This window comes from Rickettsia sp. 109562A South Dakota (assembly GCF_055791265.1).
This window is the reverse complement of sequence record NZ_CM147703.1, coordinates 1,175,083-1,232,753: the sequence shown is the minus strand read 5'-3', so window position 1 is coordinate 1,232,753 and position 57,671 is coordinate 1,175,083. Positions and strand designations below refer to the sequence as shown.

The following is a 57,671-nucleotide window of genomic DNA, read 5'->3' as shown; positions in this document are numbered from 1 at the left end:
TGACGATAAGACCATTATTTTTTCAGATACTCTGATGTCAAAAAGTGTTGTTATTAACGGCACTAATATTACAGGCCCCCAAAAACCGGTGAAGAACACTACTAAGTCAATTACATTACTAAATTTTAAGGCTACAATTATCGCAAGACTTCCTATTATTACGTTAATAATTCGGGCAATTAATAATAATTTCTGCTGATTTCTTACTTTAAGTATAGGGTTAATTATGTCTTTAACAAGAGCTATAGAAGTAACGTTTAAATCAGAATCGGCAGTAGACATAACGGCAGCTAAGAGGCCGCTCATTACTATCCCTTGAATTAAAGGCGGGATGATTTGGTTGATTAAATAAGGTAATACTAAATTTGACGGTTGGGTTGGATAAAGCTTATAAGCAATTAAACCGTTTAAAGTGATGCAAATTAAAAAGAATAAATATATAGCGGATTTTGCATATATTGCTTTAGTCGTTTGTGTTGGATTTTTATTAATTAAAGCTCTTTGGATAAATGTAGGGTATAGATTCATGACGCTAAAGCTTAAAGCTGCCGCAATCGTATAAGAAAGTAAGTTGCTCTGATCAAAATTTGCATTTTCTGTATGGAAGTTATTAATAAAATCTACAAAACCAATTTTATTTAAACTGATAAAAGTTATGGTCGGTATAGCGATTATCATCGCCAAAAATTGTAATAAATTAGTAAAAACAATAGATTGTAAACCGCCGATTGTAGTATATATAAGTACTATACTATAGCTTAAAATTACCCCGTTCACATAATTTATTTCTAAGATATATTGAAAAATATAGCCACTTACGCTTATTTGAGCAGCCAAAAACCCCACTGAAACGATAACTGAACTAACCCCTCCGATAAAACGACCTACATTACCGTAATATGTACTCAGGATATCGCCGATGCTTTCGGCTCCGTAATGTTTGGCAATTAAAGGCACTATATAGATCGCAATTAATATATCTATCGGTATTGTAAGTATAAGAGCGTAAGCATAATATTCATGCCCTAAAAAAACCTTTTCCATAATGCCGAAGGTGGTAGCACCTCCGACAGAACTTGCAAATATTGTAGCTATTAGTAATAGTTTACTATTTCGTGCTTTGCTTTCAACATGTGCATAGTTCTTAAAACTACTATGTTTAGCTCGGTAATATATACCAATGAGTAGAATAGATATTAGGTATATGAATACGATAATATTATCTATAGGTATTTTAAGCATAAATTAGGTTAAGTTTTTAAATGACATTCACTATAGGTTATTATTTTTTAATATACTATAATTAATTTAAATTTCAGATGTAGAACCTAAAATAGTAGTACTATATTTTTCATAAATATCTTTATCAGGATTATATAATATATATATATATTATCTTGATGGTCTATAAACTTATTTTCTTTTTTACTTAATATATCCATAAGCATATAAGTAGTATCATTCGCTTGGTCTAAAGTTTTTTTATTATTTTTACAATATTCTTGTATTTTTAAAATAGCTAATATAGCAAAAAGTACATAACAAATTGTTACTACTCCATCTTTAGTAAATGATAAAAATGTTGAGGCAATTGAAGAATCACTGGACGGCATATTTGATTCTTCTTTATCGAACATCATAAATCCGGCAGTATGTACAGTTGGCCCTAAAGCATATGAAGTAAAGTTTCTTAAATTAGCTTCAAAGTTAGCATTAATAATACAATCTTCGGTAGTATTAAAGCCTAAAAAGTCGGTATATTTGAATCTTTTATTATATTTCCGATAACATCGTATAGCGTGCCGAAAATAGAAACGGTACTGTTTGAAAATATTTCAAAACTATCATTAAATATAAAACTTATTTTGTGTCCGTCTTTTATTATAGAGTTAATAGTATGTTTAGCTTCTTCCGGACATTTTCTCATTAAAATTCTTGCCCAATTATGAATGCTATAATTTGTGTTGTCGTCACATTCTTCAAAATCTATAAGGGTATTAGTAGTATTATCTTTCATAAATGCATGATAGGGTACAGAAGTAAAAAATTTGTTTCCAATATTAAACAAATAAGGCAAAGGAAAATTAGGTTGATAACTTCCTAATGATCTAAGTAAAGTAGCTATACATTCAAATTGCGGCATAATTAACCTTTATTTATGTTAAAAATAAGATAATCATTAACAAAAATTAATAAATCAATATTTTTTTAAAAATGATCTAATTAATCTTGATTATATTAAAATTGTAAAAATACTTAATTTTTTATATATCAAGCTTTAATCGTATGTACTGAATATTTAGATATGTGAGTATCACAAGTTAGTAAGGTTAAACCTTCTACTATTGCTTGGGCTATTAATAATCTATCAAATGGGTCTTTATGATATAACGGCAAGTTTGCAATATAAGTGCTATGAGCTATAGAAAGCGGTAATTTTTGAAATTCATTAACCTTAATGGCTTTTTCTAGGTCATTTGGAGCTTCTAGCTTTCCTAAAGATTTTTTAATAGTAATCTCCCATGTGTTTACACTGCTTACAAAAATTATATTATCAGGATTAGCTATAATTTCTGCTATTTTATGTGGTAGGGTTTTATCATTATTTAGCCACTGCAATAAAATATGTGTATCTAATAGGTATTTCATCTGAAATAATTACTTAAAAAAATCCATAAAATCATCAGGTAAGTCATCAAAATCCTCTTTTATAACAACTTTACCTTCCCAATATCCAGGTTTACGTGGTTGCTTCTTAGAATTATATTGTACAAGTTTGACGGTAGGTTTGCCTGATTTACATATAATTATTTCTTCGCCATTTGCAGCTAATTTTATTAATTCGGATAAATGAGTTTTTGCATTGTGAATGTTAACTACTTGCATTTTAAACCTTTAAATTTTTAACTGATTTAAACTAGCTTAGTTTAGTTCAGTTTAAAACATATGTCAATATTTTAAATATTAAGTTATTAAAACCCTTGACTCCGTTATATTCCTATAATATCCTATAATTTTCCATTAAATCCCAAATTAACCCAATGAATGTATTTTTATCGAAGTATGTAAATGGTGTTGATAAAAAGAGTAGGGTGTCGGTGCCGGCGAATTACCGTGCGGTACTAGGGAAAGAATTATTTAACGGCGTAATTGCTTATCCGTCGATTAGGAATCACTGTATAGAGGCGTGTGGTATTTCGCATATCGAAAAATTAAGGCAGATGATTGAAACACTTGATCCTTATTCCGAGGAACGTGATGCATTTGAGACCATAATATTCGGGGAAGCCGTGCAACTTGCGTTTGACGGTGAGGGCAGAGTTATATTGCCGCAGTCTTTAATGCAGCATGCGGGGATCGAAGAGCAAGCATGTTTTGTAGGTAAGGGGGTGATTTTTGAGATTTGGCAGCCACAGAATTTTGAGAAATATTTAAATTCTGCTCAAAAAATTGCCCATGAAAAGCGTTTAACTCTAAGGAATGCGAATTAATGCAGCAATCTCACATACCGGTAATGCTAAATGAAATGCTAGCAAATTTAGCTCCAAAAGACGGTGAGTCTTATTTAGATTGTACGTTTGGAGCAGGAGGGTATAGCAAAGCAATATTAGAAAGCTGTGACTGTTATGTCACAGCTTTGGATCGCGATCCGAACGTGATTAAAAGAGCCGAAAGAATTAAACAAAATTACGGTACGAGGTTTGGTTTTATAGAAACGAATTTTGCGGATAGTTTTGCAAAGCTTAAGGAAAAAAGATTTGATGGGATAGTTCTAGACTTAGGTGTTTCATCAATGCAGTTAGATATAGCAGATAGAGGATTTTCATTTTTACATGACAGCCCCTTAGATATGCGTATGAGCGGACAAGGTTTAAGTGCAGAGGAATTTATAAATACGGCAGAAGAAAAGGAGCTTGCCGACATAATTTACAAGTATGGCGATGAAAGTTTTTCACGAAGAATTGCTAAGAGAATCGTAGAATATAGAAAAACGGCGAGAATTGATAGTACAGGTAAGTTAGCCGAGATTGTTAGGAGTAGTATAGGATTTAGAAAAGGCAAAATTGATCCTGCAACTAAAACCTTTCAAGCTATTAGGATTTATATTAACGATGAACTTAGAGAATTAGAAAGATTTTTAGCAAATGTGCAGAATATATTAAATAAAGACGGACGTTTAGTTGTTGTGTCTTTTCACTCTTTAGAAGACAGAATAGTTAAGAATTTCTTTAAAGAAAATTCGGAAAAGCCGGTAGCAAGATCAAAATATGCTAAAGACGATACGGTAATTGATCCGAATAAATGGCTTAAGGTTATTACTAACAAAGCGGAAGCACCGTCAGATAAAGAAGTAGCATTGAATGTTAGAGCAAGATCGGCAAAGCTTCGGGCAGCAAAAGCGATATATGAGTAAATTAGTTATGAGTATAAGAAAATTCCATTATTTAACATTATTGATAACAATTATAGCAGTATGTAGTTTGTTTAGCATAAAGGAGCGGGTCTCAACTCTTGATTATCAATTAAGTAGCGTTGTAAAACAGATAAATAGTGAGAATAATAATATTCATATTTTAAAAGCAGAGCAAGCTTATCTACTTTCGCCGGCTAGACTAAAAAAGCTTGTGGCGGCTTATTTAACATTAGAAACAGTTACATCTTATCAAATGATAAAAGACCCGTTGCTACCTACCACTACCCAAAATATTAAATTTGCTCATAATATTAGTATTCCTAAGGACAGTAAATGGCGTTACAGAAGAATTACGAATAATAAGTATATACAGACTGTTTCGAGTAGGGTTAAGTGATTGTCATACCGCGACTTGATCGCGGTATCTATATATAAATATTAATTTTTTGGATACCGCGATCAAGTCGCGGTATGACAACTTATTTTATGAAACATATTTTAGAAAAATGGAAACCTGCAATTAAAAGTCTGATAATTTGGAATGTTTGTAGTAAAAATACAAAAATCCGATTATTGATTGTTATTTGTGGCTTTTCTTTTCTTTTTTGTACTTTATCTTATAGGTTAATAATCGTTGCTACGAATGTTTACGATAAAAACCTTAATTCTTTCAAAAAAAATAATCAATTTAGAAAAGAAATAGTTGATCGAAACGGTAATTTATTAGCAGTTAACCTACCTTCTGCGTCATTATTTGCTAATCCACAAATAGTACTTGATCCTGAAACTTCTGTAAAAAAGCTAGCGGAAATTTTACCTGATATTAATAAAGCGAAATTACTTGCGGACCTTCAGTCAAATAAAAGCTTTATATGGGTTAAAAGAGATTTATTACCTAGTCAGCAAGAAAAAATAACTAGTCTTGGGTTACTTGGTTTTGATTTTGAAGAAGAGCAGAAACGAATTTATACCTTTTCTAATTTATTGTCGCATGTTGTCGGTTATGTAGGTAGAGACTCGGTGGGGCTTAGTGGCTTAGAACTCGCTTATGATAAGTATTTAACTAATTCCGATCATGAATTAAATGAACCCGGGAACCGGAAAGAGCCGCTTAAATTATCGATTGATATAAGACTGCAAAGTATTTTAAGTGAGGAGATTGATAAAACTTTAAAGCAATTTAATGCTATAGGAGCAGTAGGAATTATTGCCGATCCAAATAACGGCGAGATTTTAGCATTAGTAAATAAGCCTGATTTCGATCCTCATCATCCTAATTTAGCAAGACCGGAAGAGTTGTTTAATATAGCAAGTCTTGGCATTTACGAAATGGGTTCGGTGTTTAAGGCATTAACTATGGCAGTCGGTTTTGATACCGGTGCAATAAATATGAACGATGCTTATGACATTAGTTATATGAAAGTAGGAGGATTCCAGCTTAAGGATTATACGCCAAGGCAAGGGTGGCATAGCGTACCTGAGATTTTTCTATATTCTTCAAATATCGGCACAAGTCAAATTATGCTTGAAATCGGCAAAAGCAATTTTAAAAAATATCTAAAAAAATTAGGTTTATTAGATCAGTTACAAATAGAATTGCCGGAACGAGGTACGCCGTTATTTCCTTCCGAAAAAAGATGGAATGAGTTAACTAGTGTTACTATGTCGTACGGCTACGGCATTTCGATTAGCCCTTTGCATTTTGTTAGAGCAATGTTACCGGTTGTTAACGGCGGTACTTTATATGATCTTACTTTATTAAAAAGAAAGGATGAAAAAGTAATAGGTACAAGAGTTTTTAGTGAAAATACCTCTACCCAAATGAAGCAATTATTTAGATCGGTAGTAAAAGAAGGTAACGGCAAAAGAGCAGAAGTCAAAGGCTATCTTGTTGGAGGCAAGACAGGTACGGCAGAAAAACTTTCACAAGGTGCAGGAGGTAAAAAGAAATATCTAAAAAATAGTAGAGCTTCATCGTTTTTAGGTGTACTACCCGCATCTAATCCGCAATATGTTATTTTCATCAGGTTTGATGAACCGAAGCCTACTAAAGAAAGCTTTGGCTTTGCAACGGCAAGCTGGACGGCTGCCCCTACCGCCGGTAGAGTTTTTGAACGTATGATATCTTTATACGGTTTAGAACCGATAGAACAAAATGAAGAGGAAAGTTGAAAATTAATCTTTTTTATAAGCTAAAAAGGAGGTTTTTATGTCAAAAAATGAAAATATAACGAATAAACCTAATAACACTATCCCTATCAGGCGTCTTAAGTCTTTTGATCCCACGTTAAAAAGAAATAACATTATAACAAAACAACCGTTTTTCTCCACAAGTTGCGATGAACAAGAAGAATTAGAGCTTAGCGGTAAAATGATAAAAGACCTAACCCTAGTTGTTGTGAGTTATTATAGAGTCTATATTCATTGTTTTAAACTGTACAAAATAGAAAATTAATTTATATTTTGTACACGGTGGATATGGTTGTTGGGTGGATCAGCTTTCTCGTTGTCATCCCGCGACTTGATCGCGGGATGACAACCTAATTGCCAGTCAAGCGGCAGCATGACAATTGCCGACAAAACTATATATAAAAAACTATTTATGTTAAAAATAAAACAAGAAATATATAAAAATAGCTTACAAATAATATTAAAATTGCTGGTTGCTTTATTATGTTTTTTTATAATATTATTTCCGTTGGTAAGTTATAAAATAAATATTCAAAGCAGAATTTTTCCGGCGATAGAAATTATATTTATTTATTATTTTATGTCGTTATATTCCTTAAATATTTTTGGAATATTTTTTCTCGGTCTATTGATAGATCAAATAAGTGGGATGCCTATCGGTACAAATTCGTTAGTTTTTTTATCGGCATATATGATTTATAAAGTATCTTCAAAATATTTTGTAACTAAAAACTATTTAATAAATTTCATTATTTTTTGTGTTTATTGTTTATTTATATTGAATTTTAAATATTTACTAGTAACAATCAAAAAGTTAGAAGCAGACGGATATTTAACAATTTTCTTTCAATTTTTAACAACTATATTTTCTTATAATTTAGTTCGTCTTATACTTGACTCTCCTATGAATTACTTTAAAAAGTATGCTAAATAAAAAAATACTACATGGTGAGTTAATTTCACGAAGGGCCTTTATAATCGGAGTAGGTAAACTCGGATTTTTATCTTTGCTTGGAATAAGAATGTTTTATTTACAGCTTATTAAAAGTGAAGAATATAAGACTTTATCGGATAAAAACCGTATTAATTTCGTTGTACTTCCGCCTAGTAGAGGAAGAATTTATGATTTAGACGGCGATATTTTAGCTACTAATAAACCATGTTATCAGCTAGTAATAGATAGAAGCATTAATAATAATTATAGGGATGAATTAGAAATAATTAGTAATATTTTAAATTTATCTCCGGAAAAATATAATTATATTAAACAAAAGATTAAAAAATCTAGTCGTCATGTACCTTTAGTAATATTTGATCAGCTTGATTGGCAGCAAGTATCGGTGATTGAAGAACAAAAGCATAAACTAGCTTCAATATTTATTGATATAGGATATTTAAGGTTTTATCCTTTTTCAAGCGTTACTTCTCACTTAATAGGTTATCTCGGTCAAATAAATGAGCAAGAGAAGCAAGAGTTAAATATATATAGTTTAAGCGATTTTAATATAGGTAAGTCCGGCATTGAAAAATATTACGATAACAAATTACGAGGAGAATTCGGTTATAAAAAAGTAGAAGTGAATGCTTACGGTAAACAGGTAAGAGAAATAGCAGGCACCCCTACTAAATCAGGTGAAGATATGCATTTAAATATCGATTCTTCTCTTCAACAAAATATACAGCAATATTTAAATCCTAAAGGTTCTTCGGCAATAGTTATGGATACTAGAACCGGAAACGTACTAATTTGTGCTTCCACACCAGGTTTTGAATCAAATAATTTCAGTAAATTATCAGAAAATTATTGGCAAAGTTTAACGGGGGATCCTTATAAACCTTTAATTAATAAGGTAATACAAAACTCGTATCCCCCAGGTTCGGTTTTTAAAATAATTACCGTACTTGCAGCCCTTGAAGTAGGGATTAATCCTAATAAAACCGTTTTTTGTGACGGTAGCTCTGTCCTTAATACTAATAGCTTTAGATGTTGGAATCATAGCGGACACGGTACTCTTGATATGATGTCTGCTTTAAAGCATTCTTGTAATATTTATATGTATGAATTAGCAAGAATAATAGGTCCGGATAAAATTCTTGAAGTTGCAAGAGAATTGGGATTCGGCTCAAAGACCGGTATTGATTTAGCTCCTGAAAATACGGGTTTCGTCCCTTCCAAAGAATGGAAAAAGAAAAAATTAAAGCTTCCTTGGTCAATAGGGGATAGTTTTAATTTAGCAATCGGGCAGGGATTTTTAGGAGTGACACCAATGCAGCTTGCAAGATTTATTACGGCTATTGCAAGCAATGGCAAGCTATATACACCCAGAATATTAAAAAATGATCCGGAATTTTATAATGTCAATATTAAGCTCGAAAATATCAAAATAATACAAGAAAGTTTGTATAATACCGTTAATGTTGCGGGAGGTACAGCGTACTATAATAGAATTTTAGGCGAAAATAGGCAGCTTGCCGGTAAAACAGGTACTTCTCAAGTACAAGGTAAACTAAATGCTAAAGACGATTTAAGCCGTGATTCTATCGCTTGGGAGAGGCGTAATCATGCCTTGTTCTTAGGCTTCGCTCCTTATCACGATCCTCGATATTCCGTTACTGTTTTTATTGATCATGGGGGAGGGGGCAGTAAAGCAGCCGCCCCAATAGCTCGTAAAATCATGTCGGATGTGCTGGATAAGTATTTATAAACTATATGATGTGCTTATAATTCAATTAAGATAACATTATGTTAGAAGAATTAACTTCAGAAAGATTAACGGAGTTATTTTTGAAATTGTATAAAGAAAAACACAATTTATCTGAAGAAGAATTACTAAAATTTAAGCATGGTTATAACGATGAAAAAGTAGAAGCAATAGTAGAAAGGGCTGTTGATTATGATTTATTGCCTGTAATAAAGTATTTTAGTGAAAATGGAGGTAATCCATATTTTGTAACAACATATTTTAGTAAAAGATTAAATATACTTAATATTGCTGCAGAAAGAGGATATTGAGATATTATAAATTATCTGCTTGACAAAAATATTTTTACTGTAGATCAAAGAGCTTCTAAAAATAGTAAAACACCTTTTCATTCAGCCGTTGAAGGTAATAATATTGAAGCTGCAAAGCTTCTACTACAAAAGGGGGCAGATATTAATGCTCGATTTATGCTTCTAGAACTAACAACTGCTTGGTTTTATATTTTGAAATTTGACGATATGGAGATGGTTAAATTTCTTCTTAAGTATGACCTATGTATGCCTAATGAAGATTTATTGGGTGTTGGTTGTAGTTCACAGGAAATGAAAAGTTTTCTCTGCTCTCTATAAAAAAACTTGAGAATTTACAAGGTAACGATTTTATTTATGCTTATAAAACCTTAAGCCCTGAAGTTCAAGAAATTTGGGATGTTAGAGTATCGAGGTATCGTTTAAGTAAATTGGCTGAATTTATTGAAGAGAAGTTTAGCAAAGAGAGTACTATAGGATATAAGGAATATTTTGTTCTTAGAGAATATAGCAGTTTGACAAAGCATAAACAGGAAATATTAGAAACCTATTTAGCACGAAAGAATTTTAATTCTGATGAGCTTATAAAAGTAGATAATTATATAAAAGCTCATTTTTTTGAAATAGCTTGTATAGGTAAAAATCTTGCCGGCAGTGCTTTTGAAAATGTAAGCACAATAATACCTATAATAACTCAGTATCTTCAGTTTGAAGATAGTAGCATTAAAATAGCAGGTGTAAGTTCAGAAAATAATACTGATGGCGATCATTCTTAATATTTATATCTCTATATTCCTGTTCATATTAAAAAGTACTTTATTTTAGTTAGTAGTTTGTGTTATTAATAATTGAGAATTATTACAGAAGTATATATGTCTAAGAAAAAGCAAGACGATCAAATAATAAAAGAATTAGAAGAAAGACTAGCAAAGCTTAAAGGCACTCCTCCAACACTGGAAGAGTTAGAAGAAAGGTTTGCTAAACTTCAAGATAGACCTTATGTCCCCACAAAAAAATCCGGTAATGAAGTAGATGATCTAATTGAGCAGATACAATCTGAGGTTAAACTAGAACAAAAAAGTAGAAACCTTAGTAATCAAAAAGATCAAGAAATACGTGATAGGCTAGATAAATTAAGAGAAGATAGCCCTATAACGCAAAAAAAGACATCTACAGATCTTTCTTTTAATGATACTAAATCAATCATTACCGATACTATAGATGCTCAGGCAGATATAGCTAGTTTATATGCTAATCGATTTACCGAGTTAGAGGAGAAAAAAGCATTACTTCATTTAGCTAATAATCTGACTGAAGCTAGGGATATTATTAGAGATACGCCTCCTATATCTAAAGAATATGAGCCTAAAATATTAGATGTTATTGCTAGCGGGTTAAATAAAATTTATGAGGGAATAAAGAAAATAGCTTCGCCTGCAGTTAATATTCTAAAAGAAATAGGTAGTAGTTTTGTTAATTCGATTAAATCACTTCCCCAAAAATCTTCCAAAAAACAAATAAAAGAATCTAAAATAAAATTACAGAAGTTATATAAAACATATATTGATTTGAAAGGAGTAAAACCAAAGATAAAAGAAGAATTTCTTAAAAAACATTATGAGCGAATTGATCAGCTACAAACTCCTCAGGAAATATTTGTAGAAACTGCTAAAATTACTAAATCTATAAGGATAGCCGGAAAACAAAAGATAAATAATCTTAAACAACAACAAATTATTAATAGAATGAAGAAACAAAGTCCTACTGCTTTTATAAATAATAATTCATTTGTACCGTCTAATACTCCTACTAATAAAGTAAGGTCTTCAAAAAGCAACCAAAGGTAAGATGTATACTCGATGAACTTGAAAAATTGGCTACGTCGTCTTTGTAAGTCCTCCGGTGCTCACGTAATTAGTATACTTCAAGTAAATAAAAAGTAGTAGACGAAGATCAACTTGAAAAAGAGCAAGGAGTCTGTAAGCCGAGGAGCGGAGCGTATACTAGTGTCACCCCGTGGCTTGATCGGCTTTGTTGCATGGCGCATATTTTTTTGGATTGCCGTACTCCTTGCAGTTGCTTAGCTCATGACGTTTAAATAAATTATTCCACCCCTTTTATCCCGCCTGTCTTAGCCTTGTCAAACGAAGTATCTTTAATTGCTGCATCACTAAAATCAACGTTTGTTAGGTCAGAATTACTAAAGTTAGCTTGATCAATTTTAGCTGATTTAAATATGCTATCTGTTAATATTGAGTTTGAAAAATCTGTTTTAGAAATTGTTGTTGCAGAAAAATCTACATTTTGTAAGGAAGAGTTCTTAATGGCCGTATTTGTTAGGTTAGCATTCTTAAAAATACTATTTGAAAAATCTACTCTATCAAATATTAAATTGCTTAAGTCAAAATTTGTTAAATTCATATTTGCTAAGTTAGTTATTTTTTGCAGATCTTTTACTGAGTTTATTATTATATTATTCGGTGGGGTTTTACTCGAATTATCGCTATTTAAAATAATATTATTAGAAACATTAGTATTAATAAAACCGGAATATGCTTGGTAGTTAATATTATTTATTTGTGCATTAGAAAGGGCGGAATTAATAACTGCAGTATTTGTTAGATTGGAATTTATTAGAGCTACTTGGTTTAAATTGCCTAAATTAATTTTAACATCTGAAAAATTTACGTTTTGTATTAAAGATTTAGAAAAATTTACATTATTAAATTGCCCGTTAGTTATATTTGAGTTTATTATTTCACTGCCGGTTAAATCGGTATTAATCACTATAAATTGTTTAAAATCATTATTGCTAAAAATATTATTAGCATAGCTAATATTATCTAAAGTAATATTTGAACCTTTAGTTTTATTAATCCTTACAAAATTAGCATTACTATTTTTTATTGATAAATTATTAAATTTATTATCGTTTAGACGCATATTATTTAATATACTATTATCGATTTTAAACTGATTTAAAACTGAACTACTAATTGTGCTGTTTTGTAAATCACATTTAGTAAGGCTAATATTTTGTAATGTTGAACCTTGAAAGGAAGCGTATGAAAAGAAAGAGTTATTGCTTTGTACGTTATTAAAGCTTACTTCATTAAAAATACTTTGTGTGAAGTGAGAATCCTTAATTATTACTGCTGTTAATTTAGTTTGACTTAGGTCGCTAGATTCAAAATAATTATTAGTAAAATTGGTATTATTTATTACACTTTTTTCTAAATCCGTACCGTAAAATATTGAATTTGTTATATTAGTATTTTTAAAGCTATTATTCTTTAGGTTAGCTTTTTGAAAATTAACACCATCGATAGTATTATTGCTCCATAATACATGACTAAATTTAGAGTTTTCAAAGTTAACATTTTTTATAGTAGTTTTATTAAAAGCAGTATCGCTAAAATTTGATTGAACAAAATTTGTATCTTGTAATGTTATATTGTTAAAAATTGAACCTTGAAAGTCAGAATTATATCCGGAAATATTTTTTATTACCGAATCTGCAAAATTACTTTCTTGAATTATAGCATTTGTTAATATAGCTTTTTCTAAATTGCTACCTACAAAATCAGCACGTAATATTTCACAGGAAGTTAAATCTATTCCTGATAAATCTTCATTTATTAGCTTTACTCCTATTAATTTTACTCCTTTTAAATTTGAACCGAACTTCTCTTTAAGGTTCACTTTAAGGTTTTTAGAATTTTGTGATATTATATAATTCCGAATTACCGTGCTTTGGCTATCTGTAAGTAATCCATTCGCATCACGAGTAGATTCGGAACAGCTGCTTAATAACAAGTAAATAGTAATTATTGATATGATTTTAAGCATTTGCTTCCTCATATTCTTCTTCATTTATTCTATTGGCAGGAGGTATATGTAAGCTTAATAATTTTAATTTACGATGCAAAGCCGATCTTTCCATACCGACAAATGACGATGTTTTTGAAATATTGTTGTTAAAACGACTCATTTGTGCTGATAGATATTGACGCTCAAAAACTTCTCTAGCTTCTCTAAGCGGCATAGATAACATATCAAAGCTATCTTCAAGCTTTGTAATATTAGCACTATTTGCTAATATTTCCGAAGGTATCATATAAGGTTTGATAATTTCATTATTACCTGTAGTTAACGGATTCATAATTAAAGTCCATTCAACAACGTTACGTAATTGTCTAATATTGCCCGGCCATTCATAGGATTGAAGAGCTGCAATAGTTTCATCTGCAAAGGCACGTTCTTTTAAACCTGAAAATTTTACAAGTTGCTTAACAAAATATTTTACGAGTAATGGTATATCTTCTTTTCTTTCATATAATGAAGGTACTTTTAGAGAGGATACATTAAGGCGATAATATAGATCTTCTAGAAATTTGCCGTTATTAACTTCGTCTTGGATATTTTTAGAAGTGCCGGTAATAATTTTTATATCAACCTTAATATTTTTCCCGCAAGGTTTTGTAATAGTTTGATCTTTAAGAAATTTTAATAATTTTACCTGGATAGGAATAGGAATATTACTGACCTCATCTATATATAAAGTACCGTTATTGGCAAATTCTAAGATAGTAGGGCGTTTATTATTATTTTCCTGCTTTTCCGATTCGCCGAATAATTCTTGATTGATTTTTTTCGTAGTCATACAGGTAGGGCTGAAAATAATGAACGGATTATTAACCCTTTTAGATTGTTTATGAATTAACCTTGCTGCAAGCTCTTTACCGCTACCGACTTTACCGTGAATCATTATACGACTGCTAGAGCTAGCTGCCTTTTCTATTTCCATTTTATATTTTAAAGTTACCGAACATCCGCCTACTAATTCAGTTTTATCTATAACCTTTGATTTTAAATCTATATTTTCACGTTTTAACTTTGTTACTTCACAAGCTCTTTTAAGTAAAATAACCAATTTATCATTATTAAATGGTTTTTCTATATAATCATAAGCCCCCATTTTTATAGCATTTACCGCTGTTTCTATAGTACCGTGACCACTAATAATTATTACCGGCATTAAAGGATAGCGTTTTTTAATTATCTCTAAAATCCCAAGCCCGTCAATTTCGCTTCCTTGAAGCCAAATATCAAGTATAACAGCAGAGATCGGTTTTTCGGAAAGTATTTTAAGAGCTTGAGTACTATTAGCGGCAACCTTAGGGTTAAAACCTTCATCTTTCAAAATTGCGGCAATAATATTTCGTATATCCTCTTCATCGTCTACTATTAAAACATCTATTGGTGACATTACAATTTACCTTAAAAATATTAATGTTAAATATACGTTAATGCCGAATGTAAAAGAAAGCAACATTTTTTTATAACATTTTTGTCACAATAGTTATTTATAATGTAAAGATTGGCTAAGATTACATAATATTAAAATTATTTAAGGAATTTTAATGAATTTTATTTGCAGTTTGTAGTATTATAGGTGATTATATTATATATACTTATTTTAAATTATGCTTAACATCTTTTTAATTATTATTTCGTTATTTATTTGCTTAACAACCCACCTATTTATCAAAAAAACAGACATTTTTACCAAGCTATTAGTTTTAAACAGTTTTACGACTATTGTAAGTTTATTTATTTGTTGTTTAGGCTTATACTCAAGAAATAGTTCATATTTGGATATCGCAATTATTTATTTTCTCCTAAGCTTTATAGCAACAAACGGATATTTAAAATATTTTATAAATGAGTCGAATGAAAACAAAACAGATTCATAGGCATCTTTCCAAATTCGCTTATAGAGAGGAATTTGTAGGAGACACGAAACGCAGCACCGCAGCGTACATAAACGTATGTGAGGATGCGAGTATCGGATCGACGCACAAATTACCTCTAGAAGTAGAGCTTGGGAAGATGACTAATATAGTAATTTTAGGATGTGGTCTGAGCGGTATGCTAACGGCTCTTTCTTTTGCAACACAAGGAATTGAAACTACTATATTCGAGAGTAAGTCGGTAAAAAGTCCGGAGTTTTTTAAAGATATAAGAACGACTGCTTTAACGCCGCATTCTAAAAATTTCTTATCCTTTATTGATATATGGAAAGCGCTTGAAGAGTTTACCGCAGGAATGCAAGATGTATATGTAGTAGATAATAAGGCATCAGAGATATTAGACTTACGAAATGACGATAATAACTTGCTGGGGTATGTAGTAAAAAATAGCGATTTTAAAAAAATATTATTGTCAAAAATAACTAATAATCCTCTAGTAACATTAATTGATAATTATAAATATCAAGAAGTTATAAGCCATAATGACTATTCGGTTATAAAATTTGATAATGAACAAATTAAATGTAATTTATTAATTATATGTGATGGAGCAAATTCAAAAGCGAGGTCTCATTATTTTGCTAATGAAATTGAAAAACCTTATCAAACCGCTCTTACATTTAATATTAAGCATGAAAAGCCGCATGAAAATAGTGCTATGGAGCATTTCCTGCCGCTTGGTCCTTTTGCTTTGCTGCCTTTAAAAGATCAATATGCTTCTTCCGTAATATGGTCAACTTCTTCTGATCAAGCTGTTTTAATTATGAATTTGCCCGTAGAAGAAGTTAGATTTTTAACTCAAAGGAATGCAGGTAATTCCCTAGGTAAAATTACTATTGATAGCGAGATGAGTAGCTTCCCATTAAAAGCTCGTATGGCAAATAGATATTTTCATAATAAGATAGTGCTTATTGCCGATACTGCCCACATTGTGCATCCGCTCGCCGGGCAGGGGCTTAATCAAGGTATAAAGGATATAGAGACTTTAAGCATGGTAATTAGTAATAATGGTACGTTACAAGAATATCAAAAGCTAAGGCAAGACGATAATTTTATTATGTATAAGCTGACTGATGAGTTAAATAATATTTTTTCACATTATTCAAAAAATTTAAGATGTATAAGACAAATAGGGTTTAAGGTGATAAATAACTTTAAACCTATTAAGAATTTAATTATGAATTATGCAATGGGAGAGCGATAAGATGTCATACCGCGACTTGATCGCGGTATCCAGAAAAAAATACTGAAATTATTAGTATTGTAAATTATATTTCTAGACCCCGTGGTCAAGCCACGGGGTGACAAGATAAATATTGAGCCACGATATGACCCCGAACTAAGTATTAGAGAGCATTCATGAGTAAAGAAAATTTAAGCAGTAAATTATCTATTAATACTCCTGAAGAAGGGATAAAAAATGCTAAAGAAAGTAATGCTACTCAGTCTAATATAAATGAAAATCCCGATATATCTTAACCCCAAACTCAACAATCAGGACAGAAAAAGAAGAGAGGACTTATAGAGACCAAAGAAATGCTTGGCTTAAGAGCAGGTACGGCAGCTGCCGGTGCGGTGCTAGTCGGTGTTAAAGTTGTTAGTGCTGCAGCAAAAGTCCGTGCTAATTTGGATATTGCCGGTGCAGTAGATGATTTAAAATCTGCATCTGATATAGCTAAGGGGCTTGGCAAAGCAGCAGGGCCGGCTGATAAGTTAGTAAACCAAAAAGGTAAAATTAAAGAAGAAGGAGCAAGAAGTCCCGGATTGATTGATAAGGCAATTGACAAGGTAAAAACTTTACCGGGGCAAGCTACGGCAAATGTATTAGATAAAACTTATAAAACTTTAACCAGTAAACCGGTACTACGTGCAGCAAAGGCAGGAGGGGCTATAATTTCGATGGCTGTTAATCCGACTCCTGTAGGAATTGTAGCAGGAGCATTGTCTTTAAGTGCTATTGGATTTAATGTTGTGAAAGAAACCTTAGATGTAAGAGAAGAGCGGCATTTAAATGTTGAGAAAAAAACTTAGAAAGTATTAAAGAAAATAAACAAAAGTAGGTTCAGCAAATAGTTAATAGCCAAAAATCTATAGCTAAAGAATCGCTGGAATTACAAAAATTTCTAGATAGCAAGATTCCTGATATTTATCCAAAACAACTTGCACCTGATAAGCCTTTTGAAAGTAGTAAATTTAAAGAACTTGCTAGAGCAATTCGTGATTCTATGCTAGAGAATAGTTCTTTAATGCTTGAAGGTATTGCAAGCGGCGGTATACTAGGTATAGTAGCTGCAACCGCTACGGGATTGGTTAATACCGGTAGTGAAGCCGATAGCAATTTAGTGCGTAGAGAGCAGAGAAATGATAAAATTAATAAAATAAATAATTTGAAATTAATTGCCGGAAATTATCAAAATGAAAAAGAGTTGCAAGAATTAGAAAGACAAGAGAGAATAAATACCAAAGCATTAGAGGAATTTTTAGAAAAAATTCTGAATATTGATAAATTGAATAAAATTCAGCTGGAAGCGGCTTTTGCAACAAAACAAAAAGAAGTAGAAGCGAGACCTGAATTTGCATTTTTATTCTTCCTTGCTTCGTCAATTACTGTGTAATTTTCCTCGCAATGACGTAAACTTTTCAAGTCATCAACTGCTTCTAGGCAATATCAGTGAAATATTGTAACAGAGCATCGACATAATCACCTGCTTTCTCATATTTTAAGCCTTCTTCATATAGTTCGGTTGCGTTAAGCATATATTCTACTCTACAACAATACGGCCTATAGTGCCGCGGTAATAAGTCCCGAGGTCATACATAGCTTCGCTATAAGTAGCAGGAGTAGAGAATATGCCCTTATTAACAGCTTTGATTTTATATTGATAAGTCATTTTGTGATCGAAAATAGTGCCGAAAATCATCACTCTATCGTCACGACGGTTTGTATAGATAGGTTTCCAAATAGATATATCTACATTATTATCTCGCGGCTGTAATATATTTATATTATTATCCGGTAAAAGCTCAAATCCTGCCGGTAATAAGTCAAGTATCACCATATGACTTAGGGTTTTATTGCTACCTGATCGCATAGTGATTTCTACCGTAATATTATCACCTAATTTTACTTTGCTGACTTCTTTATTATTTGCATCAAGATATTTTTTGGTTATTTCTACGCCTTTAACTATTTCTTTATTTTCTTTTAAAACTTTGTCATAACCTGAAGTTAGAAGTTGATAGAAAAAGCCGTTACTTGAGGAAGTTAAGTCGATTTCTTTAGTTTCCTTTACCGGAAGTTCTGTAAGCATTTTCTTATTGTTTTCTAAAGTAACCTCCCCGTTAGAATAATTCACCTTAATAGTACCTCCATCTACATTATTTATATTATCGGCATAGGCAAGGCTTGCCATAATTGCGTAACTTGCCGATAAGCTATTATAGTTATCTTGAGCAAAGAGAGCTATATCTTGTACAATTTTTGAGTCAAAGTTTTTTAGTCTTTCAGGGAAATGCAGAGAAATTAAGTATAAATACTGACTATATTTTATTAGAGGATTATAATATTGATAGTCTGTTTGCGATATCGGTTTATTTAGAGTAAACTTATCTAATAATTTATCCGCTTCTTCATTCATTTGGAGCATTTTATAGCTAGCTGCTAAATAAACGCTAGTCAAATCATCCTGCCACATATTTTTATGGTACTCGTCTAAATATTTTAAAATATTTGCAATATAGCTTGTAGTAATAACACTATTTTTCGTCAGGATATAAACCGCATATGCTTTTTCTCTTGCTTCGTTTAAAGAGCTAATTGATCTATTCGCCATGTTCTCTAAGTAGTAAATACCTTGATTAAAAATATCACTTGGAACGGCTAAATATCTAGTTGCTCCCTCGCTTAAGAAATGCATAGCATAAACGGAAATAAAAGGATCGGAATCATCGTTAAAATTGTTCCAATATCTCAATCCACCGTCATAGTTTTGACGTTCCGATAAGGTTTGAAAAGCTCTTAATAATGATTCATCCATTTTTTTACGATCAGTTTTAAGAATCTGAACTAGTTCTTGTTCATTATATAATAAAATATTAGCAAAATTTTGGCTTACTAATTGTTCAGTACAGCCATAAGGATAATTATCTAGAAAATCTTTAAAACCGGAAATAATAGCAAGCGGCGATTTAGAAGCGGAAATTTGCAGCTGAGCAAATTCAGGATATAAATCTCGCAAGATTTTTAAATTAGTTTTGTTGCCTGTAATAAAGCCTGTATCAACTGTTGTAACATTAGGGCTAGCAGGGCGAACGCTCGTAGTACTAGTTAATTCTGAGCTACGCACTACTGCCAAAGATATTATACCCGGCTTTAGGTGATTTATAGAAGCCGTAACTTTGAAATCTGCCGAGCCGAGTTTATCTGTCGCTTTTAATTTAATATTAATAGTAGCTTCTTTATTTTCGTCTATTGGTATCTCTTTAGGATAATCTAATATTTTAAGCCCTTCGCTTGTTTCGATATTTATAAAAACTCGTGCATTGCCTGAATCTTTTAGGTTATTAAATATTGTTACCGGTACTGTAAACTCATCATTCGGAGCTACAAATAAAGGTAAATTTGGATTGATAATAAGATCGGATTGTACTAATAAATCAGCTTTGGAAGTTCCTATAGCGTCAAGGCTTGAAGCTATCCCTATAACTCTTAAAGTGCCGTTAAAATAGCTTGGAATATCAAATATAACTTCTCTCTCATCTAGATCTGCTTCTAAAATTCCTGACCAAAATGCTACCGGAGGCTGGCTTTTTCTTTTAAACGGATTAAGGTTTCGAGCGACATCTATAAAACCGTCTCCGGCAGGAGCCGCCATATAAGCTTTCATTAATAAAGGACGCTCAGGTAATATTAAATCCATGATTTGTGATGTTCGGACTTCCAAGGCTTTATCGTTAATGAAGTAATTAAGCGGATCGGGAGTCTGATAACCGGCAAATGATAATATCCCTTCATCAACGGCAAATATTATGATTTTACTAGGGGTTGCGGTGCGGTAATTAATTGTTAATTTTTCGCCTGATTTGATTTTTGAAGGAATTGTTAATTCAATATCTTGTTTATGTTTATAAATGCCCGCAGTAAACGGTATGACTGCATAGCTAAACGGTGACATAAAGATTTCCGTAGCTCCTATGTCTCTTATAAATTGTACATTTACATATCCCTTACCCTCAAAGCCGTCAGGGATTTTTATTTCTTGAATGCTATTATTTTTATCAGTTTTAAACCATTCAAAATTATGTACTTTATCTGTCTCGATAGTAATTAACCCATAACCTGTATAAGGAGTTATAATGTTTAAAAGAATAGTATCGCCGGCTTTATAATCATCTTTATCAAGCTTAACTTTTAAGTTAGCTTTGTCTGTTAAATTAGCCGTAACATTTCCTTCGCCTATTACCGCAAATTCAGCTTGAGCAAAGACCGTATCTTCTTTATCGGTTAAATAAATAACGTAATCGCCTGCTTCCTTAGTAGGTACGTTATAAATATAACTTTCGTTTGCCGTAATATTAATCTTATTTGAAGATATATTAGTCTCAATAGGTACCGACTTATAGGAATAATTACCGCTACTATCTGCCACTAAGTTATTTACGTAATTAATCTTTTTTAAGTTAAGAGTTAAATCAGGTACGGCTACTTTTTCTGCTTTATTTGATATGGCTATGAATTCTATTGCCGAATTTGTGTGCTTCTTAATATATTTTAGATCGCTATCGCTTCTAAACCCTATTATATAGGGCAGAGGCGAAACTATAAGCGACTTACTAGCATGTACGCTTCTTCCTGAGTCAGGCTCAAATCCTTCTGCCGAAAATGTTAGATTAAAAGTAGCGTTATAATATTTCTCAATGTTAAGGTCAAAGTTTGCCGTACCTTTAGAGTCGGTAGTAATATCTCCTAAACGCTCATTAAAAAACTCTTTATTTCCTTTGCTACTATAAAATTTATACTCTTTAAAGCTAGGTATAAAAAACTCGGTAGGTCTAATATCAATAAAGCCGCTGACTTTTCTATTTTCTGCAGGAGTACCGTAAAGATTTATAAGATTAACATTTGCTTTTAGGTCTTTTGGATGCGTCCATAGCTCACCTTGTGAGTTATTGAAGCTTATGTTTATTTTCATGCGGTCAGGCTGAAAATCACCAACCCTTACCGATACGCTATTAAGATAGTTATTGCTGCCTTTATCGCCTATCAAATATAAGCTTACATTGTATAAACCGGTTAAGGAATCATCGAAAGTGGAGAATAAATATTCACCAAACCCTTCTGCATCTAAAGTTATTTTACTTTTATCTATTACTTTCCCGCGAGGGTTAGTTACTTGTATTTCTAAAGGTAAGCCGTCAAATTTTCCTTGCCAATCAGTCTGTTTGAGCATAATACCTATATGACCTTGCTCGCTTGGTCTATAGATGCCACGATCGGAAAATAAATAAGCTTTTAATCCTTGATCGGAACTAACGGCTCCCGATACATTGAACCTCGAATAATTAACTTGCCTATCAACTCTGCTGTACGGCATGAACGAAAAATCATCCTTAGTAGTTAATACATAAGCCACCGGAGTTTTTTCTTTGGTAAAATCATTTATATTTGATAAAACAGCATGTCCCTCACTGTCGGTTTTGCTGCTGACGAGTACCTCACCGTTAAGCCCTATAATATCTGCTTTAACTCCGCTTGCCGGTTTACCGTTACTTATATAAGAAACAAATATATGATGCGTTCCGGTTTTATCGGTTTTTACTATAAAACCAAGATCGGTTACTAAAATTAATCTTTTATCTTGAGAAATAATATTATTATAATTATCTTTAGCAAAAATTTTTGCTAAGAATAAGCCTTTAGAATAAGTACCTGAATCTTCTAGATTAAAATATTTGCTAAAATCTAAATCGGTATAATTAGGTAAATTTAAATTTTGGGAATTAACTATTATTTCCTCTTGAAATACTTCAGAAATATTATACTCATTAAAAGAATATTCATTCATGAAAGTCGGGTTTTGGAAAATATTATATCTATTTGTTTGGCTGATTAAGTGATTAACTTCTTGCTGATTAATCTTATCGATTTCTACATATAATTTATCTATGCCAAGTGAATATACAGGAAGCTTTCTCTCGCCGGCTAATGAAAGAATAGAGCCGTCAGATATTAGCTTAACTTCTTTAGGATTATCCGGTGTTTGTACGATTTGGGAATAATCACTGCCAAGCGTTAAATTATCCGATGTTTTAACACCTTTATTTACTTTAACAAGCAAAGTTCTTGAGGCAAGCGTATCTACTTTAAAACTATGCATGGTAGTAATGTTCGGTACAGCAGGTAAAAGCTCAAAATTTATTTTTTCACTCGATTTAAGGATATCTGCAGTTATTTCTTTAGGACTTTGCCATTTGTAGTTTTTTTTGCTTGCAACCCCTAAAAAAGCCGGCTTGTCTTGCGGTAATAAAAATAACTCTAAATGTTTTTTTACCTCTTCGCCTGAAACCGGTGTATTTGTAGTAATTATAATTATTTGCTCCGGTTTCAGTTTGTCGTCTTTAACAATTGTAGCAGTAGTATTAGTGATTTTTAAATATGATGATAGACTTGGAATTAATACGTTTTCTTTATAAGAATATCTTATGTTATTTGACGTTTTATTATTTTGAGCTTCTACATTTTTTTGAGCAAAATTTTCTCCGCCGTATAGAGGTTTAACGCCGTCTTTTATACTTATGGAAACGGTATCTTCCTTATCCTTAAGCGGTGGTATATTAGTAATAATCGTAGCTTCCGTGTTATCTGTATTAAATTTGATAGAAAACGGTAATTTTTCTTTAGTTGATGATTTAATAAACTCTATTCTTTCCTCTAACGTCTTAGGATCGATAGGGTAGTTAAAGGCTATTTTAGTTTGAACAAATTTTTTGGAAATATCGATATTATCCTGCAGATAATTCATTTCTTTAATAATAGGAAGTAGAGGCAAAGTTGTGAAACTTATATTGTGACTTTTTAAACCGATAAAATGAGGAAATATATAATCTTCGATAGTAATCTTATAAGTTTGATGAGCTGCAAAATTGCTTTCCGGAGTAAAACTTATGTTATACCACCAGCCAAACCGCCATTCTCCTTTAATATCAGGTGAAATAGATATGTAATCATTCAGTCTTTTTCCGTTAAAAGCCCTAGCTCTCTTTGCGGCTTTGTACACCACTCTTTAATTCTAGAATCGCAAAGATCAATATTTAACGAATTCTTACCGGCTAACAGATTTTCATTAGTTAATTTAAAATATAAAGGTATTTTTTCGTTAAAACTGGCAGCAATTACTTGTAAATTTATTAAACATAAGAAAATTATGAATATAAATTTGCGGAAAATATTTTTCATATCTATAGCTTATAATTTTTGATAACTTCAATTATATATAAATAAAATTAAGTAAAGCAATGAATAAGGATATTTTTTCAATATTTAACAAAATTTTTTTTATCATTTGGTCAGGAATATAGCTATGAGATTATCATAATACTCGGATTTACTATATTTAGGAGGCAACTATTTGCACGAGCTATTTGTGTATTACTTTTCACTACAATTTTAAATATATTGCTAAAATATACATTTGAAATACCTTTAAATCCTGCGTTAAAGGTTTTGCTTTCCCTAGCGGTCATATGAGCAGTGGCGTAGTATTTTACGGTTGGTTTTTTGCGAATATTAGACATTCCCTATTACGAATAATAATAGTAGTGATTTTAACCGGTATTGGATTTCGCTGATTTATAAGGGTTATCATTATCCGGTTGATATTATTGCGTCTATAACAATTGGAATAATGGTTGTTGCTTTTGTATATAGTTTAACCAAAGAGGAGATTGTTCAAAAATATCCTTTTATGCTTGGAGCGTTTTTGTGGGCGTTAACCGTGCCGATGGTAGCTTATCTTAAAATTATTGAAGTGAATTGTTTTGCATGGGTATGGACGGTATTTTGGGGATTGCTCGGTTTTACTATTTCTTGGGGGTTATTTTATAAATATTTGGAGCTCTCAATCAAAATTAAATTATTTCTTCAACTTAGTTATAATTGTCGTTTTAATAGCGTTGATTGAATATATTAATTATTTATTCAAGCAATATTTAGGATATCAATTTTATTTAACTTGGTTCTTAATAGGCTTTAGTTTTCTACTATTGGTAAGATTATGTCATATTCACGTACGATCAACGCATTAGTATATGAAGTGCGTTAAGTTGCACTTCATTTTCTTATTTATCGTGTAAGGCGAAATTTCCTATTGACTTTTATATAAAACAGTATAAGTTTCTTTACAATTTAATTTCTTATAAAGAATTTATGCTAGGTTATGAAAAAGCACAAACAAGTTTAAATAGAGAACGAAAAGAAGCAATAGGTTTACTGTCCATAGGTACTTTCCTTGAGTATTTTGATTTAATGATTTATGTACATATGGCAGTACTTCTTAACGAGTTATTTTTTCCAAAAGCCGATACTCAGACTGCCGCTATATATTCAGCTGCTGCTTTTTGTTCGACATTTGTTTTTAGACCCTTTGGGGCTCTACTTTTTGGTTGGATAGGCGATAAGTATGGAATGGACGTAAATCTACTGTGATTATAACTACTATTTTAAGGGCTTGTTCTTGTGCTGTTATGGCAGGATTACCTACTTATGCACAAATAGGCGTTACGACGGCTACTTGGATATAGTGACTATATGCCGTATTATTCAAGGTATGTCAGCTCTAGGTGAGATAATTGGAGCAGAACTTTATCTTACAGAAACAATAAACCTTCCTAAACAATATCCCGTTGTATCATTAATTTCTTCTTTTTATGTTCTTGTAGGTGTTGCGGCTCTAGGTTTAGCATCTATAATTTCTCATTATGGTTTTAGTTGGCGAATAGCTTTTTTTATAGGAACATTTATTGCTATAACAGGAAGTTATGCTAGGACTCGTTTACGTGAAACTCGTGATTTTATAGACGCTAAACAACAAGTTAAGAATATTTTTAATAAAGCTAGTGTAAATATAAAAATACTAGAAAATGATCCAATTTGGAAAGAAAAAGTTCACTGGAAAACTTTTTTATATTATTTTTTAATTCAATATACTTGGCCTGTTACATTTTATATTACCTACATATATTGTACTAATATTTTAAAAAGTTCTTTTAATTATACTCCTGAAGAAATTATAACTCACAATTTTATTGTATCGATAATACAGTTTTTTGGCGGCTTAATTTTTAGAGCTTATTTGAGTGGTATAATAAATCCTTTAAAAATTCTTAAAGGATTTTTAGCTATATTTTTACTATTTATCTTAATTTTTCCTTATTTATTAAATAATCTTCATACTCCAACAGAATTACTTATTATCCAATCAATTATAGTAATTACCGGCTTAGGAGATGCACCAGCAGTACCAATTTTCTTTAAACATTTTTCTGTTTTTAAAAGATTTACTTATTCAAGTTTTTTATATGCTTTATCTCGTGCTTTAATATATTTAGTTACTTCGTTTGGTATAGTATATTTAGTAAGCTATTTTGGACACTGGGGAATATTAGTTATCAAGTATAAGCTATGGATTCGGGATACAGTATTTTGAGCAGTTAGAAAAGAATCGTGAGAACTATTTTCAGAAAGAGCAATTTGCTTAGGAATATCAGAGTAAGCTATGTTTAAACATAGTTCTATTAATTTATTCTTTACTTGCGATCTGCCTAGATACATACTTAAAATTAGAAATCCCTTTAAAGTTTCTTCAATAATCTTTCTAATTTTCTCAGGTGATTTGACTCCTAAAGTTTGTACATTATGAATTCTATCAAAGAATTTTATAAGAGCGGTATCATATCTTTTTTGTTTAACTAATAAATTAAGACTTTCTTCAGCACTAATTTTCCCGTAGGATTTAATCCTAGTTAAACCCTCTACATGTCTTGCTACTTCTATTTCAAAAATTTCGGTGATCATCTCTTCAGTAAGTTCTGTATCCTCAATAGTATCGTGAGAAGTAGAGCGGCATTTATCATGTTAGAAGTAAAAAGCTTAGGGCTTCATCTGCTACAAACTCCGCAAGCATAATCGCAACCTCAATTGGATGAGAGTAATAAGGCTCGCCTGATTGACGCATTTGAGAGCCGTGATATTTACGGGCATAATAAATGCTTTTTTAACTTCCTCTATATCAACAGGGTTTTTTACTTTAGCGTTTAAATATTCGAGTTTATCGAGTAGCTTTTTAGCGTAAACGCAAACTTCAAACTTTTCTTTCCAAGAGCTTATATCTTCCATAAAAGTTATTTCTTATTTTTGTTAATGATAGTTGATTACAATTATAGTAAAAATTTAAAAATTGTAATAATAAATAGCTTTTTAATCCTAACGAAGTATTAATAATTTTAATCCTTTAGTATTTTAACAACTATCATTCTGTTTTATTAGTTGCTTTAGCTTTTTGTTCTTGCTGTAATTTATACTCTGCTGCTTTTTCTTCCATATAGTTAAAAAAGAAATAACAAAATGTTAAAAAACTAGTAAGAATAATAGCAAATGTTACTAATATTAACTTAAGTTCTTTCCTTGACTCTTCAGCTTTTAAAGGCTTTTCTTCCTCTTCATCAATTAAGATTCAGAGGTTTAAAAATTAACTTATATATGAATGATAGAGCTTAATTATCACCTGAGAGAAGTAATCTATAGAAGTAATTAAAATAAGTCAATAATTTTAATCATTAGTTGTAATCATATTTTGATATAAAAACCTAATTTATTTGGAAGTTGTATAATTGATATAGAGACTTAGGTAAAGGAAATTTTTATGAATATCGATAGACTAGCCGAAGCTTTAAGCTCGTTTCAGTAAAGTTATTATTAATGCGAAGTTTAGGATAAGTTCTATGTCTTAAAAGTTTTAAAATAACTGGCGCACCCGAGAGGAGTCGAACCCCTAACCTTATGATCCGTAGTCATATACTCTATCCAATTGAGCTACGGGTGCTAAGCTTTAAGTAAATTTATATATTAAATTTAGTGCTTAATTTCTAAGTCTTATTTCTTGTTGCTAACATACGAAGAAGCATATATAAAAGCATAGCATTTGTCAAGAAACATAGAGGGTTCTTATATTTCTCTAAATAATAAAATATAAAAAATTATAATTAATAGTTGAATTATCGTATTATATATTGTATATAGAGGTTCATAAATTAACATGAGAAAAAAATGAATAAAATAAAATTAATTATAATTTACTTATTTTGTATTAATATGACTGCACAAGCAGACAATATATCGGAAACCGCTAAAAAAAATTTAGAGATAATTAACTCTTTAAATGTTGAGGAAAAATGGCAGAAAGGTAATGTAATAAATTGTAAGTCAGGAGAAACTTTATTAGAAGAAACAGAAAAATATAACTCTCCTAAGTTAAAGCGTTTGACTCATTGTAGTTGTTTTGCGTATTGCTAGTGCAGCCTTAGGTCTTCCAAATAAGTCTCTACTTCCTCATCCTGAAAGCGATAAAGAATTTATACCTACTTTATCAAATAAGCAAGCTGAGTGGCTTGAAACAGACGGAATAAAAAACGGATGGAATTATATTAAAGCAGGAAATCGTGATGATAGTTTTATTCAAGCACAAAAGTTTGCTAATCAAGGATATTTTGTTGTATCCGTATATAAAAATGCTAATCCAAAAAGAGCAGGGCATATTGCCGTTGTAGTACCAAGTAGTAAGGATATAGAAAAAATAACAAATGAAGGACCGGACACAGCTCAAGCCGGTAATATTAATTTTTCCTGTAACTCTTTGAAAAAGGGTTTTAGGAATAAAAAAGATGCATTTAAAAACAACGAAATAAAATTTTATTATTATAAAATATAACAAAAATCAGTAAGGTATTGGCATTAAATTTCAAAGCGAACTTGTATAGCGTCATTCATAAAGCTTGATATGTGATATTTCAATACAAGCAAATATTGCTGCATTCGCCTGTACTCACGTACGCTCTGCCTTAAATTCATCAAATCTTCCGCTTTATGAATTTAGCTGTACAGCATAGGTGAAGCTTATAAAATTTGGGTTAATACCTTATCGGTTGAAGAAAATTATCTTTCATGTTGTTGTGAATTATTCTTCTTAAAAGAAGGAGTGGATTTTGGGGATTGGATAGAGCTTTGAGTGATTGGATAATTTTTAAAAGTTTGTTGCATTTTTTTGATTTGTTCTATAGTTTTAGGTAAATTTCGAGATGGTTGACTTAACACTTCCTTAATGTTAGTTTTCTCAGCTCTATTAATTATAGGCTTAGTATTAATAAACGCTTTAACTGCCAGTTTTCCTACTTTTTCAGCTAAATATTCTTCCTTATCTTGTCCTTTAGTTGTTGTAATAATTCGATTAAAAATTGAAAGTTTTGTTGTTTCATGAAGATGTTTCAATGAATCAACCACTTGTTCCTTATGTTCTTCCAAATATTTTGTATCTAATTTAGATAAAGCATTCTGATATTGTTTAGTTTGGGTGCCCGTAAGGGGAGGAGTAATATCTTTTAATGCCTTAGATATTTTTTCATTGAGTATTAATCTGTTGTTAAATTCATTAATCTTATTATTAATTGCTTCATTAAAATTTTTTACATTTGCAGGATTCTCGAGTTTAGCCTTATCTAAAGTTATTACTTCATAAGGTTTGTCATACTCGGTTTTAAGAGTAATCGGTGGGTTACCAAAAGCTTTTTTTATTTCCGGTCCGATAATATTTTCTGCTAGCTGATCTTTAAGCCCATTATTTCCGTTTATAACTATATCTTCATATAATTTGTCGGGTATATATATATATAATATTGTTAACCAAGTTCTTTTTCTCGCCCATATTCATTTGAGCGGCTTGACCGTCTATTAATTCACTAAAAGGTACAGCTTCATTTATAACCTCTTGTTTAAAACGATTTTTTATTAAATTATTTATTTTTTCATTAGAAGTAAAAGCTTCTCGAAATTCAGTGGAAAACTTTTCCATTTCTTGTTTCAGTTCCTTGAAACTATCAGGGCTCCTGCTTCTACTGCCCTTTGTATTCTTTCATTTATTGCAAGTATTGTTGCCGGAACATTTATAACGTTGTTCTTTATTACTGCTTTTTTTCCATTTATTTCTATTGTAGAAGTGTAATTAGGATCAGCCTAAAATGTTCCTTTAAAATCTTTGCTATTAATATCCATAGGTTCTTTATCTGCTATTATTTGATTTTTTAACTGCCCTAGAACATAACCTTCTATATCCCTTATATCGTTTCTTGCACCACTAATAATTTCTTTAATTTGCTTCTCAGTAATAGGTGATTTAGCTGGTTGGTTGTCTTTCTACATAATAACGCCCCTAACTTATTTATTAATTCTATTAAACTATTATTTAATTCCATCAACAAGTTAATTTAAATTAAACTAAGTTAAATATTATTAAATTATTACTTAAAAAAGCATAAGTTAAGATTTTTTATAGATAAGTTTTTGAGGGCCTATTAGGTATTATTGTTGCGTGGAGCAATAACTCCGATGTCATACCGTGGCTTGACCACGGTATGACAGGGGTGGGATTGATCCGTGCAACAACGTTTTGAGTTGTTCGTTAGAGGTTTTAATATTTACGCAACAGCATCTATCCATGAAACTATTTCTGTGCTTCCTGCTAGATCTACCGTTTCACTGTAACTAGGTAAATTATCATAAACAAGATGAGCTACGCCGGCTACTCCGTTTACTATACCTGCTGTATTTTCGTAAGTGAAATTTGCCGCTTCTATGCCGGTATAAACTGCATTTTTAGCACATTCCATGGCATTATGCGGAGAAGCCACAACTGCTGCTGTAACAAAAGTTGCCATAACGGCTGTAGGATGATGATAAATTGCACCCGCCACTCCTGCTACTATTCCGCTTACAATTTTCGGCATAGCAAATCCAAAAGCATGACCGGTCATTACTGTGCCGGCAAATTCTTTGTAAGCACAAAGCCCAAGTAAACCTTGCGTTGCTGTTTTAGCACCGTATGTAGCTGTTGCAGTAGCATATTATTCCACAGTTTGCTAAAGCTTTACCGGCATTAGCAAAATGACCTGTAGCATTAGAAAAATATTCGGATGTTTCTTTAGAAACGGTTATTCCTTTATATGATTTAAAATTAAACATAATTTTTCCCCTTTAAAAATAAATTGATTTAATTATTAATTTAGTCTTTAAATTTACTTAAAAAAGTAATAATCAATTAACATACTCTAACTAAATATTATAATGCGTTATTGATAGTTTTTGTCTTAGGTGCATTATACACTAATATGTCATCGCATATCAAGGAGAAGTATTAAATAATTCTTAAAAAATTAATAATTTCTTATTTTATAAGAGTGGAAAATATATCAAATATAGACAAAGTCTTTACATCCTTTATAATAAATCAGATGTAGAAATAGAAGATGTATATGAGTGATAAATTAGATTTTTATGAACAAGACATTGAAAATAACTTTGAAAAGCAGCAAAAGTTTAATAATCAAAGTGAAATAGCTTTATTGCAAAAGTCTGCAAAAATATATGTGAGTAAAATGTCTATAGTGAAAGTGACTAACAGAAAAGCAAAAAAAGAATTTTTAAAAGGATAAAAAATATTACTATGACCTTTATTAAAGAATTTATAAACAAAGGATATTTCCATCAATGTACCGATTTGGATCGGTTAACTAGTATAACGAAAGAAACAAAAATAGCTGCTTATATAGGTTTTGATTGTACTGCTACATCACTTCACATCGGTAGTTTAATGCAGATAATGATCCTGCGATTGCTTCAGCAGTATGGGCATAAGCCTATTGTGATTATCGGCGGAGGTACGAGTAAAATCGGTGATCCTACTTGGAAAGACGAAGCACGTAAAATTTTAAGTAAAGAAGATATAGCTAAAAATGCTGAGGGTATAAAGAAATTACTGTCAAAATTTATCAAATTCGGTGAGGAGAGCAGCGATGCTATTATGCTAGATAATTCAGAGTGGCTAGATTCTCTTAATTATTTAGATTTCCTACGGGATTTCGGTAGCTATTTCTCGGTAAACCGCATGCTAACTATGGATTCGGTAAGACTAAGGCTTGAGCGAGAGCAGCATTTAAGCTTCTTAGAATTTAACTATATGTTGCTGCAAGCATATGATTTTTACTATTTAAGTAAGCATTATAATTGTAGTTTACAGCTTGGCGGTAGTGATCAATGGGGCAATATCGTAATGGGAGCGGATTTAATTCGTAAAATAAGCGGCAAAGAAGTATTCGGTATGACGACGCCGCTACTTACGACTAGCTCAGGTGCTAAGATGGGGAAGACTGCTGCAGGTGCCGTGTGGCTTAATGAAGATTTATTAAGCCCGTATGATTATTACCAATATTGGCGTAATTGTGAGGATGCCGATGTAATTAGATTTGCCAAATTATATAGTGAGTTAAACACTGAAGAATTTACAAAATTTGAGAATTTAGTAGCTGAAGATATTAATGCAGCTAAAAAACAGCTTGCTTATGAGTTAACGAAGCTTTGTCATTCGGAGCAAGCGGCAAAATCAGCTCTAGAAACTGCAGTAAAGATATTTGAACAAGGAGCAATCGATGAAAACCTGCATACGGTCGTTTTAGAACCGGAAATATTACAATCAGGTATTAGTGCATATGAGTTATTTCACGAAGCAGGTCTTGCTACCTCTAAATCAGAAGCACGCAAACTTATAAGAGGGAAAGGAGCTAAGATAAATGACAAGTTAATAGAAGATGAGAACATGATAATTAATACTAATTTCTTACTTGATAAAAATGTTATAAAACTCTCTGCCGGTAAAAAAAGACATATATTGGTTAGGATTTGAGAAGAATACTTGAATGTAAAATTAAGTTATGCTAAATTGAAACTATAAAATTTAATTGGATTGATATAGCCGTGTTTCAGCGTTTTATAAAAGAAGTAGTAGAGTGATATTCTAAGTTTTTTCCAGTAGTCGGTATTACCGGTCCTAGACAATCAGGAAAAACTACTCGAGCTAAAATGTTATTTCCTCACTTACCTTATGTATCGTTAGAAAATTTAGATATTAGACTGCAAGCAAAAGAAGATATGCGCGCCTTTTTATCTAGATATTATAATGGAGCTATTTTTGATGAGGTGCAACATGTGCCTGAGTTATTATCTTATTTACAAGGGATAGTAGATGACTCACCTCAAAAAGGAAGATATGTAATTACCGGTTCTCAAAATTTTGCCCTTAATCATCATATAACACAATCCCTTGCAGGGCGTATTGGGATGGTTACTTTATTACCTCTTAGCCTTGTGCTGAAATTCAAAAAGCAGAAAATCCTTTAACTTCTATATTTAAGGGCGGTTATCCTTCTGTGCATAATCTAAATATATCCTCCCTTGATTTTTATCCAAACTATATTCAGACTTATATTGAACGAGATGTGCGGCAACTAAAAAATATCGGTGATTTAAATCAATTTCATAATTTTTTTAAATTATGTGCAGGCAGCATAGGCCAGATTGTGAATTTTTCATCTCTTGCCCAAGATTGCGGTATTTCGCATACTACGGCTAGGCAGTGGCTTAACATACTTGAAGCGAGCTATATTATTTTTTTCTTCAGCCATTTTATAAAAATTTTAACAAGCGACTTATAAAGATGCCGAAATTGTATTTTTATGATACCGGTATTGCTTGCAATTTGTTAGGACTTGAACAAGATAAACAATTAGAAAGTCATGACCTTAAAGGGGCATTATATGAAAATTTAGTTATATTAGAACTTTTAAAAGGTAGATTAAATTTAGGATTACCGACAAATTTTTATTTTTGGCGAGATAAAACCGGATATGAAATAGATTGTATTGGTGAGTGGGGCGGTAAGATCAAAGCGATAGAGATTAAATTTAATTCCACTCTACAGGCAGATTTTATTAAGAATCTAACCTATTTTTCTAAACTTGATCCTAATATTGAAAATTATTTAGTTTATCATGGAGAGCAAAACGGTAGTTTTTTAAATACTAATTTAATTCCATTAGGACAAATCAATCAAATATTAAAATGATTAAAGCAACGAAAATAAGGCTTGATGAATATTTGCTGCAAAAAGGTTTTGTAACAGATATTACCATAGCACAAAGCTTGATTATCCAAGGTAAAGTACATAATAAGTATGAGCAGTTAATTAAGCCCGGGATACAGGTTAATATACATGACACCAACATTAAGGTAAAGCTACCGAAGCATAATTATGTTTCAAGGGGTGCATTAAAGTTAATTGCCGCTTTGGATGATTTTAAAATTACTCCTGAAAATTTAGTTTGTATTGATATCGGTAGTAGCACCGGTGGTTTTACCCAAGTGTTACTTGAGCGTAAAGCAAAATTAATTTTTGCCGTAGATGTCGGGTATGGTGAGCTTCATCCTAAATTACGCGACAATTTGCAAATTAAAGTGCTTGAGAAGACTAATGCACGATATTTAACCGATAAACAAATAACAATGAAGCCTGATTTAATTGTTTGTGATGCCAGCTTTATTAGTTTAACTACTATATTACCGACTTCACTAAATTTAGCTAAAGAAGATTGTATGCTTATTGCTTTAATAAAACCGCAATTTGAAGTCGAAAAGCATGAGGTTGAAAAAGGCGGTATTATAAAAAATCCTATTCTACATCAAAAAGTATGCGATAAAATCAAAGATTGGCTTGAGAAAGAGCATAATTTTAAAATATTCGGTATAATAGAAAGCCCTATACTAGGTGCTAAGGGGAATAAAGAGTTTTTAATATGTGGAAAAAGAAAAAATGGCTATTTTTCTATAACTTATCCTTAATTTGAATTATTTTAGTAATTATTGCATCTTCTAATGTATAATTATTCAATGTTTTTATAAATGCTTCACTTGCTTCTTTAATAAAATATTTAAATTGGCATGAATTTGTAATTCTACAGCTATTAGTATTTTTATTGAAACATTCTACTATATCCATATTAGGTTCTAATTTTTCTATTATATCTCCCAACTTCATGGAAGAAGGACTAAATGCTAGCTTAATTCCCCCTCCTTTTCCTTTACTACTATTAATATATCCTAATTGTGCTAATCTATGGACCACTTTTACCAAATGATTAAGGGAAATATTATAGTACTCTGATATCTCTTTTACACTACAAATTCTTTCCGGTTTTGAAGTAAGATATATAAGGCTACGTAACCCGTAGTCGGTAAAACTTGTTAACTGCATAAAAATTTTATTTATTTTTATCTTGAATATACAAAAAAACGTCTATATAACTCTTACTATAATATGTATTTTAAATACATATTATAGTAAGAGTTATATTATTAAAAAAGAGTTATCATGTCTAGAACAATTATAGTGAAAGAAATAAGAAAAGCTGCTGAGCTATTTAAGAATTTCGATATTACTAAATCTTTAAATTTTTATGAAAATTTAGCAGCTAAATATGAAGCAGTAGTAAATGAATTTTTTAATAATTGATAGTTTTAATACCGAAAAACCTGAGAAAGGAATACAGCCAAATGCAATGAAAAATTTTTTAAATCTTACCGGCAGTAGTATTCTAAAGGCTTTAAGTTCATATAATGAAACAGATGAAGTAGATCTTTTAGAAGTGATCCAATCAGCGTTAGAGAATGATCATAAATTTAAAAGCGGTATCAAAAATTGTTGGTATACATGTAGGACGTAATATTCCTTCAGAGCTATATCAACCTGTTGCTGAAGAACTTATATCAAGTGTAGAAGAGGGTAACAAGTTAGTAACGGAAATATTAAATATAGTAGGAGAGCATTTTGTAAGTACCGAAAAGAAGCAATACGATGAATTAAAAGAAAAATATAACATAGAGAGTTTTGAAGGTCATAAAATAAAAATCGAAATAGAAGGTGCTGATAAAAATACGTCAAAAATAAAATTTTATAGACAAAATGAACAAGAAGTAATACCGCACAAATATGGGAAATTATTACTGTTAAAGTAGGAGAAAAATACAGTGAATTTACAGTTATAAAAACCGGTCATGATGAAGAAGGTCATTATTATGAATGTCTAATAAAGAAAAATCCTAATGGAACTGTAACAAAGTATCTATTTGATTCTGAAAATCAGCTAGTAAAAGTACACCCTTCGTATATTGAGTCGGATATAGAAAGCAATAAAGATCTCGTTCTTATCAGCGGCGGGTCAGGGGAAAGCCATTCTATTTCTAGGATTAATAGTATAACAAATGAAGAAAATGTTAAGCTTCCCGCCGTTATCCACATTATTCACTCTACTAGAAATAAAAACAGTGACACATTTCAATTAGATGCAGCTGTAAAAAAATTAACTGATATTGCAGCAATATGTGATACTGAAATTCACTATGATAAATTTTATACTCAAGATACTGATGATAATATTAATGGGAACGATAATATACATTATCATACCGGTAGAATAGCTGAAGAATTTTTATTAGGCCTTTTAAAAGGTGAAACTTATGAAATTTGTGGTCCTAATTCTTTTAACAATTATGTGCAGTATATATTAGAAGAGAACATGGGGGGTGTAGATACTTTAATTCATGTAGAAGAATTTTGCTCATCAGGAGGAAATTATGATCCATCTCTAAGCGGGCAAGAGGGATTATCGAGTATTTGCCCATTTATAAATATATCGTTTTACAATCAGACCACGATATGACACAGAGGGCTTTTTTCGATCCATGCAACAAAGCCGCTTTTAGCTAAGAATGATATCGGTAGTCTAATAACAAGGTTCCGCCTCCGCGGGAAGGTATTGTTGCGTGGATCGAAAAACGCGTTCAGTGTCATCCCGTGGCTTGACCATGGGATTTATAAAAACAACTTGTAGTAGTCAAGTTTTACTGGATACCGCGATCAAGTCGTGGTATGACAGAGGTGAAATCGATCCACTTAACAACGCTTTCCCGCGGAGGCGGGAATCTAGAAAAATAACCTTAATATAGGTACATATTTGATAAAATAAACATATAAAAAAACAAATTTTTTATATGTTTTCCTAGATTCCCGCTTCTGCGGGAATGACAATAAAGTACGAAAAAGATGAAGTTAAATATTGCTTATATATTCTAATTAGTGTATTTTCATTACGGATAAGCATTATAAAAATTATAGATAGGTGGGTTTATCCCACTTTTTTGTTATAAACATCGAATATGCAAACTATTGAACAACAAATAACAAATGTAATAGAAGAATCCTTGATGGATATGGGGTTCGAGTTAGTTCTTGTTAAGTTTAAAGGTGTTAACTCTAAAGTAGTTGAGATATTGATTGATAGCTTAAACTGCGAAAAAGTATCTGTGGAAGATTGTACTAAAGCAAGTAGGACTATTTCCGCTATTCTAGATGTTGAAAATTTGATAGAAGATGCATATTCTTTAGAAGTAGCATCAAGCGGCCTTGAACGTCCGTTAGTAAAGTTTGAAAATTATAATAGATTTTTGGGAAGAGAAGTTAAAATCAAACTTAAAGAATTATTGAACGACAAAACCCGTTATCAGGGTAAAATCATTAAAGCCGAAAATAATAAAATATATTTAAAATGTGAAGAACAAGAAGTACTAATTGATTATGATTTAATTAAAAATGCTAATCTAGTTTTAACGGAAGAAGTATTTAAAAAATTGCTAAAGCAATACGAGATAATTTATGTCTAATATAGGTAATGTGGAAATTTTACAAATTATAGATTCTGTAGCTCGCGAGAAAGGAATATCAAAAGAAATTTTAATTTCAACGGTTGAACAAGCGGTACAAGTAGCAGGACGAAAAAAATACGGTAATGAATATAATATTAAAGCTCAGATAAATAGGAAAACCGGTGAGATAAATCTTTTAAGGATCTTAAAAATAGTAGAAAATGTAGAAGATTACTTAACGCAACTCTCATTTGAAGAAGCTTTAATAAAAAATCCGGAAGCTAAAATCGGTGATGAGATATATGAATATTTACCGCCGATTGATCATGCTAGAGTATCGGCTCAAGTTGCAAAACAAGTTATAACTCAACGTGTTATAGAAGCTGAACGTGAAAAACAATATCATGACTTTAAAGATAGAAAAGGCGAAATTATAAACGGGATAGTTAAGAGAATAGAATACGGTGATATAATAGTCGATCTAAGTCGTGCTGAAGCAATAATAAAAAAAGATCAATTAATTAAGGGCGAGAATTTTAAACCTAATGATCGTATAAAAGCATATGTACAGGATGTAAGGCAAGAAACAAAAGGACCTCAAATTTTCTTGTCTAGAGTAGATAACCAAATGCTGGTTAAGCTATTTAAGCTAGAAGTACCTGAAATTCTTGAAGATATTATTCAAATAAAATCGGTAGCACGTGATCCTGGTTCAAAAGCAAAAATAGCGGTATTTGCTTCGGATAGTAGTATAGATCCCGTAGGCTCATGCGTAGGTATTAGAGGTAATCGAGTAAAAGCCGTAACAAATGAGTTAAACGGAGAGAAAATTGATATAGTATTATGGAGTAATGATCTTGCACAGTTTATAGTTAATGCTCTTGCACCGCTTGCAGCCGCTGAAATTACAAAAATTTTGATTGATGAGGATAGGCATAAGGTAGAAGTAGTAGTTTCGCAAGAAAATCAAAGTATTGCAATAGGTAGAAGAGGGCAGAATGTCCGCTTAGCTTCTAAGCTTACCGGTTGGAATATCGACATAATGACCGAAGAGCAAGAGTCAAAAAGAAGAAATGAAGAATTCTTAACTTCTACGGAATTATTTATGGAAGCTTTGGATGTTGAAGAAGTTATAGGTCAGCTTTTATCGGTAACGGGATTTAATTCAGTAGAACAAATTACAAGTAGTGAGATTAGTACTTTAACAAGAATTGAAGGTTTTGAGGAAGCACTTGCCGTAGAGATCAAAAATCGAGCTATTAATTACGTTGACCTTAAAAATGAAAAGATTATCAAAAAGTTAGAGGAGCTGGGAGTTGAGCAAGAATTAATAGATATATTAGAATTACCGCTTGAATTAATATTAAAATTTGCCGAATATGGTATAAAGACCATAGAAGATTTAGGAGAGATGCGCGTAAATGAATTTAAAAATTTAGCTCCAAATTCTAATATAACGGACGAAAATATTAAATTGCTGATTAAAACTGCTAGACAGCATGGCGAATTAAAAGGTCATTAGAGGATTGGGTATAGGGTGTATGTCATTCCTACGAAAGCAGGAAGTAAGAAAAAACCTATAAAAACTTGTTTTTTATAGGTTTGTTTTATCAAGTATGTCCTGTTATTATTAGAATATTTATTCTGGATTCCCGCTTCTGCGGAAATAACATCAGTACAGAATTATACAATTAGCTTTTCTCCGTAATAGACGGGAAAAACAGAAACACAAAGGTTTTAAATATGACGGATAACCAGGAAATCAAACCCAAAAAGTTGACGCTTGGCAATTCAAAATTATCGCTTAATAAGTCTTTTGACTCTCTTACAGGAGCTCAAAGCTTTGTTAATGCTAAATCTAAAACGCTAGTAGAAGTTAGAAAAAGCTCTACCGGTAGTACTACTACCCTTTCATTAAATAAAGAGAGAAATAGCTTAGATCAAACTGTTATTGATGCTAATAAGGAAGAATTTAACAGACGTTTATCTATTCTTAAAAAAGCTGCTGAGCAATCTAAATTAAATGACCCTTCACAAATAAGCACTTTAAGTAAACTTGCAAGTATTAACCAGTCTGCTAACTCAAAAATAGAAACTCTAGAAACTGATAAAGAAGTTGAACAAAAACAGCAAAATACCGAAGAAAATAAAGTAGAAGTTAGTGCTAAAATCGTTCAAGGTGATGAAGATATACCGTCGCAAATACCTAAAAAGAAAGAAGAAACTTTTGTAAAGTCTCCTTTAGTAGGGATGCGAACACGTTACAGTATAGAATCAGAGAAAGAGTTAGATAAAACAGCAGAGAGTAAAGTAGTTGCACCAAAGATTAAGCTAGAAGAACCGAAAAAATTCAAAAAAGCTGATCTTTTCAATATGCTGAGTGACGATGAAAGCGGTAGTGGTAGAACTAGAAGTTTTGCTTCTATAAAAAGAGCAAGAGAAAAAGAAAAACGTAAATTAGTATCGCAAGCACCCGAGAAAGTATATAGAGAAGTGACGATACCGGAAGTTATCGGAGTCGGTGATCTTGCAAATGCTATGTCTGAAAGAGTGGCTGATGTAATTAAAGAACTAATGAAGCTTGGTATTCTTGCTAATGCCAGCCAAGCAATAGATGCCGATACGGCGGAACTAGTTGCAACAAATTTAGGGCATACAGTAAAAAGAGTCCAAGAATCAGATGTTGAAAATGTTTTAATTAGTGATGATAAGGTTGAAGATTTAAGAACACGTGCACCGGTTGTGACGGTAATGGGACATGTAGATCACGGTAAAACCTCATTACTTGACGCTCTTAAATCTACAGATATTGCTGCAGGTGAGCTAGGCGGAATTACTCAACATATCGGTGCTTATAGAGTAACTCTTGCAGACGGTAGAGCAATTACTTTTATTGATACTCCCGGGCATGAAGCTTTTTCGGAAATGCGGTCAAGAGGTGCTAAAGTAACGGATATAGTTATTATAGTGGTCGCAGCAGATGATGGAATCAAAACACAAACGGTTGAAGCAATTAATCATGCGAAAGCAGCTGGTGTTCCTATAATTGTTGCTATTAATAAGATTGATAAGCCTGATATTGATATTGAGCGTGTAAAAAACGAGTTATATATTCATGAAATTATTGGCGAAGAAGCAGGGGGTGACGTTATGGTTATTCCTATCTCGGCACTAAAGAAAATTAACTTAGATAAACTTGAGGAAGCAACTTTATTAATTGCAGAAATGCAGGATTTAAAAGCAAGCCCTTTCGGTTCGGCTGCCGGTGTTGTAATCGAGTCAAAAATTGAAAAAGGAAGAGGAACGCTAACCACTATATTAGTTCAGCGAGGTACTTTAAAAAACGGTGATATTATAATAGCCGGTACTTCTTACGGTAAAGTTAAAAAGATGACTAATGATAAGGGACTAGAAATAGCGGAAGCAACTCCGTCTGTTCCTGTAGAAATTCAAGGTTTAAACGAAGTGCCTTTTGCCGGTGATAAATTTAACGTAGTACAAAACGAGAAACAAGCAAAAGATATAGCTGAATATAGAATGCGTCTTGCTAAAGAAAAGAAAATATCTATTGCTCCGCGTTCAAGTTTAGAAGATTTATTTTTGAAAGCTTCCGGTAATAGTAAAATTAAGGAATTACCTTTAATTATTAAAGGTGATGTTCATGGTTCGGTTGAAGCTATTTCGGGTAGCTTATTAAAATTACCGAGTGATGCGATAAAACTGCGTATACTTCATAGCGGTGTAGGTCCGATAACGGAATCCGATATATCTCTTGCACATGCTTCTTCGGCTATTATTGTCGGCTTTAATGTTAGAGCAGGGGCAAATGCCTTAACTGCCGCAGAAAAAGAAAAAGTTGATATTAGATATTATAGTATAATATATAATTTAATTGATGACGTAAAAGCCATTATGAGCGGTATGCTTGACCCGATTGTCAGAGAGCAATATATCGGAAGCGTAGAAATTAGACAGGTATTTAATATTACCAAAGTCGGAAAAATTGCCGGTAGCTATGTAACTAAAGGGATTATTAAGAAAGGAGCGGGCGTACGCCTATTACGTGATAATATAGTCATTCATGAAGGAAAACTCAAAACCTTAAAACGCTTTAAAGATGAAGTTAAAGAAGTTAGAGAAGGATATGAGTGCGGTATAGCATTTGAAAATTACGAAGATATTAGAGAAAATGACGTAGTTGAAGTTTTTGAGCTAATTCAAGAACAGAGACAATTATAGTGATTAATAATTGCTTATAATATTGTCACCCCGTGGCTTGATCACGGTATCCAAAAATATAACTTATAGTACTAATAATTTTAGTATTTTTAACTGGATCCCGCTACAAGCTCAGCGTTGTTGCGTGGATCGGTAATACTCTTTATGTCATTGCGGGAATCCAGTAAAACCTATAAAAAACTTGTTTTTTTAGGTTTATTTTGTCAATATTAAGGTTATTTTTTTGGATTCCCGCCTTCGCGGGGATGACATCTAGTTCCATGCAACAAAGCCTCGCTTCTGCGGGCATGACATTTAGTGAGATATCCTCCCTTGATACATTTAATCATTTAAGTAAAATATAATAAAAAGTTAATAATTATTAGTATTTATCTTGACCTCCTTATAATTTTTATTATAATGCAACGCTGATTATTATAATAAAAAATGAGGGAGAATTATGGGAATAACATCAATTTTTAATAAGTTACAAAATTTAATCACACCTAATATTTCTCCAAAACCAGCCTCCTATCTTGCTAACGATGAATTTGAGTTTATAACTTATCCAAAGAAAACTACTGATAAAGAAAAAAATGCTGAAAATACTGAATTTTTAGCAGTGTTAGATAATTCGATTAAGCAGTATGACGAAGAAAGTGCAAGATGTAATAAAAAAATAATAGAAGCTCAAGCTAAATATCCTTTTTTAAATTCTAAAATAGCCTCCCAAGAAGCAGTAAAAGGTAAGGTAGATATTCTAGGCATCTCTCAAATCAGATTTACAGATCTTTTAGATAAGCTTGATGATAGTGAAAAAGTAACTAATGCACATGAAAGCAAAAGTTTTTTCAGTTCATTTAGTTCATCATTAAAAACAGTTTATGATTTTGGAGCTAATAGTTTTAGTGAAATCAAAAAGAAAGCAGAAACGACATATGCAACTATTAAAGAATCAATAAAGCCTATAGTTGATAAAGTTTATCACTTTGGGTTTAAATTTAATTTATCATTTCAAAAAGCTCCTAATGATCCGGTAGAAGAAATTTTAAACACACCTGAGAATGAATTAGATGAAATTTTTGAAAAGATGACATATGAAAAATTGGCAGAATTAATTAATAATGTTTCCGATGAACAAGCACAAAAATTAGTTAATTATATTATGCCTTGGCATTTTGAAAAATTAATGAAATTTATTCCATTAGATAAATTAAATATATATATAGATAAAACCCTTTCTTTAGATGAACTCGTCGAGCAGGAACTAAAAAAATTATCAAATGAGGATATCTCTGATGAACAGCTTGAAAATATAATTATTTTAGCAGGAGAAGCAAAACTTGCAGAAAAGCTTGATATTATTCCAAATGAAAATTTAGAAAGAATCATGAGTAATATTTCAAATGATAAGCTAGCTACAATAATTTATCACGCCTCAGATGAAAGTCTAGTGAGAATCGTTGATATTATTGACTCGGATGATCATGATTTATCAGAATCATTAGTTGGGAAAATAATAACCTTAATACATGACAAGAAGTGTGTAAAGCAAGAAGTAGAACCGTATAATGGTAATTTTACTATGAAATTATCAGGAGCATTATCAGATAATGATTCTGGATTGGGTTCTGACTTAGAAGATGAAATAACAGCACTCTAAATAAATTAAGGATAAGATTTTCTTAAATCTTATCCTTTTTTAGCTATTTTAGCATCAGGAGGGCGTATATAAAGCGGTTCGATAGAGCTATTTAACTTTATACCGCATCGCCCCTTACTAGCAATATATCTACAAATGACCCATGCTTTAACTCGTGCAAAACGCGGCAAGGTTATTATACTCGGTAAATGCATAATTTGATTATGTATAAATTCAAGTCCACTACCGCAGCAAACTATACTACCTTTCTCATTTGCAAGCAACTTTATAGCATACTCGAAATCTATCAATAACGCCTCTTCTATTTTTCCTGATTTATGAAAAACTTGCATATAAAGCTGTGAGCGGTAGGCGTTTAAAAAGACATATATCTTATCGTAATTTTTAACTTGAGTTATGGCTCTAAAATAAGCATATTCAAAATTGTTAACTGCCCCTGCTTTAATATTTTCCTTGGCAAATAATATACCTTTAGCACTAGCTAAACCTATTCTAATACCGGTAAAGCTACCGGGACCGGTAGTTACCGCTAAATAATCTAGATCATCATATGAACATTTAGCTGCTTTCATTACGTCTTCTATCATGGGCATTAGATTTTCTGCTTGCATAGAAGGGCGTAATTCTTCTATATATGCAAGAATATTTTCATTTTCGGATATTGCTACCGATGCAGTATTATTTGCCGTGTCAAATGCTAGTATTTTCATAAACTATTCTTTGTCATGCCGTGACTTGATCACGGCATCTAGTAAAAATGTTAAAAAATGTATATTATAAGTTATTTTTTGGATACCGCGATCAAGTCGCGGGATGACACCGATTAAGAATATACTCCATACAAGCTTGGCGTGCTTCAGCGTGTCTATTATTATGAAATAAATATCTATTAAAAAAATAGTTTGTTAGAGTTAAAGCTTGTCTTTTTTCTTCTAATGTAATCTCTCTATTATCTGAAAGTAAAAATTTTGGTAAAATCAATAATTTATCTTTATAAGGTTTTCCTACTTCATATGATAATGCTCTACCTGATTTAGGTGATACATAGTATAAATCTTGTTTTACATTACTAACGGCACACTTGCTAAGGTCGAGTTTATAACCTGCTATGTCAAGTAAAGCCAGCTCAAAATTAATATAATCACGAAAACAAAAATTTTTTGATAAATTATCTAAATAGTTAATTAGAAATGAAAAAAAATTAGAATGTTCTTCTCTTTCATGAAATAACTCTTTGATTAAAGATATAACGGAATTAAAGGCATATAATTTAGCTTTATTTGTAATAAAATAACCGGTGTAAGATTTGATGAGTTCACATTTAGCCATGCCGATATGTTCATGCAGCCTTGCCTGCCAAAGAAAATCTACAATATTACCTTCTTGATATATAAATTTGCTTTTTTTAGAGGATTCTTTTGCAACTCCCGAATATAAACCATAATTTTTAGTAAAAACCGTAATAATAAAGGTATTTTCTTTTAAAGGTTTTTTAGCAACTATTACTCCTATATCTTTGATATTCATGGTTTTTTAGTAAATACTATGTTTTTTGACTTGTATATTTTAAGTTTTCTTTTATATCATTTCCCCAGCTCTCTAGGTCATTCCCGCGTAGGCGGGAATCCAGGTTTTTAAACAAATTGTATACTAAGTTTTAATTTTCTTTGTTTTTATCATTTTTTTCTGGATTCCCGCCTACGCGGGAATGACATTCGTATACTACTTGGTCAAGCCACGATATGACAAGTGGGCGCTTTTCCAATCCACGCAATAATGCCCTAACTTCATTTGAATTACCTGTATATATTATATTCTTATACCCTAGTTTGATTGCAGTAAATAAAGCGGCGTGATCATCTCCTACATCTACAGCAAGATCTAAAACTTTCTCAGGAAATTCTCTGCTTAAAGTTTTAAACATATAATCAATTGCTAGCATACCGTAATATTTTACGCTAGAGGCATGATTTGTTAATATCCGCTTTTCTTCTACACTAGATAAAAAATCACGTGCTTCTTCTAAATTTCTTATTTCATAAACTATACTCATTTAATTATCTCTTTTAGGTCCTTTAAATGTGAGACGGAAGATATAAAGTCATAAGTTAAATTTTCAAGTTTAGAGCAGATAATCTTATTAAATCCAAGTTTTACGGCTTCTTTTATTCTTGTTTCTGCTTTTGCAGTTTTTCTTATTTCACCCGATAAGCTTATTTCGCCGAAGAAGACGCTTTGCTCAGGTACGGGCTTACCTGTTGCGGCAGATATTAAGCTCGCTGCTACTGCAAGGTCCGAAGCAGGATCGGCAATTTTAAGCCCCCCCGCAATGCTTAAATATACTTCATCATTAGCAAGATTAAGTCCTATCCTACTACTAAGTACGGCAAGTATCATTGATAACCTGTTAGCATCCCAACCAACTGCAGAGCGTCTAGGAGTTACCATATTTGAGGGTACTATGAGGGCTTGTACTTCCATAAGTAACGGTCTTGAACCTTCAATTCCTGCAAAAATAGACGTACCTATAACATTCTGCTCTCGCTTCATTAAAAATAGTTCAGACGGATTTGTTACTTCAATAAGTCCGCTGCCGCTCATCTCAAATACTCCTATTTCTCCCACACCGCCAAAACGATTTTTGTATGAGCGTAAAATACGGAAATGATTATTATGATCTCCCTCAAAATATAATACGGTATCAACTAAATGCTCAAGTATTTTAGGACCTGCTAGCTGCCCGTCTTTAGTTACATGACAGCTTAGCAGGATAATTATATTATTTTGCTTAGCATAATTAACGAGTGCATTTGCACATGTACGAATTTGCGAAACAGTGCCTGGAGGTGAGGATAATTCTTTTGTCATAATTGTTTGAATAGAATCAATCACTACTAAATCAATATTATTTTTATTAGCTTCTATACTTGCAATAATATCTTCCAAATTAGTAGCTGCTAAAATATTTGTATTATAATTAGTTAGATTTAGTCTTATAGCTCTTAATTTTATTTGGTCTAATGATTCTTCACCCGTGATATATAAGCAATTCATCTTTGATGCAAAGTTACTTGCTGCTAACTGCAGTAACAAAGTAGATTTGCCTATACCAGGGTCGCCTCCTATTAATATAGCAGAGCCACGCACTAAACCCCCGCCAAGCACTCTATTTAATTCGCCTATAGGGGTAGGGATGCGTAACTGCTCGGCGACGTTACCGGAAAGCTTATCGAAATCTTGTTTGCTACCTGTTTTAACAATTGCTTTATTTGAACTTACTATCTCTTCAACAATACTGCCCCATACACCGCAATCAAAGCATTGCCCTGACCATTTAGGACTAATATTTCCACAATTAGAACATGTATAATGCTTTTTGTCTTTGGTCATTGTATACTCAGATAGAACTTCAAAAATTGGCTACGTCGTTCTACAAGTTCTACGGTGCTCACGTATTAAGTATACGCTCCGCTCCTTGCCTTGTGAACTCCTTGCTCTTTCCCCAGTTGATCTTCGTCTACCAACCTTTCATTTTGCAAGGGTATATCTTAAAATCAATAATTTACTCTTACCATATAGTTTTTCACGTATAATTTCAATATTTTCATCTAAAACATAGTCATCTAGTTTAGCCATCTCAATAACTATGATAGTACCGTCTTTAAGCCAGTTATTTTTTACCAGTAACTTCATTACTTTAGGTACTATATCCTTATGATAAGGGGGATCGATAAATACAAGATCAAAAGCTTTATTTGCTTTCGGTAGATTTAAGGCATTAAGATTAACGAAATTAATTTCATTTTCAATATTTAGAGATTTAGCAAATCCTTCTGCTATTTTTAATGAAGACGGATCAATGTCAATTAAGGTAGCAAGACCCGCTCCTCTTGATAGGCTCTCAAAAGCAAGGCTTCCGCTACCGGCAAATAAATCGAGTATGTGAGTATTTTCATTAAATAATTTATTATCGGTAAACTCACCGGAGGTTAATATACTAAATATTGCCTCTTTGAGCTTACCGGTGGAAGGTCGATATTTGATATTTTTAGCGGTAGGTATAATTTGGTTTCTATATTTACCGGATATTATTTTTAACACTTATTTAGTTATATGTTTCTTTTGTTGACCTTGATTTTTTTGTTCGTCTTTTATTTTTGCAGCGAATCCTTTGTTCTTAGTGTTAGGCTTAAATTTTGCTGCGAATGTACTAGATTTTGTTTGTTGTTTTTCTACAGTTTTATCTTTCTTTTCTTTTATTTCTACTTTTGGCGTTTCTTGGTTTAAATTATTTTGTGCCTGTTTTAAAATATCTTGTTCTTTAGCTTTATCAATATTATTATTTACATTATTTAAATTTTCTTCTCTTTCTTTAGATTTTTCTGTTTCGGCTTTTTGTCTTGCTTGTTGCTTTTCTGTTACTAACTCATCAATATTTTCAGGAGGCGGTGAGATATATTTATCTATACTGCTAGTCAAATTTTCAAATGATTTTTGAATATTGCGTAAAGGTTTTTGGGTAAATTTATAAGTTCCGGCAGCAACTGCTCCACCGGCCAAAATACTTGCTCCTAGAATGACAGCTTTAGTAGCTAGTGCCGTGCCGGTGACTAATAACACAGGCATTGCTACGAAAGGTGCAGCTGCTACTGCAAGCCCCGCTACTATTGCCACCCCTACTAAAAATTTTTTACTTGCTAAAAAATTTGTTACGCTGCTAATTCCTGATGTAGTACTTTTAGCAAGTTTTGTACAAAGCTGTCCCACTCCGGTTTTCAGGAACCAACCGCTTTTCTCTCTTGCATGAATTTTATCTTGTAATTTAGCATGTTCGTTAACATTTACAGATGTTTTTTTATCGTCTTTATCATGATGCTCTAAATTCCCTTTAGCTTCACCTTTAGTATCATGCATCTTTGTAGCATCATCGATCTTTGCTTTATCAAAATCTGCTCCTTCTTTATTTATTCTAGCTAGATTTGCTGCTTTTAGATTTGCTTGTTTTAGATTGGCTTCTTTAAATATAGCATCAAGTGCTTCTGCTGCTTGCATATCAGCATTTTCAAGTATAGCTTTTTCTAAATTAGCGTTTGTAAGGTCAGCTCGCTTCATTATTGCGTTTTTAAAATTGGCTTCCTTAGCATTAATATTTTTAGCAATAGCATCCGAAATATTTAATCCTTCAGCTTCTGCTTTTTCTAAAGTAGCATTACTTAACTTAGCAAATTGTGCGCTTGCATCAGTAAGTATAGCACCGGTAAGGTTAGCATATTCAAGATTTGCTTTATCAAGTAAAGCCTTGTTCATATTAGCATTAACAAGATTAACTCTTTCCATAATAGCATTTCTTAAATCTGCTTCTTCTAAAGATAATATATTTGCAAATTCAGTATCACTAAAATAGGCATTCCTTGCAGTGATGCTTTTCATGTTACATTGCTCTTTGAATTTTGCTTCTAACGCATGTGCGTTATTCATAAAAGCATTTTCAAGATTAGTAGAAACGATATTTGCTTGATCTAGCAGTGCATTATTTAAAACTACTCCCTGCATTTGAACTCTTTGCATATCTGCGTAAGCAAGCGATATACCAGTAAGATTAGAATTTTGCCATTCTGAATCTTTAATAACTAACTTTGCGGCATCGGCATTAACCATCATAACCGCATTAAATTTGCTATTTGTTACCTCTGCTTCAGATAAATCTACTTTGGGCATATAGCTTCTCGACATATCACTATTTTCAATTTTGCTCTTTTTAAGATCAGCAAAAAGAAATCCTGCGTTACGAGCTGTAACATTTTGAAAAACAGCATTTTGTAAATTAGATCCTTCAAAATTAGTAAAATCTAGGTTACAATTTGAGATTTTAATATTCTCTAAGTTAGCTGAAGCAAATAATGTATTCTTCAGGTTAAGATTAGTAAGAGTTTTACCTGATAAATCAATTTCTGAAAGATCAGGAATTATATGTATATCTTCTGAAAGGTTTTTTTTCTTTCTAACAAATTCGGTAAGAGATAATTTTGTGTCAGATTGTTTTGCTGCTTCAGCTAAATATAGATCAAATTCTTGAGAAGTTAATTTTATATATTCTTTCGATATATCTCGTTCTTTGGCAGTCGAACCTATAATATATGACGGATCTAGTTTTATTTGTATTTTTTCGTCTTTTAGCTGCTCAAAAATACCATCTAGACCCTTACCACAGAACATTCTGAGATTATCTAAAGAATGCACCTCAGTTTCTAATTTATTTACTTTTTGCTGTAATAGGTTGATTTTCGCTAGTTCATTTTGTCGGTTTTGAGCAATAGTTTCTGCACTATTCCAAAAAGCATTTAAAAGATTGGTAGCAATCCCAGGATTATCTAAGTTTTGCTTTAAATCTTCTAACTCTTCTTGCTTGGTTTTTAGCTCTTTTGATTTAACTTCCCATAAAGTTTTTTCGTCTTCCCCAGCCAAAATATATTTCTTTTTGTTTGTAACTTCGTCTATAACTATTTCTTTAATACGTTCTTTTTCTAAATCTTTATCTATGTATTTATTTAATCTTTCAAGATCTGAAAAAGATAGTTTTATATCTCGTATTTTATCTTTTAGATTGGGGATTTTATAGTTATCATAATCATAATCTTTATAATTAAAATCTGTGTAATGAAGATTTGCCCCTCTAAAGTCAGTACCGATAAATTTACAATCATTAAATTTTACATTTGTTAAATCTGAATCACATAATATGGTATTTGTTAAATCACAATTATTAAATACGGTATCTGTTAGTATTGTACCTTGCAAATTAGCATTCGTTAAATCTCTATCATTGATCTCTTGATCTGCTAAACTAGCAATAACAATTTTGTCCTTATCATTAGAGAAATAGGTATTTTTGATAAAATCATTTAGTGAAACATTAGGGTTATCTTTTATATAACCAAGGTAATCATTTAAGTCTTTTTCTTCACATTTATATATATTAAGATTTGTCATATGTTTTTTATATGATTAGTTAAAATGCATTAGTAATAACACATTACTAATTATTTTTCCAGTATTGTATTATTTATTTCTTTATAACCTCCAGGTTTTAGATTACCTATTGTAAAACTACCATATTGAACCCTAATTAATTTGTTAACTTTTAGTCCAAAATACTCGAATATTCTTCTAATTTCACGATTTTTTCCTTCAAATAAAACTATTTCAAACCAAGCGTTAGTATTATTTCCCCTTAGTAATTTGATTGAATGGGGATTATAAAATATCCCGTCAATTTCTAAATTTTTATAATCACTTTTTAGTAGAATATCAGGCTTTCCGTATGCCCTGACATGATATACTCGCTTTAACTTATTTGACGGTAATTCAAACTGTCTTGCTAAATCACCGCTATTAGTTAGTAATAACAAACCTTCACTATTTAAATCTAATCTACCTATTGAAATCACACGAGGTAAACCGGTTAAGTCCTCAAACACGGTTTTACGAGATAAAGGGTCTTTATGAGTGGTAATTAAACCGACAGGCTTGTAATAGATCCAAAGCCTTGGTTTTTGCGATTGATTGATTAATATGCCGGATACTTCAATTTGATTACTAATATCAACATTTGTAGCCGGTGATAAAATTGTAATGCCGTCTACTTTTACCTGCCCTTCAGCTATCAGCTTTTCAGCATCACGTCTAGAACAAACTCCTGAATTACTAATTACTTTGGCTAATCTCTGCATTTTTAAATATAGTAAATTTCAATAAGAATATATAAAAATGCTATTAAAAAGCAATATTAATAATTTGACATAAATTATTAATATAATTATATTATATTGTTATATATATTTTAACAAAATTATACAAATGTTAATTTTACTTATCAAAACTTTTTATTCTTTAAAATTCTTATCTTCTTTTTTTAGCTGATTTTCTTTTTAGCGAAAATTAAGTCTTTTTTCTTTAATCTAAATTGCATGAAATTATGCCAAAACTTATTGGTTCAATCCTGTTAATTTCAGGTACTTGCATAGGTCGCGGTATGATAGCACTGCCTATGGTATTAGCAAAATTAGGTATAATACCTAGTATAATATTGATGTTTATACTTTGGTTTATAATGTATTATACTTCTTTAATTAATTTAGAGCTTAACCTTCAAGCTGGTAAAGGCTTAACACTCGGAACACTTGGAAAATATTTTTCAGGACATACTGCTCAAATCATCGGCACGGTAAGCCTTAAGCTCCTTTCATATGCTTTACTTGCAGTATTTATATACGGAGGTTCTTCAATATTACAGAAGTTATTAGCTTTAAATACAAGTATAACTTATATAGGAGCATGGTATGTTATTATTAGCATTCTAATATTATTATTACCTCTAAAGTTAGTAGATTATATAAATCGTGTGCTATTTATCGGATTGCTTATAATAATTGCAATTTTAGTTATTGGACTTGTTTCCATGATTAAGTGGGATGATTTACCGTTATTCTCACCAAATTATAAAGAAATATCTATATGGGGTGTAGTAACTCCGGTAGTTTTTACTTCATTTGGGTTTCAAGTAATCTGCCATATTCCATACCTTAACTAATTATTGTAACAAAAATGCTAAAGACGGCGTTTTTATTTGGAAGCTTAATTCCTGCAGTAGTATATATAATTTGGACTTGTAGTATTCTTATTGTAGTACATCATAATAATCCAACATTTTATCAACAAATGATTACAAGTAATGTAGAAGTCGGAGATTTAATTAAGGAATTAAGTAATATAGCAAAATGGCAGTCCGTACAATTATTAGTTTGGATAATTTCAACTCTTGCTATCGCTACATCAATACTTGGAGTAGGGGTAGGGCTATGTGATTCCCTTAAAACTATGTTTATGAATGCGATACCGAATGTGGTAATTCGTAACATGACCTCTTCTATTGTTACTATACTACCGGCTTATATTGTAGCAGTAGTAGTACCGAATGCTTTTATTACAATTTTAGGATTTGCCGGTATGATTCTTGTAATAATTGCAATTTTATTACCGGTTTATCTGTTATATAAAGCAAAGATAAAAAATTTTTATTATCCTGAGCTGCAAAAAAACATCTAATTATTATATGCGTAATTGTCGGAATACTTATAATGGGCTATGAACTTGTTAATATAGTAACTAAATTAACTATTAAATATTATGATAGTAGAAAATAATATAAAAACAATTAAACAAGTGGGAAATAACGGGCAAACATTTTTAGGAAAGAAATATGCAGGAAAACAGATAAAAATTTTAACCTTAAATGATGGTACTATAATAATAAAGCCTGGCAGATTCGTTCCTGATAATGAGATGTGGCTTTATAGTAAAAATAATAATGAGCTACTTGATAAAGCAATAAGATGGGCAGAAAAAAATAAAAGACGCAAAAATTTTGATGAAATAATTTAAACAGCGTTAAAAGTCCTTTTCTCTAAATTACTAAATTTAGAATATTGACTATCATAGTAAAGCGAAACATTTCCAACCGGTCCGTTACGATGTTTTGCAACAATTATATCGGCAATATTATATACTTTGTTGAGCTTATCTAACCATTCGGCATGTTTAGCATCGCCTGCTGCCGGTTCTTTTCTAGTTAGATAATATTCTTCACGGTAAATAAACATTACTATATCTGCATCCTGTTCTATAGTTCCTGATTCTCGAAGATCGGATAGCATAGGTTTTTTGTCCTCACGCAGTTCTACTGCTCTTGAAAGCTGAGATAACGCAATAACCGGAATATTTAACTCTTTTGCTATTGCTTTTAAACCTTGAGTTATTTCTGAAACTTCGCTAACTCTATTTTCAGATTTACTTACTCCTCTAATTAATTGTAAATAATCGATAAATAATATACCGAGATTATGCTTGCGTTTCATTCTTCTAGCTCTTGTTCTTATAGCGGAAATAGATAGAGCAGGGGTATCATCGATAAAAAATTGTAATTCCGATAAAGTATTTGCTTCCTTGCGAAGACGGTTATATTTTTCTTCACCTAGAATCCCTGTACGAAGAGAAGTAGAATCAATTTCTGCACACATTGAAAGTAGACGCGTGGTTAGCTGTTCTGAGGACATTTCTAAAGAGAAAAAACCTACCGACTGAATTTCTTGATTATCGCGAATATTCTTAAGACGCATATTATTACAGGCATTAAATGCAAGATTTATAGCAAATGCCGTTTTACCCATCGACGGACGTCCTGCAAGAATTATAAGGTCAGAATTATGAAAGCCGAATAATTTATTATCTAGATCAATCAAACCGGTAGATATACCGATTACATGATCATTATTTTTCATAGCTCTATTGATGCTAGCTAGTGACTCTGAAATAGAAATACCGATTTTAGTAAAACTCTTTTCGTTTAAGCCTTCGCTAGCTAAATCGTAAAGTTTAGCTTCGGCATGTTCAATCTGTTCCTTTGCTTCAACTTCTAATGAAGAATTATAGGCATTATTTACTACTTCTTCACCGATATTTATTAAATTACGCTTTATTGCTAAATCATATATTATTTTACCGTAATCAATCGGATTTATTACCATCATTGACATGGTTATCAATTTTGCTAAATACTCCGCTCCTTCTATTTCTTGAAATAGTTCATCTTGAGTTAACATACTACGTAAAGTAATAGGTGTAGCTATCAGCCCTTTTTCGGTAATTGCTTCAATTGCATTATAAATTTTTTGATGAATAGGCTCAAAGAAATGCTCTAAACGTAAAAATGCCGATACATAATTTAGTAATTCGTTATTGGTTAGAATTGCCCCAAGTAGCATTTGCTCTGCTTGAATATTTGAAGGTAAAACCCTTGGTATGGGAATATCTGCTTCTTCGTTAGCATCTATATTTTTATCGTTGTTTATTTTATTACGTGCCATTTTGGTTGATTTATATAATTAACGAATAAGTATAATTTTACAATTTAATTGCACATTAGCCCAAGCTTTATCTGCAGTATATATAGGATAGCCTGTAGTTAAACCAAGCGTAATACAAGCTCGATCTCCAAGTGATAAACCTAAGTGGTTGGTTTGCTTTTTAATATAAGCAGCAAGAAAAGATTGTTCTTGATTGAAGTCAATAACGGAATTAATCAACGGTTCTATAGCATCTTTACATTCGTGAAGTGACATTTCAGATTTTAGCAAAATTCCTGCTACTTCGGAAACATTAACAGAAGACATATATACATTTCCTAAGAATTTTTCCAATTCTATATTAACAGTTTCATTTTTAATTAGAGCCAAGAGAGCAGAAGCATCAAATATTACATTATTCATTTTTTGCTTCCTGTTTACGTTCAGCAATTAATTGATCCACTAAACTTTCTTTAGGTGAATAATAGTTATTAATAATATTACGAGATTTCTTTAACATAAAACTTAATGGAGAAATTACTACTTCATTTTCTTTGAGAGTAAATATTACCTTATCACCTTCTTTTAAATGTAATTGTTTTCGATATGAAGCTGGAAGAGAAATTTTGCCGCCTTTAGTTATTTTAGCACTATTTATCATATATATACCATAATCATAAAATAATATATAACTATATACTACACTAATAACAATAATAGTACCATTGTTATTTTAGTAACTAATTTTTATTAAACACTACCCCAGCGTTTAATTAAATTAGTTTCAATATCAAAAAAATCTAAAACTCTAGTAACGGAATGATTTACTATATCATCTATACTTGCAGGGTTATTATAAAAAGCCGGCACGGGCGGTGCTATAATGCCGCCGTAACTCGCTACTTTTAGCATATTTTCTAAATGTCCGATATGCAGAGGAGTTTCACGAGTCATTAAAATAAGTTTTCTTCTGTCTTTAAGTACAACACCTGTCGCTCTACTAATTAAAGTATCCTCCATTGAGTGAGCGATACTTGCTAGGGTCTTCATACTACAAGGGGCTATTATCATGCCTGAAGTTTTAAAAGAGCCGCTAGAGATAGTAGCTCCTAAATCTTTATCGTCATAATAATAATTTGCTAAATTTTTTATTGCTTCTATAGAATATGTGGTTTCAGCTTTTATAGTAAGAGCTGCTCCCTCTGAAATAACTAAATGAGTTTCGATATTTTGCTGCTTTAGTATTTCAAGTAAACGAATACCGTATATTGCTCCTGAAGCTCCGGACATTGCTATAATAATCTTTTTTTCTTTATTCATCTAGGTTTCTATAATTTATAAGTTTAGTATATAATAAAAAAAATTTATAAAATACATTATATATGCAAATAGCAAAAATATTATTACCGGTAGCAAAATTATTTCCGCTAGATTATTTAATTCCTAAAGATTTATCTGTAAATATAGGTGATCTTGTCATAGTGCCTTTTAGAAATAAGGAATTAACCGGTATAGTATGGGAGCTTGCATCAGATTCTGAAACACAAAAATTAAAAACTATTCATACGAAAGTATCGCTAAACTTAAATATTACTTCAGAAGTTTTAGAATTAATTAAATGGATGAGTGTCTACTATATGTCAGAGCTTGGTAGTATAGCCAAGTTAGTATTACCTATAGATATTGCTGAAAAACCTATAAAAATTAAAGAACAAAAAGTAAATAACGATTTTATATTACCTGATCTATCGGAAGAACAGAAACAAGCAGTAACAGTCTTAAATGAAAGTAATAAGCCGGTAATTATTAAAGGTGTTACCGGCTCTGGTAAAACGGAAATATATTTTCATTTAATAGCAGATTACTTAGCAAAAGGTAAACAAGTGCTTATTATGCTTCCTGAAATTGCACTTAGTACACAAATTATTAATCGTTTTATAGAGCGTTTTGGATTTGAACCTATAATATGGAATTCTAGCGTTACGAAAGCTCAAAAGAAAATGATTTTAAGAGGCATATTAAGCGATAAAGTTAAAGTAGTAATTGGGACTAGAAGTAGTTTATTTCTACCTTTCAAAAATTTAGGTCTAATAGTGCTTGATGAAGAGCATGATGAATCTTATAAACAAGATGATGGGATATTATATAATGCTAGGGATACGGCTATCGTCAGAAGTACATTTGATAAAGCACAAATTGTTTTGTGTTCGGCAACACCGTCTATTGAAACGATGTATAATGCGGAGTTAGGGAAATATCGTTTAATTACTTTAATTAATAGATATAAAAATGCTGATTTGCCGAATATAGAAATGATCGACATGACTAAAGAGAAGCTACCTAAGAATTCCTATTTATCTAAGATTCTTATAGAAGCTATAAAAGATAATTTAGATAATAAAAAGCAAACATTATTATTTCTTAATAGGAGAGGTTATGCTCCGCTAATGCTCTGCAAAGCTTGCGGTTACAGATTTACCTGCAAATATTGTTCTAGCTGGATGGTAGTACATAAAGCGACTAAAAAACTTGAATGTCACCATTGCGGTTATCAAAGTAAAATTTTTAGTTCTTGTCCTGAATGTCTAGAAGATGAAACATTAACTATTTGCGGTCCCGGTATAGAGAGAATAGAAGAGGAAGCAAAAGCACTCTTTCCTGAGAGTAAAATTGCAGTTATAAGTAAAGATCATGCTAAAAATCCTGAAAAAATAGCACAGCTTTTGCATCAAATGGAAAATTTAGAAATTGATATATTAATAGGGACACAAATGATAACGAAAGGTTATCACTTCCCAAATCTTACTTTAGTGGGAGTAATAGATGCCGACCTTGGGAGTAATAATGCCGATCTTAGAGCATCTGAGCGAACTTTCCAGCTACTACATCAAGTAGGCGGCAGAGCGGGGAGGGGCGATAGTAAAGGTGTGGTATATTTACAAAGCTATTATCCTGATAATATAATTTTTAGTTATGTTAAAGTCGGTGATGAATATAGTTTTTTTGCAAATGAACTTGAAATAAGAAAATCAGCAGATATGCCGCCGTTTTCCAAAATGGCATCGGTAATTTTATCAGGTTCCAGTGAACATAAAATTCTAGAAATTGCTAAGAATATGGTCAGAATTGCACCAAAAGCAAACGTGAAAATTTTAGGACCGGCAAGCTCATTAATGTCAAAGCTTGCCGGTAAATATCGCTACCGAATACTTATTATAGCCGATAAGAAATTTAATTTGCAGAAATATTTAAAATTTTGGCTAAGCCTTATAAAAATTCCCTCTTTTTGTCAGATAAAAATAGATATCGATCCTAAGAGTTTTTATTAAATTTTGTTCACAGAACCTAGCTTCTATATTTTTCTCCTTTATTCTTATTCGACGGTGGAACATTAGATGAATGAGAAGAAGGATTAGTAAGAGATTTTTGTATTTCTGCTATAGCTTTTTTAGTATTTTGAGTAGAATTTTTTATAGCATCTTTATAAAAAGCAGCTTTAACTTTATCTCCGGTAAAAGAATATTTTATAAAATTACCAATATTTTTCCAAATAGGAGTATTATCCATTTTTGTAGTTTCTTCACACCATTTACCTACTTCTTTCAGTTT

At 31.6% G+C, this 57,671-nt stretch carries 56 protein-coding genes, 1 tRNA gene and 5 pseudogenes (2 of these 62 only partly in view); 35 read left to right on the top strand and 27 right to left on the bottom strand.

The window, feature by feature from the left end; all coding sequences use genetic code 11:
• The 5 genes from ACIAS7_RS06870 to ACIAS7_RS06850 all read right to left on the bottom strand — a co-directional run.
• Positions 1-1,242, bottom strand: the 5' portion of a protein-coding gene (locus ACIAS7_RS06870; protein ID WP_473198757.1) for a sodium:solute symporter family protein. The gene continues 153 nt to the left of window position 1, outside the view; the window shows 1,242 of its 1,395 coding nt (coding positions 1-1,242); it begins with the start codon at positions 1,240-1,242; its stop codon lies off the left edge, out of view.
• Positions 1,243-1,328: 86 nt separating this feature from the next.
• On the bottom strand, positions 1,329-1,640 hold the full coding sequence (locus ACIAS7_RS06865) for a hypothetical protein (RefSeq protein WP_473198756.1): 312 nt from the start codon (positions 1,638-1,640) through the stop codon (positions 1,329-1,331).
• 104 nt (positions 1,641-1,744) lie between these two features.
• Positions 1,745-2,143 carry a hypothetical protein gene (locus tag ACIAS7_RS06860; RefSeq protein WP_473198755.1) on the bottom strand — a complete coding sequence of 133 codons (399 nt, stop codon included), beginning with the start codon at positions 2,141-2,143 and terminating at the stop codon, positions 1,745-1,747.
• 128 nt (positions 2,144-2,271) lie between these two features.
• Positions 2,272-2,649 carry a type II toxin-antitoxin system VapC family toxin gene (locus ACIAS7_RS06855; protein WP_473198754.1) on the bottom strand — a complete coding sequence of 126 codons (378 nt, stop codon included), beginning with the start codon at positions 2,647-2,649 and terminating at the stop codon, positions 2,272-2,274.
• Between the two features lie 9 nt (positions 2,650-2,658).
• The gene (locus ACIAS7_RS06850) at positions 2,659-2,886 is read right to left on the bottom strand and encodes a type II toxin-antitoxin system Phd/YefM family antitoxin (protein ID WP_473198753.1); all 228 of its coding nucleotides are present in this window, start codon (positions 2,884-2,886) and stop codon (positions 2,659-2,661) included.
• 155 nt (positions 2,887-3,041) lie between these two features.
• Between ACIAS7_RS06850 and mraZ the strand changes: the two genes are divergently transcribed.
• From mraZ to ACIAS7_RS06795, 11 genes are all read left to right on the top strand, one after another.
• Positions 3,042-3,491, top strand: a complete 450-nt coding sequence (mraZ, locus tag ACIAS7_RS06845) for a division/cell wall cluster transcriptional repressor MraZ (protein ID WP_473198752.1) — start codon at positions 3,042-3,044, stop codon at positions 3,489-3,491.
• The gene (rsmH, locus tag ACIAS7_RS06840; protein WP_473198751.1) at positions 3,491-4,414 is read left to right on the top strand and encodes a 16S rRNA (cytosine(1402)-N(4))-methyltransferase RsmH; all 924 of its coding nucleotides are present in this window, start codon (positions 3,491-3,493) and stop codon (positions 4,412-4,414) included. The genes mraZ and rsmH overlap by 1 nt, the downstream gene beginning before the upstream one ends.
• 7 nt (positions 4,415-4,421) lie before the next feature.
• Positions 4,422-4,811: a cell division protein FtsL gene (gene ftsL / locus ACIAS7_RS06835; RefSeq protein WP_473199450.1), complete on the top strand. Its 390-nt coding sequence runs from the start codon at positions 4,422-4,424 to the stop codon at positions 4,809-4,811.
• An 89-nt stretch (positions 4,812-4,900) separates the two neighbouring features.
• Positions 4,901-6,586 carry a peptidoglycan D,D-transpeptidase FtsI family protein gene (locus ACIAS7_RS06830; protein ID WP_473199449.1) on the top strand — a complete coding sequence of 562 codons (1,686 nt, stop codon included), beginning with the start codon at positions 4,901-4,903 and terminating at the stop codon, positions 6,584-6,586.
• A gap of 37 nt (positions 6,587-6,623) precedes the next feature.
• A complete protein-coding gene (locus tag ACIAS7_RS06825) occupies positions 6,624-6,869 on the top strand; it encodes a hypothetical protein (protein WP_473198750.1) in 246 nt (81 codons plus the stop codon).
• Positions 6,870-7,016: 147 nt separating this feature from the next.
• Positions 7,017-7,538 carry a hypothetical protein gene (locus ACIAS7_RS06820; RefSeq protein WP_473198749.1) on the top strand — a complete coding sequence of 174 codons (522 nt, stop codon included), beginning with the start codon at positions 7,017-7,019 and terminating at the stop codon, positions 7,536-7,538.
• A complete protein-coding gene (mrdA, locus tag ACIAS7_RS06815) occupies positions 7,528-9,309 on the top strand; it encodes a penicillin-binding protein 2 (RefSeq protein ID WP_473198748.1) in 1,782 nt (593 codons plus the stop codon). The genes ACIAS7_RS06820 and mrdA overlap by 11 nt, the downstream gene beginning before the upstream one ends.
• Positions 9,310-9,347: 38 nt before the next feature.
• Complete coding sequence (locus ACIAS7_RS06810) at positions 9,348-9,617, top strand: hypothetical protein (RefSeq protein ID WP_473198747.1); 270 nt, start codon at positions 9,348-9,350, stop codon at positions 9,615-9,617.
• 3 nt (positions 9,618-9,620) lie between these two features.
• Positions 9,621-9,935: an ankyrin repeat domain-containing protein gene (locus tag ACIAS7_RS06805; protein ID WP_473199448.1), complete on the top strand. Its 315-nt coding sequence runs from the start codon at positions 9,621-9,623 to the stop codon at positions 9,933-9,935.
• Between the two features lie 110 nt (positions 9,936-10,045).
• Positions 10,046-10,390, top strand: a complete 345-nt coding sequence (locus tag ACIAS7_RS06800) for a hypothetical protein (RefSeq protein WP_473198746.1) — start codon at positions 10,046-10,048, stop codon at positions 10,388-10,390.
• 96 nt (positions 10,391-10,486) lie between these two features.
• Positions 10,487-11,461: a hypothetical protein gene (locus tag ACIAS7_RS06795; RefSeq protein WP_473198745.1), complete on the top strand. Its 975-nt coding sequence runs from the start codon at positions 10,487-10,489 to the stop codon at positions 11,459-11,461.
• Between the two features lie 256 nt (positions 11,462-11,717).
• Here the strand turns inward: ACIAS7_RS06795 and ACIAS7_RS06790 are convergent, their stop codons facing one another.
• Together ACIAS7_RS06790 and ACIAS7_RS06785 are read right to left on the bottom strand one after the other, a co-directional pair.
• Positions 11,718-13,463: a pentapeptide repeat-containing protein gene (locus tag ACIAS7_RS06790; RefSeq protein WP_473198744.1), complete on the bottom strand. Its 1,746-nt coding sequence runs from the start codon at positions 13,461-13,463 to the stop codon at positions 11,718-11,720.
• On the bottom strand, positions 13,456-14,883 hold the full coding sequence (locus tag ACIAS7_RS06785) for a sigma-54-dependent transcriptional regulator (RefSeq protein ID WP_473198743.1): 1,428 nt from the start codon (positions 14,881-14,883) through the stop codon (positions 13,456-13,458). Before ACIAS7_RS06785 ends, ACIAS7_RS06790 begins: the two co-directional genes overlap by 8 nt.
• Positions 14,884-15,100: 217 nt before the next feature.
• Here ACIAS7_RS06785 and ACIAS7_RS06780 point away from each other — a divergent pair, with 217 nt between their 5' ends.
• The 4 genes from ACIAS7_RS06780 to ACIAS7_RS06765 all read left to right on the top strand — a co-directional run bounded on the left by ACIAS7_RS06780 (position 15,101) and on the right by ACIAS7_RS06765 (position 18,042).
• Positions 15,101-15,370, top strand: coding sequence for a monovalent cation/H+ antiporter complex subunit F (locus ACIAS7_RS06780; RefSeq protein WP_473198742.1), 270 nt, complete (start codon positions 15,101-15,103; stop codon positions 15,368-15,370).
• Positions 15,348-16,631 (top strand): 2-octaprenyl-6-methoxyphenyl hydroxylase, encoded by a 1,284-nt coding sequence (gene ubiH / locus ACIAS7_RS06775; protein WP_473198741.1) that lies wholly within the window; start codon positions 15,348-15,350, stop codon positions 16,629-16,631. The genes ACIAS7_RS06780 and ubiH overlap by 23 nt, the downstream gene beginning before the upstream one ends.
• Positions 16,632-16,963: 332 nt before the next feature.
• Positions 16,964-17,458: a hypothetical protein gene (locus ACIAS7_RS06770; RefSeq protein WP_473198740.1), complete on the top strand. Its 495-nt coding sequence runs from the start codon at positions 16,964-16,966 to the stop codon at positions 17,456-17,458.
• Between the two features lie 194 nt (positions 17,459-17,652).
• Positions 17,653-18,042 carry a hypothetical protein gene (locus ACIAS7_RS06765; protein WP_473198739.1) on the top strand — a complete coding sequence of 130 codons (390 nt, stop codon included), beginning with the start codon at positions 17,653-17,655 and terminating at the stop codon, positions 18,040-18,042.
• A 147-nt stretch (positions 18,043-18,189) separates the two neighbouring features.
• On the opposite strand, the pseudogene ACIAS7_RS06760 reads toward ACIAS7_RS06765, so the two are convergent.
• Positions 18,190-23,882, bottom strand: a pseudogene (locus ACIAS7_RS06760) (alpha-2-macroglobulin family protein).
• 448 nt (positions 23,883-24,330) lie between these two features.
• On the opposite strand from ACIAS7_RS06760, the gene ACIAS7_RS06755 reads away from it, so the two are divergent.
• Entirely contained in the window at positions 24,331-24,606 is a 276-nt protein-coding gene (locus ACIAS7_RS06755) for a hypothetical protein (protein ID WP_473198738.1), read from the top strand.
• 245 nt (positions 24,607-24,851) lie between these two features.
• A pseudogene (locus ACIAS7_RS06750) lies at positions 24,852-26,182 on the top strand (MFS transporter).
• A gap of 81 nt (positions 26,183-26,263) precedes the next feature.
• On the opposite strand, the pseudogene ACIAS7_RS06745 reads toward ACIAS7_RS06750, so the two are convergent.
• The 3 genes and pseudogenes from ACIAS7_RS06745 to ACIAS7_RS06735 all read right to left on the bottom strand — a co-directional run.
• Positions 26,264-26,819 (bottom strand): annotated as a pseudogene (locus tag ACIAS7_RS06745) (HD domain-containing protein); the annotation flags it as partial.
• 133 nt (positions 26,820-26,952) lie between these two features.
• Positions 26,953-27,156 (bottom strand): RC1041 family protein, encoded by a 204-nt coding sequence (locus tag ACIAS7_RS06740; protein ID WP_473199447.1) that lies wholly within the window; start codon positions 27,154-27,156, stop codon positions 26,953-26,955.
• A gap of 292 nt (positions 27,157-27,448) precedes the next feature.
• Positions 27,449-27,525: transfer RNA gene (locus ACIAS7_RS06735), tRNA-Arg, on the bottom strand.
• 224 nt (positions 27,526-27,749) lie between these two features.
• On the opposite strand from ACIAS7_RS06735, the gene ACIAS7_RS06730 reads away from it, so the two are divergent.
• A complete protein-coding gene (locus ACIAS7_RS06730; RefSeq protein WP_473198737.1) occupies positions 27,750-27,995 on the top strand; it encodes a hypothetical protein in 246 nt (81 codons plus the stop codon).
• On the top strand, positions 27,982-28,410 hold the full coding sequence (locus ACIAS7_RS06725) for a hypothetical protein (RefSeq protein ID WP_473198736.1): 429 nt from the start codon (positions 27,982-27,984) through the stop codon (positions 28,408-28,410). The genes ACIAS7_RS06730 and ACIAS7_RS06725 overlap by 14 nt, the downstream gene beginning before the upstream one ends.
• 224 nt (positions 28,411-28,634) lie before the next feature.
• Here the strand turns inward: ACIAS7_RS06725 and ACIAS7_RS06720 are convergent, their stop codons facing one another.
• The 3 genes from ACIAS7_RS06720 to ACIAS7_RS06710 form a co-directional block, all read right to left on the bottom strand.
• Positions 28,635-29,000 carry a hypothetical protein gene (locus tag ACIAS7_RS06720; RefSeq protein ID WP_473198735.1) on the bottom strand — a complete coding sequence of 122 codons (366 nt, stop codon included), beginning with the start codon at positions 28,998-29,000 and terminating at the stop codon, positions 28,635-28,637.
• Positions 29,001-29,337: 337 nt separating this feature from the next.
• Positions 29,338-29,547 (bottom strand): hypothetical protein, encoded by a 210-nt coding sequence (locus ACIAS7_RS06715; RefSeq protein WP_473198734.1) that lies wholly within the window; start codon positions 29,545-29,547, stop codon positions 29,338-29,340.
• Between the two features lie 622 nt (positions 29,548-30,169).
• The gene (locus ACIAS7_RS06710; protein ID WP_473199446.1) at positions 30,170-30,478 is read right to left on the bottom strand and encodes a hypothetical protein; all 309 of its coding nucleotides are present in this window, start codon (positions 30,476-30,478) and stop codon (positions 30,170-30,172) included.
• Between the two features lie 525 nt (positions 30,479-31,003).
• On the opposite strand from ACIAS7_RS06710, the gene ACIAS7_RS06705 reads away from it, so the two are divergent.
• From ACIAS7_RS06705 to ACIAS7_RS06685, 5 genes and pseudogenes are all read left to right on the top strand, one after another.
• Positions 31,004-31,183: a hypothetical protein gene (locus ACIAS7_RS06705; protein ID WP_473199455.1), complete on the top strand. Its 180-nt coding sequence runs from the start codon at positions 31,004-31,006 to the stop codon at positions 31,181-31,183.
• An 11-nt stretch (positions 31,184-31,194) separates the two neighbouring features.
• Positions 31,195-32,430, top strand: coding sequence for a tyrosine--tRNA ligase (gene tyrS, locus ACIAS7_RS06700; RefSeq protein ID WP_473198733.1), 1,236 nt, complete (start codon positions 31,195-31,197; stop codon positions 32,428-32,430).
• Positions 32,431-32,606: 176 nt separating this feature from the next.
• Complete coding sequence (locus ACIAS7_RS06695; RefSeq protein ID WP_473198732.1) at positions 32,607-32,924, top strand: AAA family ATPase; 318 nt, start codon at positions 32,607-32,609, stop codon at positions 32,922-32,924.
• 29 nt (positions 32,925-32,953) lie between these two features.
• Positions 32,954-33,648 (top strand): annotated as a pseudogene (locus tag ACIAS7_RS06690) (ATP-binding protein).
• A complete protein-coding gene (locus ACIAS7_RS06685; RefSeq protein ID WP_473198731.1) occupies positions 33,645-34,421 on the top strand; it encodes a TlyA family RNA methyltransferase in 777 nt (258 codons plus the stop codon). The pseudogene ACIAS7_RS06690 and the gene ACIAS7_RS06685 overlap by 4 nt, the downstream one beginning before the upstream one ends.
• Here the strand turns inward: ACIAS7_RS06685 and ACIAS7_RS06680 are convergent.
• A complete protein-coding gene (locus ACIAS7_RS06680) occupies positions 34,405-34,833 on the bottom strand; it encodes an Rrf2 family transcriptional regulator (protein WP_473198730.1) in 429 nt (142 codons plus the stop codon). The two genes, ACIAS7_RS06685 and ACIAS7_RS06680, sit on opposite strands and share 17 nt — an antisense overlap.
• Positions 34,834-34,950: 117 nt before the next feature.
• On the opposite strand from ACIAS7_RS06680, the gene ACIAS7_RS06675 reads away from it, so the two are divergent.
• The 7 genes from ACIAS7_RS06675 (at position 34,951) to srfC (ending at position 43,161) form a co-directional block, all read left to right on the top strand.
• Positions 34,951-35,091 (top strand): hypothetical protein, encoded by a 141-nt coding sequence (locus ACIAS7_RS06675; RefSeq protein WP_473198729.1) that lies wholly within the window; start codon positions 34,951-34,953, stop codon positions 35,089-35,091.
• Positions 35,072-35,302 carry a hypothetical protein gene (locus tag ACIAS7_RS06670; protein ID WP_473198728.1) on the top strand — a complete coding sequence of 77 codons (231 nt, stop codon included), beginning with the start codon at positions 35,072-35,074 and terminating at the stop codon, positions 35,300-35,302. Before ACIAS7_RS06675 ends, ACIAS7_RS06670 begins: the two co-directional genes overlap by 20 nt.
• A complete protein-coding gene (locus tag ACIAS7_RS06665; RefSeq protein ID WP_473198727.1) occupies positions 35,247-35,594 on the top strand; it encodes a hypothetical protein in 348 nt (115 codons plus the stop codon). The genes ACIAS7_RS06670 and ACIAS7_RS06665 overlap by 56 nt, the downstream gene beginning before the upstream one ends.
• Positions 35,595-36,794: 1,200 nt before the next feature.
• The gene (gene rimP / locus ACIAS7_RS06660) at positions 36,795-37,298 is read left to right on the top strand and encodes a ribosome maturation factor RimP (RefSeq protein ID WP_473198726.1); all 504 of its coding nucleotides are present in this window, start codon (positions 36,795-36,797) and stop codon (positions 37,296-37,298) included.
• Positions 37,291-38,802 carry a transcription termination factor NusA gene (gene nusA / locus ACIAS7_RS06655; protein ID WP_473198725.1) on the top strand — a complete coding sequence of 504 codons (1,512 nt, stop codon included), beginning with the start codon at positions 37,291-37,293 and terminating at the stop codon, positions 38,800-38,802. The genes rimP and nusA overlap by 8 nt, the downstream gene beginning before the upstream one ends.
• A gap of 221 nt (positions 38,803-39,023) precedes the next feature.
• Positions 39,024-41,519 carry a translation initiation factor IF-2 gene (gene infB / locus ACIAS7_RS06650; RefSeq protein ID WP_473198724.1) on the top strand — a complete coding sequence of 832 codons (2,496 nt, stop codon included), beginning with the start codon at positions 39,024-39,026 and terminating at the stop codon, positions 41,517-41,519.
• Between the two features lie 439 nt (positions 41,520-41,958).
• Entirely contained in the window at positions 41,959-43,161 is a 1,203-nt protein-coding gene (srfC, locus tag ACIAS7_RS06645; RefSeq protein WP_473198723.1) for an SrfC family effector protein, read from the top strand.
• A 29-nt stretch (positions 43,162-43,190) separates the two neighbouring features.
• On the opposite strand, the gene tsaB is transcribed toward srfC, so the two are convergent.
• The 7 genes and pseudogenes from tsaB to ACIAS7_RS06610 all read right to left on the bottom strand — a co-directional run bounded on the left by tsaB (position 43,191) and on the right by ACIAS7_RS06610 (position 50,891).
• A complete protein-coding gene (tsaB, locus tag ACIAS7_RS06640; protein WP_473198722.1) occupies positions 43,191-43,871 on the bottom strand; it encodes a tRNA (adenosine(37)-N6)-threonylcarbamoyltransferase complex dimerization subunit type 1 TsaB in 681 nt (226 codons plus the stop codon).
• A gap of 91 nt (positions 43,872-43,962) precedes the next feature.
• Entirely contained in the window at positions 43,963-44,688 is a 726-nt protein-coding gene (gene recO / locus ACIAS7_RS06635) for a DNA repair protein RecO (RefSeq protein WP_473198721.1), read from the bottom strand.
• Between the two features lie 130 nt (positions 44,689-44,818).
• A complete protein-coding gene (locus ACIAS7_RS06630; RefSeq protein WP_473198720.1) occupies positions 44,819-45,214 on the bottom strand; it encodes a hypothetical protein in 396 nt (131 codons plus the stop codon).
• Entirely contained in the window at positions 45,211-46,551 is a 1,341-nt protein-coding gene (gene radA, locus ACIAS7_RS06625; protein WP_473198719.1) for a DNA repair protein RadA, read from the bottom strand. Before radA ends, ACIAS7_RS06630 begins: the two co-directional genes overlap by 4 nt.
• A 138-nt stretch (positions 46,552-46,689) precedes the next feature.
• Entirely contained in the window at positions 46,690-47,262 is a 573-nt protein-coding gene (gene rsmD / locus ACIAS7_RS06620) for a 16S rRNA (guanine(966)-N(2))-methyltransferase RsmD (RefSeq protein WP_473198718.1), read from the bottom strand.
• Between the two features lie 4 nt (positions 47,263-47,266).
• Positions 47,267-50,151: pseudogene (locus tag ACIAS7_RS06615) on the bottom strand (pentapeptide repeat-containing protein).
• A gap of 50 nt (positions 50,152-50,201) precedes the next feature.
• Positions 50,202-50,891: a pseudouridine synthase gene (locus tag ACIAS7_RS06610; protein ID WP_473198717.1), complete on the bottom strand. Its 690-nt coding sequence runs from the start codon at positions 50,889-50,891 to the stop codon at positions 50,202-50,204.
• Between the two features lie 245 nt (positions 50,892-51,136).
• On the opposite strand from ACIAS7_RS06610, the gene ACIAS7_RS06605 reads away from it, so the two are divergent.
• The 3 genes from ACIAS7_RS06605 (at position 51,137) to ACIAS7_RS06595 (ending at position 52,602) form a co-directional block, all read left to right on the top strand.
• Positions 51,137-51,751, top strand: a complete 615-nt coding sequence (locus ACIAS7_RS06605) for an aromatic amino acid transport family protein (protein WP_473198716.1) — start codon at positions 51,137-51,139, stop codon at positions 51,749-51,751.
• Between the two features lie 14 nt (positions 51,752-51,765).
• A complete protein-coding gene (locus ACIAS7_RS06600) occupies positions 51,766-52,266 on the top strand; it encodes an aromatic amino acid transport family protein (RefSeq protein ID WP_473198715.1) in 501 nt (166 codons plus the stop codon).
• 81 nt (positions 52,267-52,347) lie between these two features.
• Complete coding sequence (locus ACIAS7_RS06595; protein WP_473198714.1) at positions 52,348-52,602, top strand: hypothetical protein; 255 nt, start codon at positions 52,348-52,350, stop codon at positions 52,600-52,602.
• On the opposite strand, the gene ACIAS7_RS06590 is transcribed toward ACIAS7_RS06595, so the two are convergent.
• From ACIAS7_RS06590 to ACIAS7_RS06575, 4 genes are all read right to left on the bottom strand, one after another.
• Entirely contained in the window at positions 52,599-54,083 is a 1,485-nt protein-coding gene (locus ACIAS7_RS06590) for a replicative DNA helicase (protein WP_473198713.1), read from the bottom strand. The genes ACIAS7_RS06595 and ACIAS7_RS06590 overlap by 4 nt on opposite strands.
• An 18-nt stretch (positions 54,084-54,101) precedes the next feature.
• Positions 54,102-54,485: a type II toxin-antitoxin system VapC family toxin gene (locus tag ACIAS7_RS06585; RefSeq protein ID WP_473198712.1), complete on the bottom strand. Its 384-nt coding sequence runs from the start codon at positions 54,483-54,485 to the stop codon at positions 54,102-54,104.
• On the bottom strand, positions 54,478-54,723 hold the full coding sequence (locus tag ACIAS7_RS06580) for an AbrB/MazE/SpoVT family DNA-binding domain-containing protein (RefSeq protein WP_473198711.1): 246 nt from the start codon (positions 54,721-54,723) through the stop codon (positions 54,478-54,480). The genes ACIAS7_RS06585 and ACIAS7_RS06580 overlap by 8 nt, the downstream gene beginning before the upstream one ends.
• Positions 54,724-54,812: 89 nt before the next feature.
• Positions 54,813-55,382, bottom strand: coding sequence for a UbiX family flavin prenyltransferase (locus tag ACIAS7_RS06575; RefSeq protein WP_473198710.1), 570 nt, complete (start codon positions 55,380-55,382; stop codon positions 54,813-54,815).
• Positions 55,383-55,444: 62 nt separating this feature from the next.
• On the opposite strand from ACIAS7_RS06575, the gene ACIAS7_RS06570 reads away from it, so the two are divergent.
• Positions 55,445-57,391, top strand: a complete 1,947-nt coding sequence (locus ACIAS7_RS06570; protein ID WP_473198709.1) for a primosomal protein N' — start codon at positions 55,445-55,447, stop codon at positions 57,389-57,391.
• A gap of 16 nt (positions 57,392-57,407) precedes the next feature.
• Here the strand turns inward: ACIAS7_RS06570 and ACIAS7_RS06565 are convergent, their stop codons facing one another.
• A protein-coding gene (locus ACIAS7_RS06565) for a hypothetical protein (protein WP_473198708.1) crosses the window boundary here: on the bottom strand, positions 57,408-57,671 show its final stretch. The gene runs 780 nt beyond the window's last position; the window shows 264 of its 1,044 coding nt (coding positions 781-1,044); its start codon lies off the right edge, out of view; its stop codon occupies positions 57,408-57,410.

What these genes read in the sequence shown, in the direction of transcription:
- tsaB (WP_473198722.1), bottom strand. Translation starts at nt 43,871, where the DNA reads ATGAAAATACTAGCATTTGACACGGCAAATAATACTGCATCGGTAGCA.
- ACIAS7_RS06585 (WP_473198712.1), bottom strand. Translation starts at nt 54,485, where the DNA reads ATGAATAATGTAATATTTGATGCTTCTGCTCTCTTGGCTCTAATTAAA.
- ACIAS7_RS06695 (WP_473198732.1), top strand. Translation starts at nt 32,607, where the DNA reads ATGTTATTTCCTCACTTACCTTATGTATCGTTAGAAAATTTAGATATT.
- ftsL (WP_473199450.1), top strand. Translation starts at nt 4,422, where the DNA reads ATGAGTATAAGAAAATTCCATTATTTAACATTATTGATAACAATTATA.
- ACIAS7_RS06595 (WP_473198714.1), top strand. Translation starts at nt 52,348, where the DNA reads ATGATAGTAGAAAATAATATAAAAACAATTAAACAAGTGGGAAATAAC.
- ACIAS7_RS06590 (WP_473198713.1), bottom strand. Translation starts at nt 54,083, where the DNA reads ATGGCACGTAATAAAATAAACAACGATAAAAATATAGATGCTAACGAA.
- ACIAS7_RS06820 (WP_473198749.1), top strand. Translation starts at nt 7,017, where the DNA reads ATGTTAAAAATAAAACAAGAAATATATAAAAATAGCTTACAAATAATA.
- recO (WP_473198721.1), bottom strand. Translation starts at nt 44,688, where the DNA reads ATGAATATCAAAGATATAGGAGTAATAGTTGCTAAAAAACCTTTAAAA.
- ACIAS7_RS06730 (WP_473198737.1), top strand. Translation starts at nt 27,750, where the DNA reads ATGAATAAAATAAAATTAATTATAATTTACTTATTTTGTATTAATATG.
- ACIAS7_RS06790 (WP_473198744.1), bottom strand. Translation starts at nt 13,463, where the DNA reads ATGCTTAAAATCATATCAATAATTACTATTTACTTGTTATTAAGCAGC.
- ACIAS7_RS06685 (WP_473198731.1), top strand. Translation starts at nt 33,645, where the DNA reads ATGATTAAAGCAACGAAAATAAGGCTTGATGAATATTTGCTGCAAAAA.
- ACIAS7_RS06580 (WP_473198711.1), bottom strand. Translation starts at nt 54,723, where the DNA reads ATGATAAATAGTGCTAAAATAACTAAAGGCGGCAAAATTTCTCTTCCA.
- ACIAS7_RS06830 (WP_473199449.1), top strand. Translation starts at nt 4,901, where the DNA reads ATGAAACATATTTTAGAAAAATGGAAACCTGCAATTAAAAGTCTGATA.
- ACIAS7_RS06710 (WP_473199446.1), bottom strand. Translation starts at nt 30,478, where the DNA reads ATGCCGAAAATTGTAAGCGGAATAGTAGCAGGAGTGGCGGGTGCAATT.
- ACIAS7_RS06665 (WP_473198727.1), top strand. Translation starts at nt 35,247, where the DNA reads ATGATCATAAATTTAAAAGCGGTATCAAAAATTGTTGGTATACATGTA.
- ubiH (WP_473198741.1), top strand. Translation starts at nt 15,348, where the DNA reads ATGAAAACAAAACAGATTCATAGGCATCTTTCCAAATTCGCTTATAGA.
- ACIAS7_RS06605 (WP_473198716.1), top strand. Translation starts at nt 51,137, where the DNA reads ATGCCAAAACTTATTGGTTCAATCCTGTTAATTTCAGGTACTTGCATA.
- ACIAS7_RS06765 (WP_473198739.1), top strand. Translation starts at nt 17,653, where the DNA reads ATGCTAGAGAATAGTTCTTTAATGCTTGAAGGTATTGCAAGCGGCGGT.
- ACIAS7_RS06715 (WP_473198734.1), bottom strand. Translation starts at nt 29,547, where the DNA reads ATGGAAAAGTTTTCCACTGAATTTCGAGAAGCTTTTACTTCTAATGAA.
- ACIAS7_RS06850 (WP_473198753.1), bottom strand. Translation starts at nt 2,886, where the DNA reads ATGCAAGTAGTTAACATTCACAATGCAAAAACTCATTTATCCGAATTA.
- ACIAS7_RS06855 (WP_473198754.1), bottom strand. Translation starts at nt 2,649, where the DNA reads ATGAAATACCTATTAGATACACATATTTTATTGCAGTGGCTAAATAAT.
- ACIAS7_RS06795 (WP_473198745.1), top strand. Translation starts at nt 10,487, where the DNA reads ATGTCTAAGAAAAAGCAAGACGATCAAATAATAAAAGAATTAGAAGAA.
- ACIAS7_RS06785 (WP_473198743.1), bottom strand. Translation starts at nt 14,883, where the DNA reads ATGTCACCAATAGATGTTTTAATAGTAGACGATGAAGAGGATATACGA.
- nusA (WP_473198725.1), top strand. Translation starts at nt 37,291, where the DNA reads ATGTCTAATATAGGTAATGTGGAAATTTTACAAATTATAGATTCTGTA.
- mraZ (WP_473198752.1), top strand. Translation starts at nt 3,042, where the DNA reads ATGAATGTATTTTTATCGAAGTATGTAAATGGTGTTGATAAAAAGAGT.
- ACIAS7_RS06860 (WP_473198755.1), bottom strand. Translation starts at nt 2,143, where the DNA reads ATGCCGCAATTTGAATGTATAGCTACTTTACTTAGATCATTAGGAAGT.
- ACIAS7_RS06575 (WP_473198710.1), bottom strand. Translation starts at nt 55,382, where the DNA reads ATGAATAAAGAAAAAAAGATTATTATAGCAATGTCCGGAGCTTCAGGA.
- srfC (WP_473198723.1), top strand. Translation starts at nt 41,959, where the DNA reads ATGGGAATAACATCAATTTTTAATAAGTTACAAAATTTAATCACACCT.
- ACIAS7_RS06705 (WP_473199455.1), top strand. Translation starts at nt 31,004, where the DNA reads ATGAGTGATAAATTAGATTTTTATGAACAAGACATTGAAAATAACTTT.
- mrdA (WP_473198748.1), top strand. Translation starts at nt 7,528, where the DNA reads ATGCTAAATAAAAAAATACTACATGGTGAGTTAATTTCACGAAGGGCC.
- ACIAS7_RS06810 (WP_473198747.1), top strand. Translation starts at nt 9,348, where the DNA reads ATGTTAGAAGAATTAACTTCAGAAAGATTAACGGAGTTATTTTTGAAA.
- ACIAS7_RS06680 (WP_473198730.1), bottom strand. Translation starts at nt 34,833, where the DNA reads ATGCAGTTAACAAGTTTTACCGACTACGGGTTACGTAGCCTTATATAT.
- ACIAS7_RS06770 (WP_473198740.1), top strand. Translation starts at nt 16,964, where the DNA reads ATGCTTGGCTTAAGAGCAGGTACGGCAGCTGCCGGTGCGGTGCTAGTC.
- tyrS (WP_473198733.1), top strand. Translation starts at nt 31,195, where the DNA reads ATGACCTTTATTAAAGAATTTATAAACAAAGGATATTTCCATCAATGT.
- rsmH (WP_473198751.1), top strand. Translation starts at nt 3,491, where the DNA reads ATGCAGCAATCTCACATACCGGTAATGCTAAATGAAATGCTAGCAAAT.
- rimP (WP_473198726.1), top strand. Translation starts at nt 36,795, where the DNA reads ATGCAAACTATTGAACAACAAATAACAAATGTAATAGAAGAATCCTTG.
- ACIAS7_RS06780 (WP_473198742.1), top strand. Translation starts at nt 15,101, where the DNA reads ATGCTTAACATCTTTTTAATTATTATTTCGTTATTTATTTGCTTAACA.
- ACIAS7_RS06755 (WP_473198738.1), top strand. Translation starts at nt 24,331, where the DNA reads ATGGTTGTTGCTTTTGTATATAGTTTAACCAAAGAGGAGATTGTTCAA.
- ACIAS7_RS06675 (WP_473198729.1), top strand. Translation starts at nt 34,951, where the DNA reads ATGTCTAGAACAATTATAGTGAAAGAAATAAGAAAAGCTGCTGAGCTA.
- ACIAS7_RS06600 (WP_473198715.1), top strand. Translation starts at nt 51,766, where the DNA reads ATGCTAAAGACGGCGTTTTTATTTGGAAGCTTAATTCCTGCAGTAGTA.
- radA (WP_473198719.1), bottom strand. Translation starts at nt 46,551, where the DNA reads ATGACCAAAGACAAAAAGCATTATACATGTTCTAATTGTGGAAATATT.
- ACIAS7_RS06865 (WP_473198756.1), bottom strand. Translation starts at nt 1,640, where the DNA reads ATGATGTTCGATAAAGAAGAATCAAATATGCCGTCCAGTGATTCTTCA.
- ACIAS7_RS06825 (WP_473198750.1), top strand. Translation starts at nt 6,624, where the DNA reads ATGTCAAAAAATGAAAATATAACGAATAAACCTAATAACACTATCCCT.
- ACIAS7_RS06570 (WP_473198709.1), top strand. Translation starts at nt 55,445, where the DNA reads ATGCAAATAGCAAAAATATTATTACCGGTAGCAAAATTATTTCCGCTA.
- ACIAS7_RS06630 (WP_473198720.1), bottom strand. Translation starts at nt 45,214, where the DNA reads ATGAGTATAGTTTATGAAATAAGAAATTTAGAAGAAGCACGTGATTTT.
- ACIAS7_RS06610 (WP_473198717.1), bottom strand. Translation starts at nt 50,891, where the DNA reads ATGCAGAGATTAGCCAAAGTAATTAGTAATTCAGGAGTTTGTTCTAGA.
- ACIAS7_RS06670 (WP_473198728.1), top strand. Translation starts at nt 35,072, where the DNA reads ATGAATTTTTTAATAATTGATAGTTTTAATACCGAAAAACCTGAGAAA.
- infB (WP_473198724.1), top strand. Translation starts at nt 39,024, where the DNA reads ATGACGGATAACCAGGAAATCAAACCCAAAAAGTTGACGCTTGGCAAT.